General features: G+C 51.4%; 50 protein-coding genes and 1 tRNA gene (2 of these 51 running past the window's edge). 23 read left to right on the forward strand and 28 right to left on the reverse strand.

The features are described from left to right. The 6 genes from D4L85_RS31095 to D4L85_RS31120 form a co-directional block, all read right to left on the reverse strand. Positions 1 to 384 carry the 5' portion of a hypothetical protein gene (locus D4L85_RS31095; protein ID WP_228450686.1) on the reverse strand. It extends 75 nt beyond the left edge of the window, so only the first 384 of its 459 coding nucleotides appear in the window; it begins with the start codon at positions 382 to 384; its stop codon lies off the left edge, out of view. Positions 385 to 868: 484 nt separating this feature from the next. Next, positions 869 to 2,611 (reverse strand): RagB/SusD family nutrient uptake outer membrane protein, encoded by a 1,743-nt coding sequence (locus D4L85_RS31100; RefSeq protein WP_119758016.1) that lies wholly within the window; start codon positions 2,609 to 2,611, stop codon positions 869 to 871. Positions 2,612 to 2,657: 46 nt separating this feature from the next. Further along, entirely contained in the window at positions 2,658 to 5,729 is a 3,072-nt protein-coding gene (locus D4L85_RS31105) for a SusC/RagA family TonB-linked outer membrane protein (RefSeq protein ID WP_228450687.1), read from the reverse strand. A gap of 150 nt (positions 5,730 to 5,879) precedes the next feature. Continuing rightward, positions 5,880 to 6,065: a hypothetical protein gene (locus D4L85_RS31110; RefSeq protein WP_119758017.1), complete on the reverse strand. Its 186-nt coding sequence runs from the start codon at positions 6,063 to 6,065 to the stop codon at positions 5,880 to 5,882. 81 nt (positions 6,066 to 6,146) lie between these two features. Next, entirely contained in the window at positions 6,147 to 6,539 is a 393-nt protein-coding gene (locus D4L85_RS31115) for a response regulator (protein ID WP_119758018.1), read from the reverse strand. A gap of 98 nt (positions 6,540 to 6,637) precedes the next feature. After that, a complete protein-coding gene (locus D4L85_RS31120; protein WP_160144115.1) occupies positions 6,638 to 8,455 on the reverse strand; it encodes a YncE family protein in 1,818 nt (605 codons plus the stop codon). A 358-nt stretch (positions 8,456 to 8,813) separates the two neighbouring features. Between D4L85_RS31120 and D4L85_RS31125 the strand changes: the two genes are divergently transcribed. The 4 genes from D4L85_RS31125 to D4L85_RS31140 all read left to right on the forward strand — a co-directional run bounded on the left by D4L85_RS31125 (position 8,814) and on the right by D4L85_RS31140 (position 12,609). Continuing rightward, positions 8,814 to 9,284 (forward strand): hypothetical protein, encoded by a 471-nt coding sequence (locus D4L85_RS31125; RefSeq protein WP_119758020.1) that lies wholly within the window; start codon positions 8,814 to 8,816, stop codon positions 9,282 to 9,284. Between the two features lie 160 nt (positions 9,285 to 9,444). After that, positions 9,445 to 10,665, forward strand: a complete 1,221-nt coding sequence (locus tag D4L85_RS31130; RefSeq protein WP_160144116.1) for a hypothetical protein — start codon at positions 9,445 to 9,447, stop codon at positions 10,663 to 10,665. A gap of 96 nt (positions 10,666 to 10,761) precedes the next feature. Beyond that, the gene (locus tag D4L85_RS31135) at positions 10,762 to 11,664 is read left to right on the forward strand and encodes a helix-turn-helix domain-containing protein (RefSeq protein ID WP_119758022.1); all 903 of its coding nucleotides are present in this window, start codon (positions 10,762 to 10,764) and stop codon (positions 11,662 to 11,664) included. An 84-nt stretch (positions 11,665 to 11,748) separates the two neighbouring features. Continuing rightward, on the forward strand, positions 11,749 to 12,609 hold the full coding sequence (locus tag D4L85_RS31140; protein WP_119758023.1) for an NAD-dependent epimerase/dehydratase family protein: 861 nt from the start codon (positions 11,749 to 11,751) through the stop codon (positions 12,607 to 12,609). A 536-nt stretch (positions 12,610 to 13,145) separates the two neighbouring features. On the opposite strand, the gene D4L85_RS31145 is transcribed toward D4L85_RS31140, so the two are convergent. The 8 genes from D4L85_RS31145 to D4L85_RS31180 all read right to left on the reverse strand — a co-directional run bounded on the left by D4L85_RS31145 (position 13,146) and on the right by D4L85_RS31180 (position 19,951). Continuing rightward, a tRNA-Ser gene (locus D4L85_RS31145) sits at positions 13,146 to 13,232 on the reverse strand. Positions 13,233 to 13,304: 72 nt separating this feature from the next. Then, the gene (locus D4L85_RS31150) at positions 13,305 to 14,372 is read right to left on the reverse strand and encodes an asparaginase (RefSeq protein WP_119758024.1); all 1,068 of its coding nucleotides are present in this window, start codon (positions 14,370 to 14,372) and stop codon (positions 13,305 to 13,307) included. Continuing rightward, complete coding sequence (locus D4L85_RS31155; protein ID WP_119758025.1) at positions 14,369 to 15,145, reverse strand: TatD family hydrolase; 777 nt, start codon at positions 15,143 to 15,145, stop codon at positions 14,369 to 14,371. Before D4L85_RS31155 ends, D4L85_RS31150 begins: the two co-directional genes overlap by 4 nt. Before the next feature lie 192 nt (positions 15,146 to 15,337). Further along, entirely contained in the window at positions 15,338 to 15,685 is a 348-nt protein-coding gene (locus D4L85_RS31160; RefSeq protein ID WP_119759018.1) for a diacylglycerol kinase family protein, read from the reverse strand. Positions 15,686 to 15,739: 54 nt separating this feature from the next. Then, positions 15,740 to 16,852, reverse strand: coding sequence for a glycosyltransferase (locus D4L85_RS31165; protein WP_119758026.1), 1,113 nt, complete (start codon positions 16,850 to 16,852; stop codon positions 15,740 to 15,742). Continuing rightward, positions 16,849 to 17,469 (reverse strand): polysaccharide deacetylase family protein, encoded by a 621-nt coding sequence (locus D4L85_RS31170; RefSeq protein WP_119758027.1) that lies wholly within the window; start codon positions 17,467 to 17,469, stop codon positions 16,849 to 16,851. Before D4L85_RS31170 ends, D4L85_RS31165 begins: the two co-directional genes overlap by 4 nt. Positions 17,470 to 17,534: 65 nt before the next feature. Further along, positions 17,535 to 18,764, reverse strand: coding sequence for a GAF domain-containing SpoIIE family protein phosphatase (locus D4L85_RS31175; protein ID WP_119758028.1), 1,230 nt, complete (start codon positions 18,762 to 18,764; stop codon positions 17,535 to 17,537). A gap of 53 nt (positions 18,765 to 18,817) precedes the next feature. Further along, a complete protein-coding gene (locus D4L85_RS31180) occupies positions 18,818 to 19,951 on the reverse strand; it encodes a glycosyltransferase (protein ID WP_119758029.1) in 1,134 nt (377 codons plus the stop codon). Positions 19,952 to 20,003: 52 nt separating this feature from the next. Between D4L85_RS31180 and ruvC the strand changes: the two genes are divergently transcribed. Together ruvC and D4L85_RS31190 are read left to right on the forward strand one after the other, a co-directional pair. Further along, the gene (gene ruvC / locus D4L85_RS31185) at positions 20,004 to 20,549 is read left to right on the forward strand and encodes a crossover junction endodeoxyribonuclease RuvC (protein ID WP_119758030.1); all 546 of its coding nucleotides are present in this window, start codon (positions 20,004 to 20,006) and stop codon (positions 20,547 to 20,549) included. 66 nt (positions 20,550 to 20,615) lie between these two features. Further along, positions 20,616 to 21,764 (forward strand): glycosyltransferase family protein, encoded by a 1,149-nt coding sequence (locus tag D4L85_RS31190; RefSeq protein WP_119758031.1) that lies wholly within the window; start codon positions 20,616 to 20,618, stop codon positions 21,762 to 21,764. Positions 21,765 to 22,107: 343 nt separating this feature from the next. On the opposite strand, the gene D4L85_RS31195 is transcribed toward D4L85_RS31190, so the two are convergent. From D4L85_RS31195 to miaA, 7 genes are all read right to left on the reverse strand, one after another. After that, complete coding sequence (locus tag D4L85_RS31195) at positions 22,108 to 22,746, reverse strand: PIG-L deacetylase family protein (RefSeq protein WP_119758032.1); 639 nt, start codon at positions 22,744 to 22,746, stop codon at positions 22,108 to 22,110. A 113-nt stretch (positions 22,747 to 22,859) separates the two neighbouring features. Then, positions 22,860 to 23,948: a TDP-N-acetylfucosamine:lipid II N-acetylfucosaminyltransferase family protein gene (locus D4L85_RS31200; RefSeq protein WP_119758033.1), complete on the reverse strand. Its 1,089-nt coding sequence runs from the start codon at positions 23,946 to 23,948 to the stop codon at positions 22,860 to 22,862. Then, positions 23,945 to 24,610 (reverse strand): acetyltransferase, encoded by a 666-nt coding sequence (locus D4L85_RS31205; RefSeq protein WP_119758034.1) that lies wholly within the window; start codon positions 24,608 to 24,610, stop codon positions 23,945 to 23,947. The genes D4L85_RS31200 and D4L85_RS31205 overlap by 4 nt, the downstream gene beginning before the upstream one ends. Before the next feature lie 6 nt (positions 24,611 to 24,616). Next, positions 24,617 to 25,699, reverse strand: a complete 1,083-nt coding sequence (locus D4L85_RS31210; RefSeq protein WP_119758035.1) for a DegT/DnrJ/EryC1/StrS family aminotransferase — start codon at positions 25,697 to 25,699, stop codon at positions 24,617 to 24,619. A 49-nt stretch (positions 25,700 to 25,748) separates the two neighbouring features. Then, a complete protein-coding gene (locus D4L85_RS31215; protein ID WP_160144117.1) occupies positions 25,749 to 27,191 on the reverse strand; it encodes a lipopolysaccharide biosynthesis protein in 1,443 nt (480 codons plus the stop codon). Between the two features lie 64 nt (positions 27,192 to 27,255). Continuing rightward, positions 27,256 to 28,554, reverse strand: coding sequence for a glycosyltransferase (locus D4L85_RS31220; protein ID WP_119758037.1), 1,299 nt, complete (start codon positions 28,552 to 28,554; stop codon positions 27,256 to 27,258). Between the two features lie 30 nt (positions 28,555 to 28,584). Continuing rightward, complete coding sequence (gene miaA, locus D4L85_RS31225; protein ID WP_119758038.1) at positions 28,585 to 29,487, reverse strand: tRNA (adenosine(37)-N6)-dimethylallyltransferase MiaA; 903 nt, start codon at positions 29,485 to 29,487, stop codon at positions 28,585 to 28,587. A 104-nt stretch (positions 29,488 to 29,591) separates the two neighbouring features. On the opposite strand from miaA, the gene D4L85_RS31230 reads away from it, so the two are divergent. From D4L85_RS31230 to D4L85_RS31240, 3 genes are read left to right on the forward strand one after another with little or no spacing between them, the layout of a single operon-like run. Beyond that, complete coding sequence (locus D4L85_RS31230) at positions 29,592 to 29,861, forward strand: hypothetical protein (protein WP_119758039.1); 270 nt, start codon at positions 29,592 to 29,594, stop codon at positions 29,859 to 29,861. Beyond that, the gene (locus tag D4L85_RS31235) at positions 29,858 to 30,622 is read left to right on the forward strand and encodes an MBL fold metallo-hydrolase (RefSeq protein ID WP_119758040.1); all 765 of its coding nucleotides are present in this window, start codon (positions 29,858 to 29,860) and stop codon (positions 30,620 to 30,622) included. Before D4L85_RS31230 ends, D4L85_RS31235 begins: the two co-directional genes overlap by 4 nt. A gap of 41 nt (positions 30,623 to 30,663) precedes the next feature. Then, complete coding sequence (locus D4L85_RS31240) at positions 30,664 to 32,214, forward strand: NFACT RNA binding domain-containing protein (RefSeq protein ID WP_119758041.1); 1,551 nt, start codon at positions 30,664 to 30,666, stop codon at positions 32,212 to 32,214. Positions 32,215 to 32,220: 6 nt separating this feature from the next. Here the strand turns inward: D4L85_RS31240 and D4L85_RS31245 are convergent, their stop codons facing one another. From D4L85_RS31245 to D4L85_RS31255, 3 genes are all read right to left on the reverse strand, one after another. Then, entirely contained in the window at positions 32,221 to 32,607 is a 387-nt protein-coding gene (locus D4L85_RS31245; RefSeq protein WP_119758042.1) for a hypothetical protein, read from the reverse strand. Between the two features lie 196 nt (positions 32,608 to 32,803). Then, a complete protein-coding gene (gene pyk / locus D4L85_RS31250; RefSeq protein ID WP_119758043.1) occupies positions 32,804 to 34,234 on the reverse strand; it encodes a pyruvate kinase in 1,431 nt (476 codons plus the stop codon). A gap of 58 nt (positions 34,235 to 34,292) precedes the next feature. Then, the gene (locus D4L85_RS31255) at positions 34,293 to 34,715 is read right to left on the reverse strand and encodes an IPExxxVDY family protein (RefSeq protein WP_073132747.1); all 423 of its coding nucleotides are present in this window, start codon (positions 34,713 to 34,715) and stop codon (positions 34,293 to 34,295) included. Positions 34,716 to 34,830: 115 nt separating this feature from the next. Here D4L85_RS31255 and D4L85_RS31260 point away from each other — a divergent pair, with 115 nt between their 5' ends. The 10 genes from D4L85_RS31260 to D4L85_RS31305 all read left to right on the forward strand — a co-directional run bounded on the left by D4L85_RS31260 (position 34,831) and on the right by D4L85_RS31305 (position 47,854). Continuing rightward, positions 34,831 to 35,070, forward strand: coding sequence for an acyl carrier protein (locus D4L85_RS31260; protein WP_025537672.1), 240 nt, complete (start codon positions 34,831 to 34,833; stop codon positions 35,068 to 35,070). A gap of 37 nt (positions 35,071 to 35,107) precedes the next feature. Beyond that, a complete protein-coding gene (gene fabF / locus D4L85_RS31265) occupies positions 35,108 to 36,358 on the forward strand; it encodes a beta-ketoacyl-ACP synthase II (RefSeq protein WP_119758044.1) in 1,251 nt (416 codons plus the stop codon). An 831-nt stretch (positions 36,359 to 37,189) separates the two neighbouring features. Next, positions 37,190 to 37,924, forward strand: coding sequence for a ribonuclease III (gene rnc, locus D4L85_RS31270; protein ID WP_073132751.1), 735 nt, complete (start codon positions 37,190 to 37,192; stop codon positions 37,922 to 37,924). 50 nt (positions 37,925 to 37,974) lie between these two features. Next, on the forward strand, positions 37,975 to 39,804 hold the full coding sequence (locus D4L85_RS31275) for an NAD(+) synthase (protein ID WP_119758045.1): 1,830 nt from the start codon (positions 37,975 to 37,977) through the stop codon (positions 39,802 to 39,804). A gap of 102 nt (positions 39,805 to 39,906) precedes the next feature. Further along, entirely contained in the window at positions 39,907 to 41,061 is a 1,155-nt protein-coding gene (locus D4L85_RS31280; protein ID WP_119758046.1) for a prolipoprotein diacylglyceryl transferase, read from the forward strand. Between the two features lie 54 nt (positions 41,062 to 41,115). Next, a complete protein-coding gene (locus D4L85_RS31285; RefSeq protein WP_119758047.1) occupies positions 41,116 to 42,576 on the forward strand; it encodes a POTRA domain-containing protein in 1,461 nt (486 codons plus the stop codon). 240 nt (positions 42,577 to 42,816) lie between these two features. After that, a complete protein-coding gene (locus D4L85_RS31290; RefSeq protein ID WP_119758048.1) occupies positions 42,817 to 43,638 on the forward strand; it encodes a PorV/PorQ family protein in 822 nt (273 codons plus the stop codon). Then, positions 43,635 to 45,713, forward strand: coding sequence for a helix-hairpin-helix domain-containing protein (locus D4L85_RS31295; RefSeq protein ID WP_119758049.1), 2,079 nt, complete (start codon positions 43,635 to 43,637; stop codon positions 45,711 to 45,713). Before D4L85_RS31290 ends, D4L85_RS31295 begins: the two co-directional genes overlap by 4 nt. Before the next feature lie 531 nt (positions 45,714 to 46,244). Then, a complete protein-coding gene (locus tag D4L85_RS31300) occupies positions 46,245 to 46,973 on the forward strand; it encodes a head GIN domain-containing protein (RefSeq protein ID WP_119758050.1) in 729 nt (242 codons plus the stop codon). A gap of 53 nt (positions 46,974 to 47,026) precedes the next feature. Next, the gene (locus tag D4L85_RS31305; protein WP_119758051.1) at positions 47,027 to 47,854 is read left to right on the forward strand and encodes a maleylpyruvate isomerase N-terminal domain-containing protein; all 828 of its coding nucleotides are present in this window, start codon (positions 47,027 to 47,029) and stop codon (positions 47,852 to 47,854) included. Between the two features lie 6 nt (positions 47,855 to 47,860). On the opposite strand, the gene D4L85_RS31310 is transcribed toward D4L85_RS31305, so the two are convergent. Next, positions 47,861 to 49,045: a DUF5009 domain-containing protein gene (locus tag D4L85_RS31310; RefSeq protein ID WP_119758052.1), complete on the reverse strand. Its 1,185-nt coding sequence runs from the start codon at positions 49,043 to 49,045 to the stop codon at positions 47,861 to 47,863. Between the two features lie 154 nt (positions 49,046 to 49,199). On the opposite strand from D4L85_RS31310, the gene D4L85_RS31315 reads away from it, so the two are divergent. The 4 genes from D4L85_RS31315 (at position 49,200) to D4L85_RS31330 (ending at position 53,100) form a co-directional block, all read left to right on the forward strand. Then, complete coding sequence (locus tag D4L85_RS31315; protein WP_119758053.1) at positions 49,200 to 50,330, forward strand: glycoside hydrolase family 18 protein; 1,131 nt, start codon at positions 49,200 to 49,202, stop codon at positions 50,328 to 50,330. A 185-nt stretch (positions 50,331 to 50,515) separates the two neighbouring features. Further along, positions 50,516 to 50,839 carry an RNA recognition motif domain-containing protein gene (locus D4L85_RS31320; RefSeq protein WP_073132772.1) on the forward strand — a complete coding sequence of 108 codons (324 nt, stop codon included), beginning with the start codon at positions 50,516 to 50,518 and terminating at the stop codon, positions 50,837 to 50,839. Positions 50,840 to 51,058: 219 nt separating this feature from the next. Further along, on the forward strand, positions 51,059 to 51,514 hold the full coding sequence (locus D4L85_RS31325) for a DoxX family protein (protein WP_119758054.1): 456 nt from the start codon (positions 51,059 to 51,061) through the stop codon (positions 51,512 to 51,514). 89 nt (positions 51,515 to 51,603) lie between these two features. After that, positions 51,604 to 53,100: a gluconokinase gene (locus tag D4L85_RS31330; RefSeq protein ID WP_119758055.1), complete on the forward strand. Its 1,497-nt coding sequence runs from the start codon at positions 51,604 to 51,606 to the stop codon at positions 53,098 to 53,100. A 9-nt stretch (positions 53,101 to 53,109) separates the two neighbouring features. Here the strand turns inward: D4L85_RS31330 and D4L85_RS31335 are convergent, their stop codons facing one another. The 3 genes from D4L85_RS31335 to D4L85_RS31345 form a co-directional block, all read right to left on the reverse strand. Beyond that, positions 53,110 to 54,387, reverse strand: coding sequence for a metallophosphoesterase (locus tag D4L85_RS31335; protein WP_228450688.1), 1,278 nt, complete (start codon positions 54,385 to 54,387; stop codon positions 53,110 to 53,112). A gap of 128 nt (positions 54,388 to 54,515) precedes the next feature. Continuing rightward, positions 54,516 to 55,766, reverse strand: a complete 1,251-nt coding sequence (locus tag D4L85_RS31340) for a metallophosphoesterase (RefSeq protein ID WP_119758056.1) — start codon at positions 55,764 to 55,766, stop codon at positions 54,516 to 54,518. A 178-nt stretch (positions 55,767 to 55,944) separates the two neighbouring features. Beyond that, positions 55,945 to 57,671 carry the 3' portion of an efflux RND transporter permease subunit gene (locus D4L85_RS31345; RefSeq protein ID WP_119758057.1) on the reverse strand. Its footprint extends 1,702 nt past the window's final position, so 1,727 of the gene's 3,429 nt are visible here — the last part of the coding sequence; its start codon lies off the right edge, out of view — the gene reads right to left on this strand; the stop codon is at positions 55,945 to 55,947.

A 57,671-nucleotide genomic window follows, 5' to 3' on the forward strand; every position in this document is an offset into this window, starting at 1 on the left:
TAGCGCTACGAGTTTGCCTCCATACCGGGTGTAAAAAGACAACTTATTCAGGTCTTCCTTATTTAGCTTTTCTGCTGCTAAAATGGCATCCAGTTGGTCTTGGGGGATATCATAATACGTGTCTGATTGTGCATCATAGCCCACCAGTTTAGGTTCTTCGGTGACGTATAAGGGAAGAAAATAAGCAATGTTGAATTCCTTATGAAAGGTCGCCAGGTCCATAAAATTGCCATGTTCTACTTTAAATTCTTCGGTATCGGGCAAGTCATGCACTTTGTTCAATACTTCTCTTTCTCCAAAAGGAATTTTAAGTCTTGCAAAAACAGAAGTTGATGAAAGGGCAACTAGTAAAGCGACAAACAGGGGGCGGATCATGGCAATCATAGTGGTTTATAGGTTTAATTTAAAATCAATAGCTTAAGGGCATTTAGCCTAACCGTAATTTAGACAAAAACGAAAACGAGTCTAGCGTAGAATATCGACACCGTTGTAAACTCATCGCTAATTTTCATGCAACACTCCCGATATTCAGGGGGGTGTATGTTACGAGAGGAATGGGATAGCCGTATAAAGCCCTCCATTGTACTCAGGGATCGATTTAAAAATTGTTCTCTCGCAGCATTTTTTTGTGCTTCCGCTGCAATTGTGAAGTAAAGGTAGGGGACAGAATGAGGTCAAATGCAGGAGATTGATATCCGCGGGGGGTGGGTTGATATTCGCGTGGTGCGACGGGATATACGCTGGGGAAGGGAGTCATTGTCTCCTTGAAGCTTGCGCTCCTCTTATGCAGAACTAAAATAAAAAGGTCGAAAGCTGTTGTGTAGCTTTCGACCTTTAAATGACAGTTTATTCTTTTTAATCGGCTGTTCTAGTATCCAGGATTTTGTACTAAATATCCTGGTTGGCTAGAGGCACCGTCCATTGCTTTTTGAGGGATCGGGAACAATCTTTTGTGTGGATCGGCGTCGGTTTTGCCGGTCCAGGTTCCTTCGTATTGGCCGAACCGGATTTGATAGTTTCTTCTCAAACCTTCCCAGTACAGTTCAAATCCCGATTCGCGGAACAACGAGGGCAGATCAATAGAAGTCAAAGCCTGTGGTGTTTGGTCGGGGCGTGCGTTTCTGGAAGTTCTCAAGGTGTTGACATCGGCCAGTGCGCCGGTATTGTCGCCATTTCTCAACTTCGCTTCGGCTCTCATCAAATAGACCTCTCCCAACCGCAGCAAGACCAGATCAACGCTGCTGTAGGAACAGCAGTTGGTGGCGGTGTGGCTGAACTGATACTTTGAAAATCTATATCCGGTGTTGTGGAGACTACCCTGATCGGTAAAATCAACGTTGAGCGTGTGGTTGACATAGACCTTGTTTGCGTCGGCATCGTTTAGTTTGATCACGGGGTAGATCTTCACCGTTCCATCGGAGCAAGTCAATATGTTACCGCTCTTGTCTTTGCGGGGGCCCCAGATCACACCGCGAAGAAACCCTCTGTTGATTTCAAACTTTGTAGCCGTTACGCAATAGTAATGGTCCGCATCGTTCGTCGGGTCAACGCCGGTCAGATCTTTAAGGTTATCGGGTATGATCGTATTTTCCTGATAGAAGCGGGCATCTGCTTCGGCAGGATCCACGGGAGTATAGGCATCGACCCAAGTCTTAATAAATTCGGGGGTAGCTGCCGCTGCATCGGTTCCCCGGGTGTTCGGGAATTCGGGGCGTGGGATCAGGGCACCGGATATCGGCCAATAGGCCCATCTTTGCTGGTCGGTTTCGAGTACACCTCTTTGGTCGAGTGCGAAGATCAATTCCGTGTTGGTATGGTTATCGTCGTTGAACAGTGAGAAGTACTCGGGGGCCAATGTATGCGCCCCACCGATGATACTAGTTGTGTACTGTATAACTTTATCCATGTCCTCCTTCTTAAAGGCAGGCGTTCCGTAGGGATCGCGATAAACGGCAGCATTCAAATACAAACGTGCCAGCAATGCGCTCACGGCATCTTTCGTAAACCTTCCCGGGTTGTTGGAATTGCTCATCACATCCACTACCGACAAAAGATCACTTTCGATATAGTCGATTGCTTCTTGTCCCCTGAGAATTACGGATTGCTGATCGGCAGTCTCTTTTTTGAAAGCAACACCCCAGTTGTCGAGTGCCAACATGTTGAGGTATGCTTTCACGGCGATCATTTCGTTGAGCGCATCCTTAGCGGCTGTATTGCCTTTGTCAACTTCCGGCTTCAATCTGTCTAGCGCCACCACTGCCCTCTGCAGACATAATGTGATAGCGGTCCAGGAGTCTCCAACCAGGGCGTTGCTGGCGGTTGCCAGGTGTTGGTGAATGGCTATGTATTTGCCTCCGTCATACCAGTCTGTTCCGCCACGGTAAGGAAGGATGGCCTCGTCGGAGGCGATCTCCTGAAGACCAAAATTGACCGTGTGCATCCATACCTGACGCATCATACCATAAACCGGTGCGATCGAGCCGCTGACAACTTCTGCCTGGCCTGTTCCGGTGAGAGACTCATCCAGAATTTGTTCATCCAACGACGTGCAACCGAAGAATGCCAGTAAAATAATGATCGGTAGTGCTTTCTTATATCTTATATTTTTCATCTGATTTCTTTTTCGAAGTGATACTAAGCGAATTGTTGTTTTCCTTTTAGAATGTCACGTTAAGGCTGATCAAAAATGTTCTTGCTTTCGGATAGGTAAAATAGTCTATCCCGAAGGTTTGAACTTCGCTGATGGCCGATCCTGTGTTGATCTCAGGGTCAAATCCGGTATAATTGGTGATGACGAACAGGTTTTGACCGGTTAGCGACAAACGGGCGTTCCGGAATATGTTCGACAGTCCGACTTTATCGGATGTCAGGTTGTAGGAAAGCGTTGCATTGTTCAATCTCAGGAAAGAGCCACTTTCCAAATATCGCGTGGATACGGTATTGGCGTTGGTCGTCGATTCTTCAGGGTACTGAACAGCAAAATCCGTTGTGTTGTTGGACTTAGACAATTGCGCCTTGGTGAACAGGGTCATGGCGGTGTGGTTGTAGATCTTGTTTCCGGCCACGCCATTGAAGTTAATGCCCAGGTCGAAATTCTTGTATTTAAAGTTCAGGTGATAGGCATAGATGAACTTCGGAATAGCACTACCGACCACGGTGCGGTCGTTGTCGCCAATTGAACCATTGCCACTCACGTCTCTGAACTTGTTAAGACCGTCGGCGCCAATGCCATCAAATTGGAACATATAGAATGCGCCAATGGGCTGATTATTGATATAGCCGTTGATGGTGGCACCGGTTTGTCCGGAACCTTGGGCCGCTCCGGTAGTCAACACCGTATAGGGCGAGTCTGTAACCTTGTTTTTAATGTAGGTAACGTTACCACCGATGGTATACGAGAAGTTGCTGCCTGCATTACCATTGTAATCCAACCCGAGCTCGATGCCATTGTTATGGATCTTCATGTTTTTGGCGTTGGTCCAGGTGACGTCCGAATTCGAAACGGGATCTGGCGGAGTAACTTTCGCCAATATGTTAGAGGATTGCTTGTTGAAATAATCTACAGTACCACTCAGCCTATTGTTAAAGAACGCGAAATCAAGGCCTACATCGATTTGTTCAGATGCTTCCCATTGCAGGTCGGGGTTCGCCAAACGCGTATAAACAATGCCGTAAGGGTAACCTCCGATGGCCGTTGCGCTCGGATCCAAGGGATACGTGTTCAGACTTTGCGCACCGGTGATCAAGCGATCTTCCGAATAGCTGGCTTGACTGAGCTTGGCAGGAATCTCCTGGTTACCGGTTTTACCCCAGCTTGCACGAAGCTTCAGGTTGTCGATACCCGAGGTAGCCATAAAATCTTCTTTGGCGATGTTCCATCCCAGGGCAACGGAGGGGAAGGAGCCATATTTTTTGTTAGCCCCAAACTTGGAAGACCCATCGGCACGAAGGGTGGCCGTAAACAAATATTTCTCGTCGTAGGTGTAGTTCACTCTTCCGAAGAAGGATTGCAACTCGTTCTTCGTGGCATCGGCCGTTACCGTTGTCGGGTATACGGCTGAACTGGTTTGGTCCTGGTATTTCGGTTCGATGTTGTTGTTGGCGAAGCCGGAATAGGCAAACGTTCTATTTTCGATCAAAAAGCTTTGGTAGGAATGTCCCGCCAACACGTTGAGGCTGTGAACGCTCTTGTGCCAGTTATAGTTAAGCGTATTCTCTACGAGCTTGTTGGTGTTTGAGTTGATGGACGTGGACAATGTGCCCTGCGAAACGTTGTTCTCATTTACAACAGCCGGAAAGGGCTTGTACTGCTGGTCTCTGTTTGTAGAGGAGTAGTCAACACCCAGGTTCAGCTTATACACCAGGCCGTTAAATAATTCTATTGACGGTGCAATGCTCGCCAGAATGCGGTTGTTGAGGGCCTTGTCGCTGAAAAGATTATTCCTTTGCAGAGGATTCAGCGCATTCGTTGGCAATAGCGTCGGGCTGCCGTTGGTGTAGGCCGGAATGGTAGGATTCAAACTCAGCATGTCGCTGATGGTAGAATTGATGCTGGGGCGTAAGTTTTCGGTGTGAGACGCCGTCAGGTTATAGTCGATATTCAGTCTGCCGTTGATGGCCTTTTGATTCATGTTCAGCTTGCCTGAATATCGTTTCAGGTCGCTATTCTTTAATATCCCTTCCTGATCCTGGAGGCCTACAGACGCATAGTAGGAAAACTTCTCGCTGGTCGCTCCGCTCATATTAAAGTCGAACTTCTTGGACAGGCCGGTTTGCGTTAATTCTTTTTGCCAGTCGGTATTTCCGCCACCGTCGTACAACGTTCCACCCTCGGCCGGAACTTGCATGCGAAACTCGTCGGCGCTGAACACCTTTATCTTATTGGATAGGGAGGACCAGCCTGTCGACACGGAAGCATTCATTTCCGTTTTTCCGGATTTTCCTCTCTTCGTCGTAATTACCACCACGCCGTTTGCCGCTCTGGCACCGTATATGGCCGCAGCGCTGGCATCCTTCAGCACGTCCATGCTTTCAATATCGGAAGGGTTAAGAAAGTTTAGCGGGTTGGTGTCGAGGCCTTGTGTGGAATTGTCGAGCAAAAAGCCATCGATCACGTAGAGGGGCTGCGTTCCGGAACGGAAGCTTCCCATACCACGGATAATGACATTTTGAGCAGCACCGGGCTCACCGCTCGTCGTGGTGACGTTTACGCCCGAAACTTTTCCTTGTAAAAGCTGCCCCGGATTGGTGACAACCCCCTGGTTAAAGTTCTCGCTCTTTAAAGAAGAGACTGCACCCGTGACGTCAGATTTTTTCTGCGTACCGTAACCCACCACCACAAGCTCCGCTAAAGTCGACAAGCTTGAGGTCAATGACACGGAAATTTGCGTCTGTTCTCCCACGGCAACTTCCTTTGTTTCCGCCCCAACAAAGCTAAACACCAGGATAGCATTGGGCGACAACACATTGAGCCTGTAGTCACCATTCGCGTCGCTCACGGTTCCGTTAGTGGTTCCTTTTTCCAGGATGTTTACTCCCGGCATCGCCGCGCCCTCTTCATCTTTTACATTTCCAGACACTACGGTTCCTTGCTGATACATGTAACCTTTCGCCCATACGTCTTGCGACTGTAGGGTGACAAAGGACAATACCCCCACTGCCAAAAAGGACTTTAAGCCCAATGCCGGCAGTTGGCGCCCCACACGGAGCATTTGATACAGATTTTTCATAGAAAAGTTTTAGAAATTATGGATGGTTGAATGAGTTTTCCATTGTAAGCCGTCTCCAGGCCAAATGAAATTCAAAGTAAAAGAGAAATAGAAAGGGGAAAGAAAACTCTCCGTTAAGCTTAGGTTAGTGATCCACTAAGCTTTGAGAGATTAATTAATGAAGATTTCACGCAGGGCGCGGGTTTCATTTGAAAAAACAGTTACACCTTCGTTGAGATCTCCATTCAAATAACCTGCATGCGTTCGCAGAATTATTTTCGTTGCCGTTTCAGGAACGGGGGTTTGTTCCCGGATGACTTCCAAGCCAATCTTGGGCTTGCCCTGTGCCTGCAACATGACGATAGGTATGAAGTATGCGGAAGTGGCGGGATCGATCCCGCAATACGATACACACTTTCCAGGCGTGCTCCTTCACCACTAAAGGATTGATCTCACGCGGCCTTTCAAAACCTCGTGGATGTTCCGTTCAAAGTCTCGAAATGTCACTGCTTTTGGAAAGGCGTAGTTAGCGCCGTTGGAAACAAGCCTGCTCATGGTGCTGTCATCCATGGAGGTGGAGAGGATGGCAACGATCGATTCATTATAGCTAACTCTCCTTCGGATCTCCTTCAATACTTCCTCCCCGTTCATCTTGGGCATATTGTAATCCACAAAAATAAAATCTACGGGTTCGCTTCGCGTCGAGAGGAAGTGGAGCGCATCTGACGGATATGAAAAATTGAAACAAGCAGCGTCTATAAATGACTCGATAACGTCCTGTAGTATGTCCAAGTCGTCTTTATCGTCATCGATCAGTACGGCCGTTTTCATAACGAAAATTAATAAGCAGAATAATTTTTGTAAAGCGGGAAAGCGCAATTTTTTTAGCGGGTAACTTGTTATCGCGCCGTTAACCCCTCAACCCTTGATCAATAGTCCGACTTCACCAACTTCCCTTCCGGGCTCACGGTACCAGTCCAGGGAAGGCTTGTACCATTGGGCGTCGGATAGATCTCGCCGTAGATTTTCACCGGGCCGCCTTGCATCAGTTCCATGCCTTTGGTCATGTAGGTGGCATTCGGATTGGGCAGATAATTGAACTGCGTATCGTAGATCACCTTTCCGTTCCCGTTGACCAGGGCCAGCCTGCCGATGCCGTATGACTTGGGGTGATGGTAGTACATGAAATAGACCACACAACCACCGTCTGGTGTAAGGATGTGCATGCCCGATGAACTGATGGCTTGTTTAACGGTGGGGAGCTTTACTTCCCAGATCTTCTCACCGCTGCGCGTCAATTTTGTGATCACTTCCTCCGAGGTTTCGTCATCAAGCCAGCGGCTGCCGGTGACGATCACGTTTTTGTCGGACGTGATGGTTACGGAAGTAGCATTGCCCATGTCGTATTGCGGCGGATTGAGTTCGATGCCGTTTTTGCCGGCGTACAGTTTACCATTCGCAATGGTTTCGGCCCGTTCAAGCCGCTTGGCCACGGAGCTTCCGGGTTCATTGGGCTTGATGTTTTCCGGCAGGCGGTGAATGAGCACGGCCGTGGCGTGGTTCAGCGTATCTTTTGGATCGGTTGTCCGCGAGATCAGCAGGCGGCCGTCCATGATGGCTTTCAGTCCGCGCGACATTTCCGGCTTGCTGTACAGATCGTCCAACATGACGGACGTGATCAGTTTCAGGTCGGTGGCACTGCGCACATCATACACCTTTCTTGGACATTTCTCTTCATCATAATCCACCAGGAAGTAGTTACCCGATGGGGCCAGGAAGAAATTGAAGATGGTGGTGGTTGATTTGATTTGCGCCACAGGTTTGCCCGTTTCCAGTTCGATCTTCACCACTTCCCCGGTTTCGTAGCTCCCCAGGATCATGTACTTCGAGTCAGGTGTGATCACGTGGCCGTAGGGTACATCCGGGATCCGGCAGGTCTTGTATTTCTTTTTCTGCGTATCAATGATGTATGCCACCGGCTGGGCATCCTTAGCGTCTTTAGGATATGATCTCCTCCAGGCCTTGTCGCCGTATTCACTGAGCACGAGCCAGCGTCCGTCCGGACTGATCATGGTGTGATCGAGGTGGAGGTAATGCTCCCGTTTTGGCATGTCCAGGGTGAACAGCGTATCCACTTTCCGCGTCTTCAGGTCGAACCTGGCCAGGTCATAGCGCGTTGGCTCGCCCGTTCGTGAAGCGTAATCCACCCGGTGTGTGATGGCGTAGTAGTAGTAATTTTCTTCCCGGTCAGCGCCCATCGGATAGAAAAAGTGGAGATCGTCCACCTTCCCCAGCGACACCAACTCAGACCACTGTCCTTTTTCGTGATCATACTGACAAGCAAACTCGCCCGTATTCTTGTAGTTCACCCGCCGGTCAAACTTCACGGTTGAAACTTTCCCGTTGTAATGGAGCACGTCACCGTTAAAGACCGTTTTCATGGCCAGCACTTCCCTGTGGCTCGCCGGGAACTTGTCCATCGGCACGACCAGGTTCGTCACCTTCATCGTTTTGTAATCCAGCATTTTCAGCAAGCTGGCCCGCGTGCCATCCGCTTGTTCCACCGTTACCCGTCCCAGTTGAAAGTAATTCGGACTGTTGATGGGCGAAAAGCTGGACGAGAAACCGGGCTCCCTTCCGATCACTTCGGGCTTAATGATCTCGATGTTCCAGGGGATCTGGGCGTTGGTGGGCGATGCCAGCGATAGCATTAAGAGTGCAGTGGATGTGGCCTTCAGAAGATTCATGCTCAGGTAATTTCGGTATTTTAGACAGGGTTAGAGCAAGGGTTTTGCCAAAAGTTGGGTGCTTCTTCAGGCGTGCCGCAACCCCTCGGACCCTTCTCCATTTTCGTGTTTTCCTCGTTTTTCCTTTGACGTACCCGCCCGAAAGACAATATAAGATTTGACGATTTTGGCGGCTAATTTTAAAATTATTTCAATAAATAGGGCAAACGGCCAGAGATTCTCGGCATCGTTTGCGGCCTCCATGAATTATTTGTAACTAGGCTATGCAAGAAACCCTAAACCTCTGAAAAAGGCATTTGCCATATTCTTCCTGTCGATCTTCCTGTTCAACATAGGAGGATACTACCTGGTCTATTGGGTGGCCAAATCCCGGGCGCAGAAAGATCTTCTCGTTCGCCTGGATGCAGACAATTATTCATCAAACGACCTCGTGGTCTTCTCCGTCCCTACCATTTCGCTTCCTTACACCTTACAACAACAGGGCTACGAAAGGGTGAATGGCGAATTTGAATACCAGGGCGAGTACTATAGCCTCGTGAAGCAACGCCTTGAAAATGACACGCTGTTTATGGTGTGTATCAAGGATCATCATCAGAAGAAACTGGTCAAGGTACTGAACGAGTATACCAACCTGGCCAATAACTTACCCGCAAGCGCACACCATACCCTGGATTCCTTCGGAAAACTATTTAAGGACTACACGTCTGCAGAATCAGCGGCTATATCCGCCGGTGCAGGTTGGTGTATCCTACTTTCCTCCTTTGTTGAAAAAGACTATTCGCTGCTCCAGCGCAATGAGCCTGTGCTCTCCCCTCCTCCCCGAGGCTAGCCATCTCCCTCACCTTTTCACTGCGAAAAGGTCTATTCTCTTTATATGACAGTAAATTTCAATTGGTCTGATCCAAGGGTTTGATCCGCTTGGTACGATTGCAATTTGTTGTCGTCTTTACTAATCAAAATCTTATTCCATTTGCCAAAATTTTACTCCAATGAAAAAATATATACAAATTTCAATGCTCTTGTTTTTCATCTGCACCGGCGCTGGCGTTTTTGCCCAGGGTTGTGTGGCTGTTCGCGCGATGGGCGGCATTAACCCCTTGTCCGCTACGGGTTATACCCTTCCTAAAGGTCATTTTCAGATCGGAACAAACTATCGCTATTTCCATTCCTTCAGACATTATGTAGGCACAGAAGAACAAACGCAACGCCAACATACCGGCGGTGGCTTCGACGCAAACGGAAATGAAAAAGGAAACGCTGTCAATATCTATTCACACGCGATCGACCTCAGCATTTCCTATGGTATCAGCGACCGTTTCCAGGTGAACCTGGTGATCCCTTATGTTCACAATGAACGTTCGCAGGTATTGGCCACCAAAAAAGATCCCGCAACCGGTCAGACCTTAGAAGGAACCCGCTACAGTGTGTATGCTCAAGGACTCGCCGACATCCGGATGAGTGCAAACTACTGGGTATTTGATCCTGCCACACATCAAAACGGAAATTTGATGGTTGGCCTTGGTGTGAAGCTGAACACGGGAAGTCATTCCAAAACCGATGATGCCATTGCATTGGATCCTACGACGAAGCAGGTGATCACACAAAATCAAACGATGGACCAGGCCATTCAGCCCGGCGATGGTGGCATTGGCATTTCCGTTGAAATGCAAGGATTCAAACAAATCTACAAACGCATCTACGCTTTCGGTACCGGCTATTACTTGTTCAACCCCAGAGAATCCAATGGCACTTTCAAGTCAGCGCCCACCGTCGTAAAGGATGCAAATGGAAATGTCCTTGGAACGCTGACGGGCTACAATGTTTATGCTTCACCGGATCAGTACTTTGTACGCGCAGGCTTCATGACGGCTGTTGGAAAGAACAGAAACGTGACATTGTCTGCTGCCGGAAGATTTGAAGGCATCCCCGCCTATGATGCCTTTGGTGGACAGGTTGCCTATCGCAGACCCGGCTATGTTGTCGCCGTCGAGCCTGGCGTTTCCTATCGCAACGGAAAGCATAGCGTAAGTTTGTTCGTGCCCTTCAACCTGGTGAGAAACCGCATTCAAAGTGCCGCCGACAAAGCCAATCAAAACCTGCAAAACTCTGTGATCACGGATGAATCACAAAAGGTTCATGTGCAAGGTGATGCTGCCTTCGCTGATTATTCCATCAACGTGTCGTACTACTACCGGATCGGTAAGTCGTAGTAGTTACCCCAAATGCAAGACCCTGTCACGCTGTGCGAGAAATCGCACAGCGTTTTTTTTGCGTTGATAATAGATTGATTTTCATAATTTTGCCACATGGCAACACGAAGCGTATCCAACGTTCCAGAATCCATTACAAAGGATCTGAAGCTGAAAGGTTTTAAGATACACGCATTACCGGAAACTGCAGATCTATCCGCTGCGAATGGCCGGCACGCGGTCGTTCAGGGAAGGCGCGATTTTTATAAAATGGGTTTGGTAACCGGTGACATGACTCTTTATTATGGTGATAGGTTGTTAGAAATAAAGGATACCGTTCTGTTTTTTGTCAATCCCAATATACCTCATTCTGTTGTGCGTCATTCCAAAAAAAGAAAAGGCTATGCCTGTCTTTTTACCGAAGCATTTATTGCCAGCAGGGAGCGAACCGAGATCTTGCAAAATTCCCCGTTATTCAGGTCTGATGGAACACCCGTCATTCAGCTGGACAAAGACCAGGCTGCCTTCATGACCGGACTTTTTCAAAAAATGCTCTCCGTATACAGCAGCAATTATCGTCATAAGGACGAATTGCTCAAGAACTGTTTAGCCCTCATCATTCACGAAGCCTTAAGAATTCAGCCGCCACAAAACGGACGGCAACACAAGAACGCGGCCACCAGAATTGCCTGGTTGTTTATGGAATTACTAGAAAGGCAATTCCCCATCGATAACACAGAACAGCCGCTCAGGCTCAGGACGGCACAGGACTTTGCCGGGAGCCTTTCGGTCCATCCAAACTACCTTAACCGCTCCGTAAAGGATGTTACCGGCAAACCCACCTCTGTACATATAGCAGAACGTATCACCGCAGAAGCGAAAGCCCTTTTACTCTATACAGATTGGAGTGTGGCCGACATTGCCCATGGCCTGGGGTTTGAATATCCAACCTATTTCAACAACTACTTTAAACGGGTAACCGGTGTTACTCCCCAATCGCTCCGGAAACGAAAAGTTTGAAAATCATACTTTATGGTTTGATTCTCGTTAGCGTGGAACTCCGCCCTATGTGGAACTTTGCCTCATAAATTTTAAATAAAAAGTATGAGAGTTTTAGTAACAGGCGCCACCGGAAAAGTAGGCAGCAGATTTGTTTCACGCATTTTAGCGAAAGGCCATGACGTTCGCATCTTAGTGCGCGATGCTGTAAAAGCATCGGCATTGGTTGAACTCGGCGCCAAGGTTGTTATCGGGGATTTAAATAGCCCGGATACTTTACCTCCCGCTGTAAAAGATATTGACGCGGTGATCCATATCGCTGCATTCTTCCGAAGCTTTACCGACAACGAAGGGATTATAAAGACAAATCACGCAGGCACCGTAGCGCTTGCCCAGGCATCCATTGCTGCAGGCGTCAAAAGATTTATTTTCACGAGTACCGGCAATGTCTATCGCCCGGACAACCAACGGCCTTCAAAGGAAGACGATTCGCTTGACATGAATGACCCCAGGGCATACTCGTCCAGCAAAATTGCAGCAGAGAATGAACTCCTGGCGCTTCATAAAAGAACAGGCCTTGACGTACGGGTACTGCGTCTAGGTTTTGTTTATGGTGATAGAGATCCTCACATCGAAGAGATCATACCTGTATTGAAAAAATGGAAACGTCACTCCGGGTATAGAATGCACATGGTACATCATTTAGATGTTGCCCAGGCGTTGACGATACTGCTTCATACCGACGGGCTAAATGGTGAAATATTTAATGTGGCAGATGATGCACCGATTAGCTTATATGAACTTGTTGATTCTTTTGGGCTAGCCGGTGATACTTTCGATCCTACAGAAGGGCCATTGGCTAAGCCTTTTGAAGGGATCATGGACATTTCAAAACTTAGAAGCATGACCAATTTCAGACCACTGGTGCCGAGTTACTATGTAGCACGTGATCTGGATATTTTGTAGCGTCGAGTGAGGCGCTTGGCGAAATCCTTTCGATGATCCCGGTAAAGGGTGGGCTTCAATGCCTCCGTTCGCTACATTCGCTACGCTCACTTCATTTGTTTAAAAGGATTGGCCGGGTGAGGCACGAAAGGAACCGACTAGCTTGAAGTCGGTTACTCTAAAGCTGCGGGAAACCGGCGGACTTGTCCGTCGTAAAGGTCGCCAGAAATAGAACGCAGGCACGAAGAGAAATTGGAAAGGTCGCCTTCGCTAAAGCTACGGCGACCGAAGGCGGGATTACCTGCGGTGATCCCGGTATGGGGTGGGCTTCAATCCCATAAATGCCCCGTTTGCTGCGCTCACGCTATTTTTGTTTAAAAGAAATTTTGCTCGAGTGAGCACGAAAGGAACCGACTAGCCTAAAGTCGCCTACGCTAAACCCGCGGGGACTGGCGGACTTGTCCGCCGTAGGTCGCCAGAAATAAAGCTCACACACGAAAAGACAGGTAAGTTAAAATGAAAAAGGTCGCCTTCGCTAAAGCTACGGCGACCGAAGGCGGAGAGGGCGGGATTCGAACCCGCGATACCCTTTCGAGTATACACACTTTCCAGGCGTGCTCCTTCAACCACTCGGACACCTCTCCATTTTGGTGTTTTCGATGTTTTTCCTGGAAACGGGACGCAAAGAAATCAATAAAAATCGCAGTTTCCAAACCTCACGAGGTCAATTCTCCGGCCAGGGAGAGACCAATCAGCTCGCGGGTGCGTTCGGGGCCGTATTGGCCTATTAAAAGCATCAATTTGGAGACGGCGGCCTCGGTGGTCATGTCGGCGCCGCTGATGACTCCAATTTGTTGGAGGCGTTTGCTGGTTTCGTAGCGGCCCTGGAGCACGCGACCGCCCGGGCATTGGGAAATGTTGAGGAGAATGATGCCTTGTTCGATGGCAACCTGCAGCTCTTCGATGAGCCACGAGAGCGTGGGGGCGTTGCCCGAGCCATAGGTTTCCACCACGACGGCTTTCAGGCCTGGGATGGTCAGTATAGCGTTGACCACCTGGCGGTTGATGCCGGGGAAGAGTTTGAGGATGGCTACGTTGGTTTCGAAAGTGTCGCGCAATTCGAGGCTGGTGGACCGGGGGGTGGAGCGGATCACGGAAAAGTTATAGTCGATCTTCACGCCGGCTTTGGCCAGGGGTGGATAGTTGCCGGAGTCGAAGGCGTCGAATTGCATGCTCTCCACTTTCTTGGAGCGGTTGCCGCGCAGCAGTGCATAGTCGAAGTAGATGCACACTTCGGGCACGAGGGGAATGCCTTCCTGGCGGGCCGAAGCAATGTCGAGGGCGGTGATGAGATTTTCGCGGGCGTCCGAGCGGGGTTCGCTGATAGGGAGTTGGGCGCCCGTGAAGACCACAGGCTTGCTCAATCCTTCCAGCATGAAGCTGAGGGCCGACGCCGTGTAGGCCATGGTGTCGGTGCCGTGCAGGACCACGAAGCCGTCGTGGTTCGCGTATTGGTCGCGGATGATGTTACCGATGAGACGCCAGTGCTCGATGTCGACATTTGACGAATCGATGGGGTGTTCGAACGAAACCGCCGTGATCTCGAGGGCGAGGTTTTTCAGCGTCGGCAATTGTTCGAGGATGTAGGGGAAGTTGAAGGGCACGAGCACGCCTTCGCGGTCGTAGGTCATGCCGAAGGTTCCGCCGGTATAAATGATCAGGATGCGGGCGCGCGACTTGCCCGGCAGCGCGGTATTGATGCTGACGGTGTTGAGGTTCATCATACGGAAAGGTTGAACAGGGCGAGGGCGTTACGGGTGGTCATGGATCGAACGTCTTCCAAGGGACATTTTTTTACGGTGGCAATCTTGTCCGCCACCAAGGGTATATACGACGGCTCGTTGCGTTTGCCCCGGTGCGGCACGGGGGCAAGATAAGGACTATCCGTTTCCAAAACCATATGATCGAGGCTCACGGCTTCCAGCACGGGCTCGAGTCCTCCATTTTTAAAAGTAGCCACGCCACCGATGCCCAGGTAGAATCCCAGTTTGATGATGCGCTCGGCCTGCTCCACGGTGCCGCCGTAGCAATGAAAGATCCCCGAGAGGCGTCCATCCTGAACCTTCTCCACCAGGTCGATGGTCTTGTCCAAGCTTTCGCGGCAGTGGATCACGATGGGGAGGGAATATCGCTTTGCCCATTCGATCTGCACGTTGAAAGCCTCGACTTGCTGGTCCCAAAAGGTCTTGTCCCAATACAAATCGGTGCCGATCTCCCCTACTGCGGCAAATTTTCGTTTTGAAAGCCAGTTTTCCACGAGGTAGAGCTCGCGTTCGAAATCCTTCTTCACCGAACAGGGGTGCAGGCCCATCATCGCGATGCAGGTTTGGGGTGAGCGGCTTTCGAGTTCCATCATGCGGTCGATGGACGTGTGGTCCACGTTGGGCATGAAGATCTTGCCGATCTGCTGCTCCTCGCACCGGTGCAGCATGTCGGCGTAGTCTTTTATAAAATCCTCGTGATAGATATGGGCGTGCGTGTCGACATAAAAATTCATGCCGCAAAAGTACAAGTTCTCCGGGAGGATGCGCGCTTTGGGGTGGTAAGAAAATTGACGGATCTCCGGTTAGGTATTGTCTATGCACATATTGCGCATTATACATAGTCTTGTGTATGATCAGGGCTAAAGCCCGGGTGGGAATTACGTTAACCCAGACCTAAGGCCCGGGTTATTCGGTAGACAAATAGGTTATAACAAATACTTCCGGAAGATGATGATGCCGATCACCACGGCCATACACGACACCACCAGCACGGCGCCGGCGGCGATGTCTTTGATCTTGCCCGCCAGCGGCTTTCGTTCCAGGGTGACCAGGTCCACCAGCGACTCGATGGCCGAGTTCATCAATTCCAACCCGATGACCACCCCAATGCAGAGGATCACGATGCACCATTCCTCGGGTGTGATGCTGACATAAAACCCGGCACCAATCACCAACAACGCCACGGCGATCTGAGCCTTGAGGTTGCGCTCGCCGGAAATGGCCGACGATATCCCTTGAAAGGCATAGACGAAACTTCTTAAAAGGCTTTTCATATTTTTTTTGACAATGATGTAATCGAACAAGCAAACGCAACGAACGACATCAAATTACTTCCCATCAACAAGTTCTTTTTGCCTTTGAGGTTTACCCAACGATTCAAATACGCTATCCAACGTGCCGGCTAACAACGCAGGGTCTGCGGGAGACTGTGTGAAGCCCTTATACTTTTTAGATTCCTCCAACGCGACGGCGAGGTTGAACCGGTGTTGTTCCTGCATGAAGGCCACGCCTTGTTTCATGAGTCGGGCCGCCAGGTATTCCTGTTCCGTCTGGCCTGGGGTGGGAACAAAGATCGCCCGCTTCTGCAAGGCACTCAAATCCATCACCGTACTGAACCCGCTCCGCGCAATGACGCACGATGCCTGTTCCAACACGGTTTGTAGCGCCGCCCCGGAAAGGAAGTTAACACAATTATCATTGGATTGCTCCTCCGCGGCAGCAGGAAGTCCCCGCACCACAAAATATCTCAGACCCGACGCCTTCACCTGCGGCACCACGATGTTCTCGAACACAGTGCGTTGCGGCTCGGGTCCGGAGAAGACACAGACCATGTCGTACATGGTCTTTGCCGTATGCGTTGGGATGAATCTTGATTGCGGGCCGATGTAGCGGACTGCATAGTTCGCCTGGTGTCTCCCAAAGGTGATCAAGTCTCCGGCCAGGGCATGATCGCCGGGAAAGTCGGGGATCCAGCATTCGGTGAACTTCCGGATGAAAGAATGGTTGATCCGGCGGATCCACGGGGCCATCCAACCAAAGCGTTTTGGCATGAGGATGTTGCTTTGATGCGTAATGAATATGCTGGGCGCCGACGCGGTCCAGCAGCCATAACGGTTGTCGGAAATGACGAGATCGAGGGCGTGCTCCTTGACATAGCGCTCCACGCAGGCATGCTCTTCACGGATGGCGCGTCTGAACTTTGAAAGTTGCCGGGCCATGCTCCAGGCCATGCTCCGCGTTGCAGGGTATGACGGTTGATAGCCGGGTAATTCCAGGAAGGTGAGTTGTGGAAACTCTCTCTCCAGGAGTAAGCGGGAATCGCCGCTGCCGGCAATAAACACTTCGCAGCCTCTTCGCTGCAACTCACGGATCAGCGGGATGCAACGGGTGGCATGCCCGAGGCCCCAGTCCAGCGGCGCTATCAGTACGCGTTTGGTCACGAAAGTGTTTTGAATTGAAAACCTTGTTGCGTAAAATGATCGAGCACGCGCGGCAACGCATAGGTCATGTTCCGTTCGGCTTTGAGGCTGTCGTGGAAAACGATGATGGAGCCGGGGCGTATGGCGTTGATGGTGTTCTTCAGACAACGCTCGGCGCTCAGGTGCCGGTCGTAGTCCACGGAAAGCACGTCCCACATGATGATCCGGAAATCGGCAAGTGCTTTTATTTGGCTTCGGGTGATCCGTCCATAGGGAGGACGAAAGAGCGCCGGCACTTTGGTGTACCGGGCCATTTCTTCCTGGCACTGTTTTATGTTTTGCACATAGTCGCCACGATTTGTTCTCCAGCCATTCATATGATTGAAGGTATGATTGGCCACCGCATGTTCCTTGGCAACCACGTGTTTGAAAATGTCGGGGTGCTTCCGGACGTTATCACCAATACAAAAAAAAGTAGCCTTGGCGTTGTGCCCCGCGAGCGTGTCCAGTACAAATTCTGTAGGGCCGGGAACGGGTCCGTCATCAAAGGTCAGGTACAATTCCCGCGATGCGTTTTCTATTCTCCAGGTGAGCGAAGGATACAGGAAGGGAAGCAGCGAAGGTGTCCGGTGAAGCATAGATCAAATCCCGATATAAAATGACCGACCATGACCGGTAGTATGCCTACCGTGCAACAAAAAAACTATCCTCCTACCCGGCACGAAAGGATGGTGATGTCGTCGTTGTATCCGTTCTTGCCTTTGAAGTTGTCGAGGGCGACGATGATGTCCTGGTGGATGGTCTTTAACTCTTTGGTGTAGGTCAGGTCCTGTTTGAAATAATCCAGCAACGCGTCCACGCCGAATTCAACACCTTGTTCGCTTCGCGTTTCGGTGAGGCCGTCGGTGTAGCAGAACAGGAGGAAGTCGTCGAGGTCGGTCACGAAGCCTTCGTTGAGGAACGGCAGGGGGTGCATGGCGCCGAGCACGGTCGAGCCGTCTTCCAGCAAGCGCAAGCCATTCTTTTTGTCGATCAGGATCGGCGGATTGTGACCGGCATTCACATAGACCATCGTCTTCAACCGGATGTCGTAGATAGCCGCGAAGAAGGTGATGAACTTCTCCCCCTTTGTATTTTCCAACACCTGGAAGTTCAACGCTTCGATGATATCGGTCAGGTTGGGTGTCTGTCGTAACAGCGTGCGCAACGACGCCTGAAAGTTCGACATCATCAACGCGGCGGGTATGCCTTTGCCGCTGACGTCGGCCACGCAGATGAGGAATTGATTTTTGTTGATGGGAATATAATCGTAGTAGTCACCGCCCACCATGTCGTGGGGAAGGTAGCTGGCTTCCACTTTCAGCCGGTCGGTGTTGGGCAATTTGTCGGGAAAGAGAAACTGCTGCACGTCGCTGGCGATCTCGAGCTCCTTGCGGAACGATTCCTGTTCCAGTTGCTTGCGCACCAGCTTTTTGTTTTCGATCGCAACGATGATGATGTTGCTGAGCGCCTGGATGAACTTGATGCCGTCTTCGTTCTCATAGCTCTGATCGTCCATCTCCAGGCCGCCGACAAACACCAAGGCGAGCGTGGTGCTCTTGTGGGTGACGGGGATGATGATGTCGAACACGGTGAAGTCGCACTGCTCGAATTCGCGCAGATGCGTAATGTCTTGTATGGTCTTGAAGGCCGGCAACAGGTTGGCCTTGTGAAAATGTTTCTTGGTGCCGAAGCTTACTTTGCAGCTCCATTCATCGTCCAACACAAAGAGGGCGAGCTTCTGGATGTTGAGATTCGAGCGGAGCGTGAAATTATAGATCTTGTAGAGGGATTCTTCCGATAGATTACTGTTAATAGCCTGCGTGATCTCGAGCAGCGCATTGAGCTCGAGTTCTTTGATTTCAAATTTAGCTTTGAGGGTTTGTTCTGTCATGTTACGGTAAAGTTAATCTGAAAAGCGAATTGAACACAACGTTTTTGCCGCTCCTAAAAATGTTTTACATCGTTATGACTGATCGTGAGCGACTTTAGTTTTCTCCCCTTCCACTCAAACGTATGAAAGTTCGAAAAGACACCGATTGACAAAATATAAAGTGGATACAAGACTTGTAACGAAAGAAAAGCGGGCCAATTCCAGGATAGCCGGAGAATATCGGATATGCTTCTCAAAAAAAAGTATTCCAACACGGCCTTGCCCACCCACAACCCCAGGGCGACACCCGCATCGATACGCTGCATGACTACTATCAGCGGCAACAAAAAGACCAACGCCTGGAAGGCCGCAATAAAAAGTGCCAATGCCTTGCTAACAAACGATTGGTGATGCCGCCACTTTCCTGCCCAGCGAATCCGTTGGTGGATGAATGCGCGCAGGGTTGGGCTGGACGCTGTGGTTACCAGCGTACGTTCGTCGCCGGAAAAAGCAACTCCTCCGGGAAAATGTTGGGCTATCTTTCGCAGCAGGAATTCATCGTCGCCCGAGGGGATGTGCAAATTGCCTTCATAGCCGCCCACCGCCTCAAAGGCATCTTTCCGGAACGCCAGGTTGGCCCCGTTGCACATGGTGGGAACACCCAACGCCATCGTGCCCGCGCCCGAGCCGATGAGGCTGGCAAACTCCAGGGATTGGAGCGCGGAAAAATAATCCTTGCCCGGTATCGCCACCCCTCCAAAAACCATTTGCACCCCCTCCTTCTCAAAGCAGGACAACAGCGTCGCGATCCACTCCGCCGGCACGCGACAGTCGGCATCCGTGGTGATGATCACCGCTCCCTGCGCCAACTGAACACCCCGTGTTAAGGCTGCCTTTTTACCGGTGCCTGCGTTACTGATCAGGCGTATGTTTGGATGCTCCTGGAGATGACGCCGGACGATGTCGGCCGTGTCATCCTCGGAATGATCGTCGACCACGATGACTTCATACAGCGGGTGGGTCTGCTGCTTCAAATCGTCCAGCAACCGGGCGATGTTCTGTGCTTCATTGCGTGCCGGCACCACCACGGTCGCCCGCAACCCTGACGGGACGCCCGGCTTTTGTGCCACGGCTTTCTTCCACCCGACGAACAACACGATCACCAGGATGAAATAAAGCGCAAAAAAAAGAATGGTGACGGTGGTCATGCGTGCAATTTCAGAAATTTACAAACGCTCCCTATCTTGGGCCGTGGTAAATATGGCAAAAGAAAAGATCATCCTCGGTCTCGATCCGGGCACAAACGTGATGGGCTACGGGCTCATCCTGGTGCGCAAGCCCAAAGTAGACCTGCTCCAGTTTGGGGTGATCCACCTCAGCAAATATGCCGGCCACGAGCTGCGGCTCAAGAAGATCTTCGAGCGCGTCATCAGCCTCATCGACGAGTTTAGTCCCGACGAGGTGGCGCTGGAAGCTCCTTTCTTTGGCAAGAACGTGCAGTCCATGCTCAAGCTTGGTCGCGCGCAAGGGGTGGCCATCGCTGCTTCCCTGTCGCGCGAGATCCCCATCGTGGAGTATGCCCCCAAGAAGGTCAAGCAGTCCGTGACCGGCAATGGCAACGCCTCGAAAGAGCAAGTGGCGCGGATGCTCATGGCCCAGTTTGCCATCAAGGAGCTCCCTAAACTCTTGGACGCCACCGACGCGCTGGCGGTGGCCTTGTGTCATCATTTTCAAAAAGGAGAAACCAAAGCAAAAGCCAAAACCTGGGAAGCGTTTGTCAAGGAAAATCCGGGCCGGGCAAAATAAAATTAATACACCGCCGCGGGCCGTTGCCAAACTCCCCGGCATTCTATCTTTACGAAATTTCTCTCCATGAAGTCCCTTTTGGTTCTTTGTTTCAACGATCTGAAGAACGACGCCCGCGTCACCCGGCAGATCAATTTTCTGAAAGACAACTATCGTGTCACTGCCGCCTGTTTCGATGCCTATCCCGACCCGGCACGCGAGCTCTATATCCTCAAAAAAACCAACCTCACTTTTTTCCGGAAAGCGATCACCTCCATCTTCCTCCTCCTGGGCATCAACCGCATTGCATACGCGCTGCTGCACGACTACAAAACCTACGTCGCCCCACTCCGCGAACGCAAATTCGACATCATCATCGCCAACGACATCGAAGCCCTCCCCATGGCATTCGACATCGCAGGAAACCATAGCAAAGTCTTTTTTGACGCGCACGAATATGCTCCCCGTCATTTTGAGGACCGCCTGTATTGGCGAATTTTCTTTCAGCGTTTCAACACCGCGCTTTGCCGGAAATACATTCCGTTGACGGCGGGCATGTCCACCGTCGGTGTGGGATTGGCCACCGAGTATGAAAAGCATTTCGGCGTAAAGCCCCTCATCATCACCAACGCCTCACCGTATGTGCAGCATACGCCAAAGCCCGTCGACCACTATCCCATCAAGCTCGTCCACCACGGCATCTTCAACATCTCGCGCCGTCCCGACCTCATGCTGGACATGATGGAAGGGCTGGGCGATCGCTTCACACTCGATCTCATCTACTTGCTGCCCGGCCACGCCTCACCCCAAACCCAAGAATACTTCGAAACCTTCAAAGCCCGCGCCGCCGCCATGGGCAACGTCAAGGTGCTCCCCGCACTGAAGGGCAGCGAGATCGTGCCGACGCTGCATGCGAACTATGACATGGGCGTGATCCTTATTCCCCCCGTAAATTTTAATTATGAGAACGGGTTGCCAAACAAGCTTTTCGATGGCATCCAGGCGCGCCTGGGCATCATAGGAGGTCCGTTAAGAGAGATCGCCCAGATTGTGAAGCGTTATGATATTGGGGTGGTTTCGGAGGATTTTACTGCGGAGGGTATGACGAAGGCGTTGAAGGCTTTGACGAAGGAGGATGTTACACGTTTTAAGATGAACACGCAGAAAGCTGCGGAGGAGTTGAGTGCGGAACATAATCAGGTTGTGTTGCTGGAGGCTTTGAAGAAGTTGGGTTAGTTGCAATGCCTGCCATTGTTGTGGTTGTGTCATTTGATTGTGTGGTGGTGGATGCTGAATCGAAGTTGTTGGCGGGACGCCAACAACTGGGTAATTGCGACGTGGGTTGGGAGTGGTATCATTGAATTGTTCCCCTCGGTGTGCTCCCCTCTAGTATCGGCTGGTTGGTCCCTCGCCGATCCTTATCGGTCAGTTGCTATTTTTATAGTCAGTCCCATAATCATACAAAGCCGCATACCAATATATCCACCACCGTTGTTGGTGTCCCACCAACAACTCTACTCGGTGTGTGATCCGCATGAATAAGGCACCACCCCCATCACCGCTCCTTCCCAACTGCGGGTTAAAATATCAGCCGTATCACCTCAAACGCCTCCGCATATTCGCTGCCAATCTGCACGCCACGGGCTTTGGCTAAGGAAAAAACAAATTGTTCCGAGATGTAATCACGGTGTTGTTGTGACTCGTAGGCTTTCAGTGCGTCGCACTTACGGCGGATGTGTTCTTCTTTCAATTGCACGAAGCAACTGGTGCTGAAGGTGAGATTGTTCCAGATCAGTTCGTAGCCTAGGATGGTGCGTTGTTTGAAGGCGCGCAGACCTTCTTGTGCTACCGTGCTATGGTCTTGATGGATGTCGTTTAACGACGGCAGCAAGACGAGGTCGGGGTTGATGCGTTTCCGGAGTTGGATCAGGCCTTCGAGGATTTCCTGGCGCACGTAGTTGAGCTTGCGCACCTCGTAGTTGTAGATGATGAGGTTTTCGGGTTTGATGCCCAGGCGGAACGTGGCGTTCTTTACTTCGGTTTTCAGGATGTCTTTGGGGAATCCTTCGGGTACGGATTGTTCGGCGGTGGAGAAGGCAGCGTAGTAGACGTCGGCTCCGGCTTCGATCAGTTTGGCGATGGTGCCGCCGGCTCCCAGTTCGCCGTCGTCGGTGTGAGGTGCCAGGACGAGTACGGTCCTGAATTTGGTGATGTCCATGCGGATAGTTTGAGGGGGAAATTTAAGGATTAAAAATCAGGGGACCTTGTCTTTGGCTATATTCAATTTGTGATCAACCACTAACCGATCCACTCTGGGATATGGCTTTCGCCTTATTCACCAAATAACTCCTTATAAAGGACCAGAATCCGCTCATGGGCAAAGACGCTCGCAATACGCGACTTGTTCGAACCGCTATCCCGTATCACCTTTCCGGACGACACCTCAGTCAAAGCATGCCACTGAATATTTAACCGGGTCAGATCGGGAAGCGAAATGTTTTTATCATTGAAGAACACAGGCTTGTTCATATACATCATCATCAAAATGTTTCCATACCCCTGGGGGCGAATGGTGTTCATGATGAGTCCATCGGTTTTGGAAAGCAGCAACAGGTATTCCTCGAACTTCATATAACGGTCAACAAATTCCAGGGTGCCGTGACGATAGTGGAGATTCTTTCTTAGAAATTTTATGTAGCGCGCGTCGCCATAGGAAACGGGGATCAGCAGGTGTGCCTTCACTTCTTTTTCATCGAGATAATTTACAACCTCCAGGTGATTGTTGGCCGGTGAGCCGGAATTGCCAAGGATGTACACCGGCGTTTCATGATCTTCATTTTTGCCGGTGACCAGTTCATCGATTTTATGATAGGCCTGGTTGTTCTCATAAAAGAAGAAACGGAAATCTGCCGAGAGCGGTAGATGGTCCTTTGCAAAACGATACTCTTCTTCCATCCAGGTGAGCACGTTCTTTATTTTCGAGAGGGCCTGACGGCGATAGGGCGTTTGGGTTAGCCGGACCTTTAGTTCGTAAAGAAATTTTGTTAACGACCAGTCTGGGTTGACATAGCGTTTCAGCGTCTCGGGTCCATAACAAAGTTTTTCCAGTTCTCTCAGGTTATACAGATCGCCTCCCCACACCATCCAATGCAAGGATTTGAATTTGTTTTTGGCTACCCAGCGATACAGGAGCGGTGTAAAGTAATGGATGAATACCTGGTCGTACTGGGAAGTATCGCCGACGATTTCCGCAAAGGAAGCAGAGTTCAGTTTGGCGAAGGGCAACTCATAACGGATCACCTGGAGGCGTTTTGCATTGGTGCGCACCACAATGCGGTTATTTTCCAGCGCGCCGATCTCCCTGAGGTTATCGTAGAAAGCATTTATAAAACTGCTGTCGGGAACGATGTGAAGATTCATGCGAAGAGGTTTGCCAGGTCGAGTGGTGACAGGGTTCTCCGGATCACTCCGGGAACGCCGGCGATCACGCAATTGTCGGGCACGTCTTTCGTGATCACCGCGCCGGCACCAACCACCACATTCTGGCCGACGCGAACCTTAGGCAGGATCACGGCATTCGTTCCCAACACCGAGTAGCTGCCAATCATGCAACCACCCGTTATCCGAACGCCCGGCGACAATTCGACAAAATCACCCACCACACTGTCGTGCGACAGAGTGCAACCCGGATTGATCAAACACCCGGCGCCAATGGTGACATGACTGGTGATGACCGTTCCCGAAAGAATGTTGCATCCATCACCCATCCTATTTTCAAAGCGCCCGATGTCGGTGTTGGGGCTCACGGTGGAGGTTAGCTTCCCTCCTGCGTCCAGAAATTTTTGACACAACCGGTAACGAAACACGGGATTGCCTAATCCCAGAGTGAATCGCAGATCGCCGGTTTGTTGAAAGACTTTTTTTACTTCATCCATCGTGCGCAACACGGGGAAGCGGTTCACTAATTTTTCAGGAACATGGCTCGACAGGTCATCGAAAAAGTAGAGGTTCTCCAGGTCGTTGCATTGGGCCAGGATCTCCAGCACTTCCTTTGCAAAACCTTTGGCACCGGCAACGACCATGCTATATCAATTGTTTTGAACCCGTAAAATGATCCTGAAAATCATATCGATCTCTTCCGGCGACAGCGTGTCGTACAACGGCAGACAGAGCACGCGTTTTGCCACCGAATGCGTTACTTCACAAGGCGCCTTTTTCTCCACGTAAGGAAGATCTTCCAGCGACGGGAAAAAATAGCGGCGTGGCGTTACCCAGTTTTGCTGAAGCGTGTCCACGACGCGCAACAAGAGTTCTTCCGTGTTGAAGATCACCGGGTAATACGCATAGTTATACGTGACGTGGTCGGGCACCACCGGGCGTGTACCCTGGAAGGTTCCCAAAAATTTATTGTAGTGCTCCGAAAGCTTGCGACGTGTTTCGATGATCTGGTCTACATACTTCAGATTGACCAATCCCATGGCAGCATGGAACTCTGAATTTTTTCCATTGATGCCAAGGTCGGCAAAACGTTCGGGGCCATCATGACCGAAGTTGCGCAAGTAGGCCATCCGTTTCAAAAGCTCGGGGTCACGCGTCACCACAGCACCACCTTCGATGGTGTGATAGAGTTTGGTGGCATGAAAACTGCAAGTACTGACGTCGCCGTATTCAAACACGGATCGTCCTTTGTATTTCACACCAAAGGCATGTGCGCCATCGTAGATCACTTTGAGGTTTCTTCTTTTGGCGATCTCGTCGATCACTTCTACTTCACAAGGATTTCCGTATACGTGCGTCGCGAGGATGGCGGATGTGCGCGGCGTGATGGCGGCTTCGATCTTCGCCGGGTCGATGTTGCAGGTCGCCGGGTCGATGTCGACAAACACCGGGGTGCAGCCTTCCCAAACGATGCTGCTGGTGGTCGCCACATACGAAAAAGGTGTAGTGATGATCTCCCCTTTCAGGTTCAGCGCTTTGATGGCGAGCTGAATGGCAATGGTGCCGTTGGTGACAAACAGCAGGTGCTTGAGCCCCAGGAAATCTTTCAGCCGGAGTTCCAGCTCGTTGACAAGCGGTCCGTTGTTGGTAAGCCAGTTGCGTTTCCAGATATCTTGCAGATACTGCTCGTATTCTTGGATCGGTGGCAAAAAGGGTTTCGTGACGGGGATCATTTACGTTTGAAAATAGGCTATTCCCAGGCAATGTTACAAATTTCTGTCCTTATCGCTTTGCCTGGAGGGGATTTATGAGCTTTAATTCTTTCCGGTAAGCCCACCAGAGCAGTCCCCCACAACTCAACACATAAAGCACGTGCATGCCCGTGGGATAGAATTTTGCCACGGTCGGCTCCAGCAAAACGATCGTCACAAACATGATCAGGGGCGCCATCACGATCTTAAAGAAATTGAACCGAAAGACAAACCGTTTCATATTCATCCGCAACAGGATCACCTCCACCATCACGCTGAGCAACGAGGCCACAATGACACCATAGACCTGGAGGTAGCGGATCAAGACGATCATGCCGAGGATCTTCACGGAAGAGATGATGAAATAGATCACCGGCAAAGGCTTCGAATATTTCAAGATACCATAGGGCACAGAAAAGAAGAGCCGCATCGTCCTGAACAGGTAAATGAGGGCCAGGTAAGGTATGTAGTCGATGGCTTGCTGATACGACGGTTTGCGCACGAATAGCTCGATGCCCCAGGGAAGTGCCAGGATGCTTCCGCACACCATCAGCATGACCACCGCCGTGAGGCCGTGATAGTAGCGGTTCACTTCCGGCACCGACCCTTTCTCCTCCTGGGCGATGAGCGTGCTCACCACCTTCGGATAAAAAGAGTTGTGCAGGCTGTTCATCAAAAGCTCGATGGGGATCAGGCATTTTATGGCAAAATCATAAACACCCACATCGCCCAGGAGCAAAAAGAAAAGCATGAGGATGCGATCGAACTGGTTGATGACCCACTGCTGAAGCTGATACAGGAAGGTATAGGCATTAAAACTGAACGAAGACCGCAGCCAGGCAAAGTCATAGTGAAATCCAAATTCCCTGAAGATCCTGAAAAGCGCCCACAGGCCTGGGATGAGCGACGCTATAAACCGGCCGGTAACGGGTCCGATAAGTGTGCCCGGATAAAGTATCAATCCCACAATGGTAAGCGATGCGATCAGCGAAAATGAAAACACATTCGACCAGAAAAAAAGCTCCGGCTTCTCGCGGCTTTGCAACAAACTGCTGTGCACCTTGAAGATCGCCTGAAAGATGCCCGCCCCAACCGAAACCAACCCAAAGGGATAGAAGGAAACATTTTTATTAGACAACACCATCCGGAAAACGAAATCACCCGAAACCGTCAAGATCAATCCCACCCCCAGGCCTGCCAACAACATAAAAACAAAAGCCGAGCTGATAAACCGCGACAACTTTTCCGGGTCGCCCTTCAGTTCATGGAAATGGATGTAGACGGAGGTATCAAAGCTGAACGTAACCAGGATCTGCACCAGCAATGAAAACACCAGGTACACCGACAAGGCTCCGTACAAGTCGGTCGACAGGTGGAGAATATAAAAAGGCAACAAAATAAATCCACTCGCCAACGGCAGTGTGCCGGCCAGCGTGTAGATAAGGGAGCTCTTGATGAAACCTTTGCTGATCAATTTTTCTATACTTCAGGATGACAAGAAAGCGATTTACAGAATTTCATAAAATGTATAGCCAGCCTCATAGCAATTCCGTCAGTTTCTTTGTGATCTCGCGACGGGAGTAGTCCGTGCCGGAATGTTTCTTGAGGGACGCCGTGGCATCTTTCCATTGCGCATAGTGAAAGGCAACGCTCGCCTGAATGACGTCACCTTTCTCGCCGTCGATCATGTCGCCGGCGCCGGTCGCGTTGAGCAGGTGCGCGGCGTCACCGTCTTCGGGGCCCGTGGCAATGATCGGAAGACCGGTGGCCAGGTATTCAAACAGCTTGCCGGGCATGTAGCCTTCTGCGTCTTTGTAGCCGGTGAGCACGAGCAGCAACAAGGCCGCGTCGCCATACTTGCCGATCAACACTTTGTGGGGAACACTCGGTGTGAACAGGGTGATGGAGGAAAGTATTTCAGAGGCCATCACAAAGGCCCTGAACTGAGGATGTACCTCGCCCACAAAATCAACTACCACTTGCGCGCGAAATTGCGGGTCCTTCTTCGCCATCGCCTCCACCGCCCGCATGAACGGCCGCGGGTCGCATTTTTCGTTGACGATACCCGCGTGGCGGATCACAAATTTATCCGGCCGGCGGATCGTCAGCGATGCAAAGTCGTCTTGGTCATAGCCGTTGGTCAGTAATTTCACCGGGCGCCCAGAGAGCGCTTCGAATCTTCGTACATAAAACGGCGTGATGGTCGTCACGATGTCGGCGAGCTTCAACACGCGCGCCTCCCATTTCCGGTGTTGGTTTAGGGCGCGCGGGCCCACCTTCAAACTTTCCAGCAAACCCCATTCGCTCCACGGATCGCGAAAGTCGACGATCCACCGCAGTGCAGGATTTTTTTTCTTCAGGCGATAGCCGATGAGGTGCATGCTGTGTGGCGGTCCCGTGGTGACGATGGTGGTGATTTGTTTTTCGCGAAGAAAACCGTCCAGGAACTTGACCGACGGCCTCACCCAAAACACGCGCGGGTCTGGGATAAGCAGGTTGCCGCGGATCCAGGTGCTCACTTTCTGAAAGGTAGACATCTTCTTGCCCGACACGAGGTCCGTTGGCTTTGCCGATTTCTTTTTTCCCAGCAACGACGAAAGCTTGAAGAAAGCATCGTAGGGTTCCCAAATGGGAAACCGGATGACCTCGGCTTGCTTTGGAATATTTACGGCCAGCGATTCGTCGCGGATGTCGAACGAAGGATTTTCGGGTGTGAACACGTAGGGCGTCCATCCTAAACCAGGAAGGTACTTGACGAACTTCAGCCACCGCTGCACGCCGCTTCCACCGCTGGGCGGCCAGTAATACGTGATGATCAATACTTTCTTTTCGCTCATGCGGTTGGCGACGGGGTTCGGGTATACGATTTACGCATTCTTGACGACTTCTATTATTTTTTCAACCTCGGCCGGGCCAAACCATTGCACCTGCGGGTCGCGCGTGAACCAGGTGAGCTGCCGTTTGGCATAGCGCCGCGAGTTTCGTTTCAACAAGCGAACGGCCTCCTCGCGATCGTACTGGCCTTCCATAAAATCGAAGATCTCCTGGTAGCCCACCGTTTGCAAGGCATTGATCGCCCGCAGCGGATACAAGGCTTCCGCTTCCGCGAACAATCCCGCCTCGATCATGAGGTCCATGCGCCGGTCGATGCGCTCGTACAATATTTCCCGGGGCAAGGTCAGGCCTATTTTCACGATGGTGAACGGATGCTGTAACGTATTTTTTTTCCGGAACGATGCAATGGACAGGCCCGTACCCAATTTTACCTCCAGCGCACGCATGAGGCGGTGGGGATTTTTTTGGTCGATAGTAGCATAGAGTTGTGGGTCGTGTTCCATCATCAGTGCCTGGAGGGCTTCAATGCCGCCACGTTCATAGGTTGCCGAAAGTTCTTCCCGGATTTGTGCGGGCACCTCCGGGATATCGTCAAATCCTTCGCATACGGCTTTCACATACAGCCCCGACCCACCGCAGAGGATGACTTCGTTATTCCGTTTAAATAACCGGTGGATCACCTCCAGCGCATCGTGTCCGTATTGCGCGGCATCGTAGGCTTCCTGGATGGAATGGGTGTTGATGAAATGATGGGGCACCTGCGCCAACTCTGCCCCTGAGGGTTTGGCCGTGCCGATGTTTAACTCCCTGAAGATCTGGCGCGAATCGGCCGAAACGATCTCGGTCCGAAAATGTTTGGCGAGGTCGATGGCCACGGCCGTTTTGCCTACGGCGGTAGGGCCCACAACCACGATCAGTTTCTTAACGTGCTCCAAGCCTGCAAGGTACGGTGGAACCGTGCATCCAAAGAAATCCGGGGGCCTAAAACGTTCGGACTTTCCCCCGTTTCTTCCTATCTTTCCGCCAGAAATAGCACAGCATGATCAAGTACACCAACCAATTTTTACTCAAATTCGAGGACATGATCGCAGAATCGGACTATACCCTGCGGTACGAAAAGGGTACGTTCAAGTCGGGTTACTGCGTATTGAAGGAGCAGAAGATCATCATCATCAATAAGTTCTACACCACGGAAGGCAAGATCAACGCCCTCCTCGAAATCATGAAACACGTGACTCTGGACGGCACGCGTTTCACCGAAAAAAGCCAGAAGCTTTACGAAGAACTGAATCACACTGAAGCCGCTTGAAAATAACGTTCCTCGGCACCGGTACATCGCAGGGAGTGCCCGTCATTGGCTGCCGCTGCGAAGTATGCCAGTCGCTGGATTTCAGGAACAAACGCCTCCGCACCTCCATTCACGTTGAGATCTCCGGCCAAAGCTTTGTCGTAGACACCGGCCCCGATTTCCGTCAACAAATGCTCCGCGAAAACGTCGCGCGTCTCGACGCCGTACTTTTCACCCACGCCCACCGCGATCACACTGCCGGGCTGGACGACGTGCGGGCCTACAACTTCATGCAAAACAGCGACATGCCGGTGTATGGCCGGCAGGAAGTGTTGGACCAGCTAAAAATGGAGTTCGCCTACGCCTTTGCGAAAGACGCCTATCCCGGCCTCCCGCGCATAACACTCAACCAAATCGATGAGAAGCCGTTCGCACTGAACGGTGTTCCCGTAACACCCCTCCCCGTGCTTCACTTGCGTCTGCCCGTGCTCGGCTTCCGCTTTGGGAACTTCAGCTACATCACCGACGCCAATATTATTCCGGAGGAAACGTTGGACCGCCTGAAGGGCACCGAAGTATTGGTGCTGAATGCGCTCCAGATCGAATCGCACATCTCCCATTTCAACCTGAGCGAAGCGCTGGCCATGATCGACCGCATCAAACCGGCCAAAGCCTATCTCACCCACATCAGCCACAAGCTTGGCCTCCATGGCGCGGTGGAAAAGAAATTACCGGAGAATGTTTGGTTGGCCTATGACGGGTTGCAGGTCGAATTGCGATAGACCGGATGCAAAAGCGCGAAAACTAAACACTACCTTTCGGGGTGCATAACAATCATTTTTTTCTCCGGCAACTCATTGTTCCCCTGCAAAAGACGCTGACGGGGACGGTCGTTTCGGAGTGTTACAGTCAGAATAAAGACGAACTCATCATCCGGTTCGAAACAAAAGGCGATCCCTACTTTGTTAAAGCCAGCCTGTTGTCGTCCTTTTCTTGTCTTTCCTTTCCGGAGACCTTCCACCGCGCGCGGAAGAACAGCGCCGATCTGTTTGGCAACCTCATCGGTCAGCGCGTGGCACGCATTTTTGTTTTTGAAAATGAACGGAGCTTTGCCATAGCGTTTGGCAACAACATTACCTTGTTGTTCAAACTGCATGGCAACCGGTCGAACATCATCTTGTTTAAAGACGATACCATCGACGAGCTTTTTAAGAATAACATCCTGGAAGATGAAACGCTGAAACTTGAGCAGCTTCATCGTTCGATCGATTGGTCGTACGAGAACTTCGCCCAACATCAGCACGATCTGCCCACGGTCTATTTTACTTTCGGGAAATGGGTATGGCGCTACCTGAACGAACAGGGATTTAACGCGAAGACGCTTGACGAAAGATGGACCGCCATCCAAAACCTGTTGCAGGACTTGAACGATCCTTCTTACTACGTCACCGAAGCCGACGGAAAGATCGTGTTCTCCCTCCTGGCCACCGGAAAGATCACCAAGACCTTTGGCGACCCCATTGCCGCCATCAACGACTTCTTCCTCACCTACTCACAGCAAGACACCCTCGGACGCGAAAAATCATCCCTGCTTTCTACGTTGAAAGCAAAATTGCAGGCCACCGAAAACTACTACGCCAAGACACGCGAGAAACTCGAAGAGCTGCAAGGCGACAATAATTATAAAACCTGGGCCGACCTCATCATGGCCCACCTTCACGCCATCAAACCCGGCACGGAGCGTGTCACGCTTCCCAACTTTTACCAGGAGAATCATCCTACAGAGATCAAGTTAAAGAAAGACCTCTCGCCTCAAAAAAACGCCGAGGTATTTTACAAGAAGTCGAAAAAGCAACAGTTGGAAATGCAACGGCTGCATGAGATCCTCGAACAAAAACGACAAGAACGTGAAGGCCTGAAGCAGCAACTGCTCGAAGCCGAAGCGCTCACTACCATAAAAAGCCTGCGCCCCTTTGCCGAGGGTTTAGGATGGAGCAAGGAAAAAGAAAAACAACCGAAACCCCTGCCCTATCACGAAACCGAATATCACGGCTATCGCATCTGGGTGGGGCGCAATGCCCAAGCCAACGATGAGCTCACGCTGAAATATGGCTACAAAGAAGATCTCTGGCTTCATGCCAAAGATGTGGCCGGCTCGCATGTGCTCATCAAACATCAAGCGGGGAAAAATTTCCCAAAAGATGTCATTGAGCGCGCGGCGCAGTTAGCGGCGTATCACTCCAAGAGAAAGACCGATACGTTGTGTCCCGTGGTGGTGGTGCCCCGGAAATTTGTAAGAAAGAGAAAAGGCGATCCCGCGGGGGCTGTGGTCGTGGATCGAGAGGAAGTGATCATGGTGGAGCCCAGGAAGTAACCAAGCTCAATCAAGAAATAGCGTCTTGTCCTTCAGACGCGTAACAATAAAAAATACAAACGTAAACCAATAAAAATAAACCGGCGCCTTCGTTACCAACACTGGCAAATCTACCCAATGAAATAAAGTCATGGGCGCCAGTATAAAGGGGAACAAGATCATGCACCATTTCAGTATATCTAATATTGCTTTGTTGCGTTTGGAAAAAAAGTGAGCGGAATAGATCGCCGGGATGAGGGGCAGCGAGACGAATAACATTTCATCGGCGCCTTGCCAATGCATTATCTTCATAAACACGCCAACCATGAGCAATACGCCGGCAGCAAGGGCCAGTTTGTGATATTTCCAATAAATGAACGTACCGTTGCTCCCTAACATCAAGCCTGCCAACATCCCTGCAAATTCATCGCTTGACGCAATAAAGGCATTATTAAATACCAGCAACTATCGGCCAACGTCAGCAATAAGAGGACACAGATAACAATCAACAAGAATTTATTCATATCGATGAATCCGTTATAGGATCAAAAAAAGAATGCCGTAGTGCGTTCACATTACGGCATTCTAGGTAGATTCTATGTACGATTTGTTACTTCACGGTATTGATCTTCAACGTATTCGTCCGTGCCTTCTCCTGGATCGGCATGCTGGCCAGCACGATAAAGATATCGCCCGACTTCACATGACCCGCTGCCTTGAGGGTAGCCTCCACGTCGGCGATGGTCTCGTCGGTAGAGTTGGTCTTGTCATAGTAGTAGGCTTGCGCACCCCACACCAGGTTGATCTTGTTCAACAACGCCTTGTTGGGCGTGAACACAAAGATGTTGGCATTGGGGCGATAGGCCGACGACTGATACGCGGTATACCCCGATTGCGTCATGCCCACGATGGCCTTGGCGCCCACGTCCTTTGCCAGCTTACAGGCCGCCAGCACAAAGTTGTCGTGGATATAGTTGGGTGACTTCTTGTCTACTTCGCGGAAGCGGTAGTAGATCGCTGCATTCTTTTCTACGGAGGCAATGGTGCGCACCATGCTGCGGATCACTTCCAGGGGATATTTTCCCGAGGCGGTTTCGGCCGAAAGCATCAGGGCGTCTGCGCCATCCATGACGGCGTTGGCCACGTCGTTGGTTTCTGCGCGGGTGGGGCGAGGGTTTTCGATCATGCTTTCCATCATCTGGGTGGCTACGATCACGGGTTTGCCGGCTTTGTTACATTTCTCCACCAGCATCTTTTGTACCATCGGCACCTCTTCCATCCAGATCTCTACGCCGAGGTCACCGCGGGCAACCATCACACCATCAGTGGCTTCGATGATCTCATCGATGTTGCTGAGGGCTTCGGGCTTTTCGATCTTGGCCACGATACGGGCTTCGGATCCATGCTTCTTCATGATTTCCCGCATGGAATGAATATCCTCAGCCTTCCGCACAAACGAAAGGGCGATCCAGTCCACATCGTTGGTCAGGCCAAACATGAGGTCTTTCAGGTCTTTTTCGGTCAGCGACGGGGCCGACACCTTAGTAAAGGGGAGGTTGATCCCCTTGCGGGATTTGAGCGGGCCGCCGTACACCACTTCCGTGACTACGTCTTCGCCGCGGACTTCCTTTACTTTCAATTCGATCTTGCCGTCGTCGATGAGGATCATATCGCCGATCTTCACGTCTTTGTTGAGGGTCTTATAAGAGGTGCTGACGATCTCCCGGTTGCCCAGCAGCTCGCGCGTGGTGATGATCAGGGTTTGGCCGCCTTCGATGACGATGCCAGGTTCCATTTCGTTGACGCGGATCTTAGGGCCCTGGAGGTCCTGGAGCAGACTGATCTGTGTGCCCAGCTCGGCATTGAGCTCGCGCACGTTTTTGATGACTTTGAGGTGGTCTTCGTGAGTTCCGTGGGAGAAGTTCAGACGAAAAACGTCCACGCCTTCTTTGATCAGTGCACGGAGCATTTCCTTGGAGTTAGAGGCAGGGCCGACAGTGGCAACAATTTTCGTTTTGTTGAACGATTCTTTTTCTAGCATAAGGTTTAAAGGTATTTCATAGGTGAATGGTGTCGATAGGAAGCAGCGCGCATGACGATCAGAAGATGAAATTCGATTTGGATTTGAGACCTTCTAATGGGATGGAGGCAACTAACTGGATGGACGCGATCGGTTTGATCAATTGAATCAAGTGCTGATGAGCGTACTGTTCTTCCATGGCAGCCAAAATTATAAAATCGTAATGAGGAAATTCAGGGATTAGGAAATACTTTCCGGGATCGCCCTCCGAAGGCCGGTTTTTGAACATTTTCAATCGATTGAGCTGGGTTTCGTAGGCATAGTAAGAAAAGCTCTTTTCCTCGTTATTTTTGAATCCAACCACTAAATCGGGCTGTTTCACCAGTTGAATGCCAAGCACTTGATTCAACTCCCAGGCCAGCTTATACCCCTTGGCCGAAGCACTCAGTCCGAGCAGTTCGAAGTCAAATTCATAGTCGATCAGTAATTTGCTTTTCTTCATTTCCAGGGCCAGGAAGTGGGTTTTGACACCAAAGAGGCAAGATCAAAAAAGTTTGACAATATTGCCGCAAATCTCTTTATTTGCACAGATTTTTAAATCACTAAACCGTAAAAACATGTCTGAAATTGCACAAAAAGTAAAACAGATCATCATCGAGAAACTTGGTGTTGAAGAATCTGAAGTTACTCCCGAAGCGAGCTTTACCAACGATCTTGGCGCAGACTCTCTTGACACCGTAGAACTTATCATGGAGTTCGAAAAGGAATTTAATATCTCTATTCCAGACGATCAGGCTGAAAATATTTCAACGGTTGGCCAGGCGATTTCTTACCTGGAGCAAAACGTGAAGAAATAATTGGTAACTGCCTCTGTACAAACACACCCCGCTAAACATGACATTGAAACGAGTAGTCGTTACAGGACTAGGTGCACTCACTCCCATCGGAAATACCTTACAAGAATACTGGGAAGGACTAAAAGCCGGTAAGAGTGGATGCGCTCCTATTACACGTTTCGATGCCACACACTTCAAAACCAAGTTCGCCTGCGAAATAAAGAACTTCGATATCGGCAACTTCATGGATCGAAAAGAGGCCCGCAAAATGGACCCCTTCTCGCAATATGCCATGGTGGCGGTGGATGAGGCCATAAAGGATTCCAACCTCCCGATAGCCGGTATAGACCTCGACCGCGTAGGCGTCATTTGGGGCTCGGGTATCGGGGGGTTATTAACCTTTCAGGAAGAAATGAAGACCTACGCCAAAGGCGACGGTACACCTCGTTTCAACCCCTTCTTTATTCCCAAAATGATTCCCGACCTCAGTGCAGGTCACATTTCCATTAAATACGGCTTCCGCGGCCCCAACTTCGTCACTGTCTCGGCTTGTGCCTCCTCTACCAATGCGATCTACGATGCCTTTACCTACCTGCGTTTGGGCAAAGCTGATATTATTGTCTCGGGTGGCTCAGAAGCAGCCGTGTGCGAGGCGGGCGTAGGCGGTTTCAACGCCATGCGCGCCCTTTCGGAACGCAACGACTCTCCCCAAACGGCCTCCCGTCCTTATGATAAGGAACGCGACGGCTTCGTGCTGGGCGAAGGCGCCGGTGCCCTCATCCTGGAAGAATACGAACACGCTAAGCGCCGTGGCGCCAAGATCTATGGCGAAATCCTCGGCGGCGGCATGTCGGCCGATGCCTATCACATCACCGCGCCCCATCCCGAAGGCGCCGGCATCACCAAAGTGATGCAATATGCCATGGAAGACTCCGGCATAACACCCGACCAGATCGATTACGTGAACACCCACGGTACGTCCACACCCCTGGGCGACATTGGCGAAATCCGCGCCATCCAGAAAGTATTCGGCGATCATGCCTACAAAATGAACATCAGCTCCACCAAGTCCATGACCGGACACTTGTTGGGTGCAGCCGGTGCCATCGAAAGCATCGCCTGTCTGCTGGCCATCAACCAATCCGTGATCCCCCCTACCATCAACCACTTCACCGACGACGATGATCTGGACAGCAAGCTGAACCTCACCTTCAACAAGGCACAAAAACGCGAGGTGAAGATAGCGCTTAGCAACACGTTCGGATTTGGCGGACACAATTTTTCGGTAATTCTTAAAAAGGTAGACTAGAGACTCTTCAGGAGCCAGAATCCAGGAGCCAGAATCTTGCTCTCGGTATTCAGTAGCCAGTAGCCAGTCTTATTCTCGGACTTCAGTAGCCAGAGTCTTTTATTTCTCGGACTTCAGTAACCAGGTCTTTATTCTCGGACTTCCAGTAGCCACAGTCTTTATTCTCGGACTTCCAGTAGCCACAGTCTTTATTCTCGGACTTCAGGAGTCAGAATCCTTTATTCCAGGATTGGAGAGAGATGTTTTGGAATTCAAGAGCCAGAGTCTTTGCACTCGGACTTCAGGGTCAGAATTTCTTGTCAAACTTCGATCCGAATCCAGGAACCAGAAAGTATCAAGTAAGCTGTGGAAGCGTCTTTGTTTGTTCGTTTGTTCAGGAAATATTTTATTACTGTGATGTCAACGACTGAATTGCCTCGTACGCCTTTATCCATACTTCTCAAGTCATGTTTTTCACACTGACACTTAATTCACCAATTCACTCCCTATTTTCAAATGCTGAACCAAGTCGCACACCCGAATTTTGATTTCGGAATTCTAAACTCCCACACAACCCAGTCCTGCCGACTAAATATTAGCTACTAGCTCCTTGCTGACTACTGAATGCCGAGAATAAGCATACTGGTCACTGAAGTCCGAGAATAAAGACTGGCTACTGACTACTGGCTACTGAATGCCGAGAAAAAGATCCTGGCTCCTGGATTCTGGCTCCTGAATTCCCCCTCACTCCATCCCAAACCAACCGTCAGTCCCCAACCTCCAAAAAAAGACTCCCCACCAAACGCCGATATTTGCTAAATTAGCAGCCTGTAAATCAATTGATAGAAACGCTTGGTTTGGAAAATCCTTAAAATTCCGAAAGGAAAATCAACAACTGACAAAAAGCTGGTGGCGGCTATTGAGAACATAGCCGGGTTCACACCATCCAATCTTGAGCTATACCGCCTGGCCACGGTGCACAGTTCCATCGCGAAAGAGAACGGCACGGGCTATAAGGAGTCAAACGAACGCCTGGAATACCTGGGGGATGCCATTCTGGGTGCCGCGGTCGCCGATTTCCTCTTCAAGAAATTTCCCTTCAAACCGGAAGGGTTTCTTACGGAAATACGCTCGCGCATTGTCAACCGCGAGGCCCTCAACCTGCTGGCCCGGAAGATCGGCGTAGCCAACATCGTGCAGTATGATCAAAAGAACGCTCACCTGCAGCAAGTCATCCTGGGCAATACCCTCGAGGCGATCGTGGGCGCCATCTACCTGGATAAGGGCTACTTGCGCACGAAGAAATTTGTCATCGACAAGCTCATCAATCCCAACTATAACGTAGACGACCTGGTCAATTCCGATTCCAATTTCAAGAGCAAGATCATCGAGTGGGCACAGCGTGAGGGTAAGGATGTGCGTTTCGAGATTTTGAACGTGAAAAAAGGACGCAATCATAAAGAATTCACGGCCCAGGTGCTGGTCAACAGCGAAGCCAAAGGCACCGGCTATGGCAACAGCAAGAAAAAAGCAGAACAAGATGCGGCCTTCAAAACCTGTGAAATGCTGAATTTATTGAATAGCTGAGGCGTTATCTGCGCATATCCTGTATTGTTTTTCACTGAAATCGTAAGCGCTTGAAAATAGGAGGAGCTACCGTCAACCAGGTCCCATTCGACTGGGACCACAATTCTGCAAACATCATCGACGCCATCCACGAAGGCATCCGCCAACAGGTGAAGATCCTTTGCCTGCCCGAGTTGTGCATCACGGGCTATGGGTGCGAAGACCTGTTCCTGAGCGACTGGCTATCGGAAAGAGCGTGGCAGGAGTTGCTGCGGATCCGCGAACATTGCGACAACATTACCGTGAGCGTTGGATTGCCTGTCCGCCTGGGTGGCATCACCTACAATGGCGCCTGTGTCATCAGCAATAAGACCATCAAAGGCATCACCCTCAAGCAAAACCTGGCCCGCGACGGCGTGCATTACGAACCCCGGTGGTTTAACAACTGGCCCAAGAACGAGACCCGCGATGTGGATTATCATGGCGAGAAGATCACCGTGGGCGACCTCATGTATACTATCGACGGCATCCGTCTCGGCTTCGAGATCTGCGAAGATGCGTGGCGAAAACACAACCGCCCGGGCTACCGGCTCTACGACCGGGGCGTCGACCTCATCTTCAACCCCAGCGCCAGTCACTATGCCATGGGCAAAAGCCTGCTGCGCGAAGGTGAAGTGGTCACCGAAGGTTCATCCAAGTTCCATTGTGTTTATGTGTTCGCCAACCTGCTGGGCAACGAAGCCGGCCGCATGATCTACGATGGCGACATCATCATCGGCCAACACGGCAAGCTGGTGGGCGTGAACAAACGGCTTTCTTTCAAACCCTATAACCTGATGGCTACTGAAATCAATTTCAGCGAGCCCGAAAAAACGGAGATCCTCATCTCCTCCGACATCAAAGACAAAAACGAGGAACTTGCCCAAGCGCTCTCCCTGGCCCTGTTCGACTATCTGCGCAAGAGCAAAGCCAACGGCTATGTGCTCTCGCTGAGCGGTGGCGCCGACTCCAGCATTTGCGCCGTGATGGTAGCCGAAATGGTGAAGCGGGCCGTGGCCGAGTTGGGATGGGAAAAGACACGCGAAGCCTTACGGCTCAAGCCCCAGACAGACCAATGGCAAGCCGCCGTAGGACAACTCCTCACGTGCGCCTACCAGGGAACCCGGAACTCCTCCACCGAAACCTACGTGGCCGCCGAACAATTGGCACGCTCCGTAGGAGCAGCCTTTCACCGGTGGGACATCGACGACGAAGTAAATTCCTATACCAAAAAAATAACCCATGCCATCGGCCGCGAGCTGAAGTGGGAAACCGACGACATCACCTTGCAAAACATCCAGGCCCGCACGCGGTCGCCCATCATCTGGATGCTGGCCAACGTGAAGCGTGCCGTGTTGCTCACCACCAGCAACCGCAGCGAAGGCGACGTGGGCTATGCCACCATGGACGGCGACACCAGCGGAAGCCTCGCTCCCATTGCCGGTCTCAGCAAAGTATTCATCCTCCAATGGCTGCGCTGGGCCGAACAAGCCCTGCATCACGATGGCCTCAACGCCGTGAACAACCTCCAACCCACGGCCGAGCTGCGCCCGCTCGAACGCCAGCAAACCGACGAATCGGATTTGATGCCCTACCCCGTGCTGGCCGAGATCGAGCGGCACGCCATCCAGGATCGCAAGTCACCCTTGCAAGTATTCGAAGCCATGAAAACCACCCACGAGGCCGAGGTTTTGAAACGCCATATCCGGAAGTTCTTCACGCTCTGGTCGGCCAACCAATGGAAACGGGAGCGCCTGGCCCCCTCCTTCCACCTGGACGACATCAATGTGGACCCCCGGTCATGGTGCCGTTTCCCCATTCTTTCATCGGGTTTTGCGGCCGAATTAGCCCTGTTGCCATAGGCTAAACCGTCAAAAACGGCTTTTTTTAAGCGATTATTTTTTTTCCGTGAACCCTTCCGGCAGACGCCGAGTCTTTCAATTAACGGACTATATTTGCCGGCTATGGCTATATTGAGTTACATCATTTGGAATGGCAGCCCGGAGATTTTCACGATCGGCCGCTTTCCCCTGCGCTGGTACGGTCTCCTGTTTGCACTGGCGTTTCTGATCACGCAACAGATCCTTTACTACATCTATAAAAAAGAAGGCAAGCCCGAACGCGATGTGGACACGCTCACCATCTATATGGTGATTGCCACCATCATCGGCGCCCGCATGGGCCACGTGCTGTTCTACCAGCCCGAGCTGATCTGGGAAAATCCCCTGAGCATATTTCTGCCCTTCACCCTGCATCCTTTTGAGTTCACAGGCCTCCAGGGACTGGCCAGCCACGGCGCGGCCATCGGGATCCTGTTTGCCTTGTGGTTGTACTCCCGCAAAAAGAAGCCGGGACAAGCCTATTTCCAGGTCGTTGACCGCATTGTGATCCTCGTGGCCTTGGCCGGGGCACTGATCCGGTTGGGAAATTACTTCAACTCAGAGATCATCGGATTGCCCACCGAAAAGGCGTGGGGTGTTGTGTTTGTGAACCGCTTCACGGATGCCATCACCAGCCCGCGCTATGATCCCAACGGCGTGATCGAATCGGTCGCATACCATCGCAACGATTCGCTGCCCAAGGGCCAGAATGGCCGGGTGCCGATGAACATCTACATCTTCTTCAAGAAAGGCACGTCGCCCACGCAGGCCGACGACTTTAGCGACCGCACGGCCCGCCACATTCTGGCCAACACCCTCTACGAATATTTCGACGCCACCGGAACCAATACCGTCACCAACACCGTATCTCTTCCCGACGGCACGCTGGCGACGCGCATTGTCACCTTTGGGATCGTGCGGCACCCTGCACAATTGTATGAGTCCTTCGCGTGTGTGATCCTCTTTTTACTCCTGTTGTGGATCTGGTCGCGCTACAAAGAAAATTTGCCGCAGGGCAGATTGCTGGGCATCTTCCTCATTTGGTGTTTCGGACTGCGCTTTTTGTTCGAATACCTGAAAGAACCACAAGAGGCGTTCGAAAACGACATGTTCCTCAACATGGGCCAGGTGCTGAGCATCCCCCTGGTGGTGGCAGGCATCGGCATACTTTGGTGGTCCTTCCGGAAAAAGGAAGCAGCGCCGTCATCGGCCCGAAAAAACGAAATGCAAAATTCCTGAATTTAGGAAAAGTAGCGTTAAACTTGTTTACACTAGAGTGGGTCTTAGCGTTACATGATGCGGGCAGTTTTCCTTTTTTTTGCATGCTTATTTTTCGCTTCGTCGGTTTGGGGCGCTCCGGATTCCGGGGTGGTTGCCGATTCGCTGAAGCGTGCGGCTAAACGCAAGCCTGCGCCGGCCGACACCACCGGTCATATCCTGCATGTGAACCGCATTTTTATTGTCGGCAACCGCATCACCCGCGACCGCATTGTGTTGCGCGAACTTTCCCTCAAACCCGGCGACACCATTTCCAGCACCCAACTGGCCGCCGTCCTGGAACGCGACCGCCGCAAGCTCATCAACACCCGCCTTTTCAACACCGTAGAGCTCAAGCCCCTTGAATTCGAGGCCGACCACATCGACCTGCTCATCGACGTCAACGAACGATGGTACACTTTCCCGTCACCCATCTTCGAACTGTCGGACCGCAACTTCAACGAATGGTGGCAAAACTATAACCACGACTTCGACCGCGTGAACTATGGCCTGCGGCTCTATCAGTATAACATGCGCGGACGCAACGAAACTCTGCGGCTCACCGCCCAGTTCGGCTTCCAGCGAAGGTTCGAGATCATGTATCGTATTCCCTACATCGACCGGCGGCAAAAACAAGGGCTCATCATCAGTGCCGACTTCACGGAAGCCAAAAACCTGGCCTACAAAACGCTGGACCACAAACTGGTGTACGCGCAGGCAGACCACGTCCTGAAGATCACCCGTGGGGCCAGCATCGCCTATACCTACCGCGGCTCCTTCTATGACACACACGTCCTGAAAGCAGAATACCGCAGCACCTCCATCGCCGACACGGTAACCCTTCTCAATGCCGAGTACATGGGCAAGGACCAAACCGAGCAACAGTTTGGGGTGCTCTCATACCAATTCACATCCGATCACCGCGATTACGTAGGTTATCCGTTGCGGGGTCATCATTTCACCGGAGGATTGGTAAAGGTCGGATTAAGCAAGAGCGACAATTTGCGTAAGTTCGAAATGAACGCCTCCTACTCCCGTTATATCGAACTGAAGAACAACTTCTTCCTCTCCAACAACACGGTGGCCTACTGGAGCACACCCAACACGCTCCCCTATTCGAACTACAGTGCGTTGGGCTACGGACGACAGTTTGTGCGGGGCTACGAGGTGTATGTGATCGAGGGACCGTGGTACGCGCTGAACAAGACCACGTTCAAGAAGCGGATATTTTCACACATCTACAATTGGAATGCCATGCCCATCCGGCAATTCCGGTACATCCCGCTTTCGATTTATCTGAAATCCTATGCCGACCTGGGCTATGTGAGGAACTACCCCAACTACACGAACAGTTACCGGTTAGCAGACAAGGTTATTTCGGGGGTTGGTCTGGGGATCGATGTGGTGGCCTCGTATGATGCGGTGCTGCGGTTTGAGTATAGTTTCAACGCGGAAGGGGGGCATGGGTTCTTCTTTAATTTGAAGCGGGAGTTTTAGGAATCAGGAGCCAGAATCCAGGAGCCAGGAGCCAGTAGCTTGTTCTCGGTATTCCAGTAGCCAGTAGTCAGTAGCCAGTGTCTTTATTCTCGGACCTCAGGAGCAGGGGCAAGTTGTCAGTGATCAGTCTTTCCTTACGTTTAATAAATCGTTTGATCTTTTTTATCCGGATATAGCCGTTTACATTCTTTTATTTAGCCTATCCCGGGCGTTACTTCATGGCGGAACCTATCCGCTGTAATGAAAACGCTGTTGTTAGCCATAACTTTTTTCTTGCGGAGCGTATTGCTCGCTGCGCAGAGCTCACCCGTACTCATGGGTGCGCCAGCTGCAGGGTGCGCCTATGCCTCCAGTTGTACGCGGGATGAATGGGCGCTCTTCAACAATGGCGCCGGGCTGGCGGATGTGAAGAATACAACGGTTGCGTTTACTTATAATGCCGTTCCATCATTCAAGTTGTTCAATCGCATGGCGGCGGCCGTGACGCTGCCGGTTCGTTTTGGAGTGGCGGGGGTCGGGGTTTATCGTTTGGGGAATAATCTGTATAACGAACAACTGCTGACGGCGGGATTCAGCAACACGCTGGGATTGGCTTCGTTGGGATTGCGGATCAATTACGTGCAATACAACGCGGCGGGTTTTGGAACAAAGGGGGCCTTTAGTTTAAGCTTCGGAGGCATCGCCACCCTGACACCCGCTTTGTCCCTGGGTGCGCACATCATGAACGTGAATCAGCCCGTGCTCTCCAAAACAGACCAGGAGCGATTGCCGACGATCGTTTGCGCGGGTATTTGTATAAAGGCTTCTACACAAACCCGCATCACCACGGAAGTGGAGAAGGACCTGGACTATCCTTTATTATGGAAGACCGGACTGGAGTATCAGTTTCAAAAAAAGGTATTCTTTCGCACCGGTTTTGCGCTTCATCCTAACGCCGGATTTTTCGGTTTAGGATTCAGACCCAAAACGCTTTCCATCGACTATGCTTTTCAGTACACCGGGAGTCGTGGTGCACATCACGAAGCAACGGTCAGCTACGCATTTAACAAAAAGCAAAAATGAAACGGCTCCTCGCAGCGGTGCTTGTGGCCTGGTCGACGAATGGCTTTGCCCAGGAATATCCCCGCGAGGAAATTGATGTGAACCAACTTATCGACGAGTGGTATGGCATCCAGGAGTTGGATCTGAACTACAGCGATCTCTACGAAAACCTGGTGCAACTCCTCGCCCGCCCGCTCAACCTGAACACCGCCACCGGGGAGCAACTGCGCTTTATCAAAATACTTTCTCCGGAGCAAATCAAGAACCTGCTGACCTATCGCGCAGAGAACAAAGACTTTGTCTCCGTCTACGAGCTTCAATCCGTCCCCTTATTCGATATAGAGACCCTTCACAGACTGGCGCCGTTTGTCTACGTTCCCGATCCGGCCACGATGCTCGACGCCAGCTTCCTGGCACGCATAAAAAACCAAAGCGACAGCTATCTTCTGTTGCGCTATGGCCGCAGTTTACAAAATGCGCGGGAGTACAATACGCAAACCGATTCCAGTGCGCGGTTCAAAGGTTCGCCGGAAAATGTGTACATGCGCTTTCGGTGCACGGTGCCGGGCGAGTTCAGCGTTGGCTTCACCGCCGAGAAAGATGCCGGCGAAGCGCTGCGTTGGGACCCTGCGGCACGGTACTATGGTTTTGATTATTTCTCATTCCATGCGCATCTCCAAAACAAGGGCCGGATAAAAAACCTGGTGGTGGGCGACTATCAAAGTCAGTTTGGACAGGGCCTCATGCTCGGTGGTATTTTTGGAATGGGCAAGGGCGGCGAAACGATCACCACCGTGCGAAGGACAAACATCGGACTGCTACCTTACACTTCCGTGTACGAAGCTGGATTTATGCGTGGCGCAGCAACCACCGTTGCATTGACGGGTGTGCTTTCGGTCACCGGGTTTTACTCCACCACCAAACGCGACGCCGCTGTGTCGTCCCGCGATACAACGTCTGCATCCGCAGAAGATGCCGAAACCATTTTCATTTCGTCTTTCCAAACCACGGGCCTGCATCGCACAGAGAAAGAGTTGGCCGCCCGCCACCAGGTGAGCGACAAAAGTTGGGGCGGGGTGCTTCAGTACAAGGCCGGCGCGGTAGATGCCGGGCTCATGTTTAACCGTGTGGACTTTGGTGCCAGCGTAATGCCCAAGGTCACGCCCTACAATCCCTTTGCGTTCACGGGGTCACGAAACCAAAATGTAGGTGGCTATCTCAACTACAGTTTTCAAAACATGACGTTCTTTAGCGAATACGCACGCTCCATTAACGGCGGCGCGGCGTATGCCGTAGGGACGTTATGGAGTCTTTCGGGCAAGCTCGACCTTTCGTTGCTGTACCGAACGTTCGCGCCTGATTTCTATGCATTCTATTCAAACGCTTTCGCGGAAGGCAGTACCACGCAAAACGAAGCGGGCCTGTATTGGGGTTGGAAATATAAAGTGAACCGGCGCTGGACCTTTGCCGGCTATATGGACCTCTTTCGCTTCCCGTGGCCGCGATTCAGAGCCTATGCCCCCACCGAAGGGCATGAGGGCTTGCTGCGGATCGTTTACCAACCTTCCCGCACGGTCATGATCTTTGCGGAAGCCCGCGAGGAAGTGAAGTCGCGAAACGAAACGTCGGCCAGCAGCAACCTCTATCATATTCTGGAAGGCACGAAACATCTCTACCGGGTCAACCTGGAGTATGGCATAAATCAAACACTCCACCTGAAAACAAGAGCCCAACTCAGCACGCTTGATTTCCGCGGCAAGCAAACCCAAGGCTTTGTTCTCCTGCAAGACGTCACCGTCAAAACCGGCCCCTTGGAATGGACCGGTCGCTATGCCCTGTTCGACACCGATGATTATGACAACCGCCAATACACTTACGAAAAGGACGTGTGGCTGGCCTGTTCCATGCCGGCCTACTATGGACGAGGGGTGAGACAAGTACTGCTGCTCGAATACAAAATGAGCAAGGCTATCAGCTTTTGGTTGCGCTATGGCCAAACGCGCTACGTCGGCCGCGAGGAAATACAATCTTCCGGGGGAACCATTGCCGGCAGCATACAAAACGATATGAAAGTGCAAATGCGGATCTCTTTTTAAAAAATCTGCGACGCCTATGGCCATGGTTATTTCATGGTCAACGCCGAAAGATCGCTCAAACAAAGAGTTCAAAAAAAAAACAAACCCTCACCCGACACGGACAAGCCGGCCGGGGCTGTTTTGGAGGGACATCTAAAGTAACGTGGAGATCGAACTGAAATCCCCAAGACGGCCCGAAGAAATTTGAAGTACCTCCGATAAACTCAAAACAATAACCGGATATCTCCAAAACATAGTAAATTTCAGACATGGATCACCCCCTTTTTCCCGGGCAGGTCCTCCACAGAAACGCGATACGCTATGCATGCCACGAAGCTGATTACCCCGGAAGTGTTGCTGGTCATGTGCATTGGGGGCATAGCCTTTATCCTGATCATGAAAGCCATCTTCCGTAAACCGAAGTAAGGTTTGTCCCGGATTGTGTAGAGATTTGGGGGTTACGGGCGACCAACTCCGTTTTTAATCGTCGGGAGGGTTTTCGAATCCGAACATGGTGCCGTTATTTGGAACACTAATTTTTAATACATCTATATGAAAATCAGGCCTATTATCGCCCTCGCCCTGCTGTTTATTGCTCACCTGTCGCTCGCCCAGACCACCAAGAAGGTGCTGGAGCTTCCTGAATTCAAAGGCATTTATGTAAACTCCAACTATACGGTTTACCTGAAGCAAACCAACAAACAGGAAGTGACCGTGGAAGCCCTCACGGAAATTTTTAGCGTCAGCGACATCAAAGTGGAAAATGGAATTCTCATGATCAACGTAGACCGCAAACCCGATACCTCCAACAAAAGCCTTTGGGCCAAGATCGACGACATCAAGTTGAACCCCACCATGAAGCTCTATGTGAGCGTGAAGAACATCAACGACCTCCAGGTGAATGGCGGTGGCAAGATCATCTCCGATAACTCCATTGCATCCGACTACATGGCCCTGGGCGTATCGGGCAGCGGCTCGATCGACGTCGACTTAAAAGGGAATACGGTGAAAGCCGAAGTGAGCGGCAGCGGATTGCTCAACCTCCGCGGCTATGCCACTTCCATCGATGCGGTCGTGAGCGGCTCGGGTGGTATCACCGGCTACAACTGTCCTTTGGAAACAGCAAAAGTAAAAGTGAGCGGCACGGGCTATTGCAACCTGAACGTCACCGGCAATATCGACGCCCTCGTATTGGGCAGCGGCACCGTGAAACACAAAGGCAACACGAAGACCGCCCAGAAAAAGATCTACGGCAGCGGCACCGTTGACCGCGCCTACTAAAACCCATCGGCTTTCATAGACGTATATTTGCGCACGATGCCTTATATACGTCTATGACCATAGCCATTCCCACCCTTCACCTTTTCGCTCCCCTCGACGAAAAGCTCATCGCCCTGCTGCGCTCCCTCTCTCCCGACGATTGGCACAAGCCCACGCGTGCCAAACAATGGACCGTAAAAGACATCGCCACCCATTTGCTCGATGGCAACCTCCGCACGTTGTCGATGTTGCGCGACCAGTATTTCGGGCAGCCCGGCCCGACGGATACTACCTATAAAGGCATGGTGCGGTATCTGAATGACCTCAATGCCTCGTGGATAAACGGTGTCCGCCGCCTCAGCCCTGCGGTGTTGGTGGAGCTGCTCGAGCATTCCGGCCGCGAATACACCGCTTACCTGCACACGCTGGACCCGTTTGGGCCCGCCGTATTTTCAGTGGATTGGGCCGGCACCTACCCCACGCCAAACTGGTTTCACATCGCCCGCGACTACACCGAGAAATGGCATCATCAACAACAGATCCGTGAAGCCGTAAACCGCTATGGCATCGCGTCGCGTGAGCTGTACTATCCTGTGCTGGATACTTTCCTGCAAGCCCTTCCCCATCACTACCGCGGCGTCACGGCCTCGCCTGGAAGCACCGTGAAGCTCCACATCACCGGTTTGGCCGGAGGTGAGTGGTACCTGGTCCGTAAAGAAAATGGATGGCAGTTGACAAAAGAAAAGATGACACCCCATACCGAGATCACACTGGACGATGACGCCGCATGGAAGCTTTTTACAAAGGGATTAGCGCTCGAGGAAGCCCGTCGTCTCGTTTCCGTTACCGGCGACAGGGCACTGGGCGAGCCCATCTACTCCATGGTCGCCGTGATGGCCTGAGCCCGGTTACAGCTGCAACCGGATCTTCATCCGGTTTAGCACCGGCACCAACGACATCACCGCTACGGCAAAGACCAGCGACCAGAGGATGCCTACAAATCCTTCGCGCAAAAACGACGGCCAGTGCAGGTGAAAGATCTCCATCAGGGCATAAACAACAAAGGGGATGATGTAGGTAAGCAAGGGATTAGAGGCGGCCGGCTTGATAAAATTCGTCCACCCGCCGATCTTCTTCAGATCGATAAGCCAATACAAAAATGAGAAAATCACCACACAGGCCGCTGCGCTGAACAAGCACCAGCTGGGCGTGGCGTGGATCTTGGAGATCTGAAAATACGGACGCAGGACAACACCGCCGATGATCAAGGCCACGGCATATACCGCGGCGGCATTGAACCGCTGCGCATTGGTCATGCTCTTTCCATGGAAAAATATCAAGGAGAGGATGATCCCCATCAGCACCAGCGAAGTGTGCGAGGCATGCCCGCCCTGGCTAAACAAAACGTGCCACGCCGAGCTGTGATCTATTGTTTTGCCCAGCGCATAATACGCGATACAGAACACGACCATCGCCGACAAGGCAATGAGGTTGCCTCTGAAAAGTTGGTAACAGATGCAACCCAACAAATAGGCCCATCCGATCAGCCCCAATATGCCCCACCAATGAGGCTTCATATATTCCGTGCCGTTCTCGCCTCCGCGATAGAGGAACGCGAGCGCGATCAGGATGATGACACCGGTTGCCCGCAAGCGATATTTCAATGCCTTGTTCTCTGCGTTATAAACATTCCAGATCAGGATCACCGCCACATAGAACAACAACGACCACACACCGATGGGAATGGCCATCGCCGCTTCGTGGTAGTCGCCTTCGGCATTCACCATAAACACACCCAGGACCAGCAGTCCCAACGTGCGGAACAGGATGTGTCCCTGCAATTGTGCCGTTGTGTCGCCTTTGGCGATCCGGTTGGCGATGGCGAAGGGAATGGACATGCCCACGATAAACAGGAAAGCGGGAAACACGGCATCCACAAACGTCATGGCGTCGGCATCGGCGGGCATGTGTTTCATCCAGGCGGGAATGCCCTGCACACCGGCCAGCTCGTTCACAAAGATCATGGTAAGGATGGTGATGCCTCGGAGCGCGTCGATGGAGAGGATGCGTTGGGTGGTAAGTCCGTTGTTCATTGTAAAAATTTATAAGCACCGAAATTAAATTAAATTGAAATCCTGACGAGATTTAGCGTCAAATAATTTTATGTAACAAAACATTACACAACACACATTTAACACACGCACACACTTATCATTTCATTCAACCCTTCATCCCTTTTTGCAACCTATGAAACATCGTATCCTCAGTGTCCTTATGCTTGTGGTCGTGGCCTGCAGCATAACGGCCTTCGTCAACACACCGCCTAAAACCAAGAAAGTGGTCATCGCCTATGTGGGCGGCTTTCGCGGACTGGTCAATGCCGACTCCATCGACGTGCGTAAACTGACGCACATCAACTATGCTTTCGTCAACGTGAAAGACAATGCCGCATGGTTAGAGAACGAAGCCACCGACACCGTGAACTTCCGGAAGCTCAATTTGCTAAAGCGCATCAATCCCGATCTGAAGATCCTCATCTCCATTGGCGGTTGGGCGTGGAGCGACAAGTTTTCGGACGCGGTGCTCACGGAAGCTTCGCGAAAAAAATTCGCGCAGACTTCGGTGGCCATCATCAAAAAATATAAGCTCGATGGTGTCGACATCGATTGGGAGTATCCGGCCATGCCCGGCGAAGAAGACAACGTGTATCGTCCGGAAGACAAACAAAACTACACGCTCATGTTCAAAGCGATCCGCGAAGAACTGAACGCGCTTGAAAAGCAAACGAAGAAAAAATATTTGCTCACCACGGCCGTTGGCGGATACCATGAATACATTGAACACACCGAGATGGACAAAGCGCAGGTGTATCTCGACTATGTGAACATCATGAGCTACGATTTCAAAACGGGTGCCGACAGCATCACAGGTCATCACACCAATCTGTTTGCCTCTAACGACTACGCTACCGAACGCTCAACGGACCGCGCCATCACAGAATTCATTGCCGCCGGTGTGCCCGCTTCGAAGATTGTTATGGGCGTAGCATTCTATGCCCGGTCATGGACAACAAATACCCCCGACAACAGGGGTATGAATCAGTTGGCCGTGCAAGCACAGTGGGGTGGTGGCTACTCCAAACTGAAAGAAACAACGATCGACAAAAATGGTTTTAAGCGTTATTGGGATGAGCGGGCCAAAGCGCCCTACCTGTTCAACGAAGAGAAAAGGATCTTCATTTCCTATGACGATGAGATGTCGATCACGGAGAAGTGTCACTATGTTACGGCACACAAACTCGGTGGGGTGATGTTTTGGGAGTACTCGGAAGATCCAAAAGGGTATCTTTTAGGCACGATAAGCCGGGAACTGAAGTAATCGGGGGTCGACAGGGCGTAAAAGAGGTTAAAGTGCCTGATTTATATCTTTTTCTTTTTAATAAAAATTCTTATTACTTTTAAATGTTTATTGTCAATCTTTTCTGAGGCCCTCTCCCCTTTGAGCAGTAGTTCCAGAAGACTGTCAGTTTACATTAACTAATTTCTCATTTATTCTTTTTAACAATGAACATTTACGTTGCCAACATCCCTTTTAAGGCATCCGAACAGGAATTGAAGGGATTATTCGAAGAGTATGGCGAAGTTTCTTCAGCCAAGATTGTCATGGACAAAGTAACTCAGCGTAGTCGTGGTTTCGGTTTTATCGAAATGTCAGACGAAGCTGCTGCCCGTCAGGCTATCACTAGCTTAAACGGTTTCAACTTCCTGGGAAAAACCCTGGTGGTGAACGAAGCAAGACCCCGGACTGATGCACCCCGCAGTGGTGGTGGTGGATACAGAAGCGGTGGTGGCGGTGGTTTTAACCGCAGAAGCAATAACGAGTATTAAGACAACCGATATTGTATCAGAAAAAGCCTTGCATGACGCAGGGCTTTTTTTGTGCCCGATTTTCTTGGCGTATACCCATTCCGTTGAATCTCCAGCTTGTAACGCAAAACGGAGCGCAAAGTTCAGCGCTCTGTCAGCGAAAATTTAAACCTGAAAAACCACTTGTTTTTAGTCGAACAATTTCGTAAACTTTGTATCTCACCAAAAACGGAAATAGCTATGAATGTGATCACCAATGTGGAGCGGTGGGGTAATAGTCATCGCCCCGGATTTTTGGATGCGTTTCGGGTATTGTTAGGTGCTTTCATTACCTACAAGGGGCTGTACTTCATCATGCATATGCATGACCTTGAAATGACAACGTCCGGTATCAATGTTTACTTCGCCGGTATGACACTTGCACACTATGTTGTGTTCGCGCATATTTTAGGCGGTCCGCTGATTGTCGTGGGTCTTTACACGCGCATTGTGTGCCTGATCCAATTGCCTATACTGATCGGAGCCGTCTTTATGGTAAACTATCCAGCAGGATTTCTTTCCATAGGACATCATATGGAGCTTTGGGCATCAATCGTTGTCTTGGTTGGCTTGGTCATCTTCATGGTGTTTGGTGCGGGAAAATATTCCATCGACGCCAAGCGCAGAAGAGAGATGGAGGCAGCTCATCTAACATAACCTCTATCTAACCTAAACCGAAGGGCATCTGCACGGCAGGTGCCCTTTTTGTTTTAATTCTCTATCTTCATGCCCCTAGAAAAAGACGCATGAAATATACCATCGGTATTGACATCGGCACCGGCAGCACCAAAGCGGTGGCCGTAGACGTTGCAGGCAAAGTGCTGGCCACCGCCCAGCAGGCCTACCCCATCCTCACACCCCAACCTAACCTGAGCGAACAACAGCCGCAACTCATCCGGCAGGCGTTCGTGCAGTGCATTCTCCGCGTACTCCAGGAGGTAAAGGAAACGCCGGCTGGCATCGTCATCAGCAGCGCCATGCACAGCTTGATCCTGGTCGACGCCCACGGCGAGCCGCTCATGAACATGATCACCTGGGCCGATAATCGGGCCGCCGCCACTGCCCGCCAGATCCAGCAGTCGGCCTCCGGCGAAAAGATCTACCGCCAATCCGGAACGCCCGTGCATGCCATGACCCCGCTCAGCAAGATCGTCTGGCTCAAAGACCATCAACCCGACTTGTTTAAAGCGGTCCATAAATTCATTTCCATAAAAGAATATATCTGGTATAGCCTTTTCGGCGCATTTGAGGTGGACTACTCCATTGCCTCTGCCACGGGGCTGTTCAACATTGAGGAACTAAGTTGGAACACCGATTCACTGACCTTGTGCGCCATCACGTCCGACCAACTGAGCAAGCCCGTACCCACGCACCATACGCGCACAGGGCTCGCTCCTGCCCTTTCCGCCGAGCTGGCACCGGTAGCTACCGTGCCGTTCTTTATCGGCTCCAGCGACGGTTGTATGGCCAACCTGGGCAGCTTTGCTGTAACGCCCGGCATCGCCGCCCTCACCATCGGCACCAGCGGGGCCATACGGGTGGCCAGCACGCGCCCGACCTACAACTTCAAGGCTATGACGTTCAACTACCGGCTGGATGAGCAGATGTTCATCTCGGGCGGGCCCATCAACAACGGGGGCTATGTCTTGAAATGGTATGCCGAGGTGTTCCTTCAACGGACCCTGGCCAGTGGCAAAGACTACGATGCCCTGCTCGACGGCCTGGACGATGTGAAGGCCGGCGCCAACGGTCTGATCTTCCTGCCCTACATCCTGGGCGAACGCGCGCCCATCTGGGACAGCGACGCCAGCGGTGCTTTCTTCGGGATCCGGAATTTTCATACGCAGGCCCATTTCACCCGCGCCGTCATCGAAGGCATCTCCATGGCGCTCTACAGCATTGCCGTGGCGATGGAGAAATCGGGGTTGAACATCGAGCGGGTGCATGTGAGCGGGGGCTTTGTGCATTCGCAGGCCTGGCTGCAAATACTGGCCGACGTTTTCAACAAAGAGATCTGCCTCATCAATCCCGAGGACGCCTCGGCGTTGGGCGCCGCCTACCTGGGCTTAAAGTCGCTTGGACTTATTCCTGATTATGAGGTCTTGAGGTCATCGGAGCGGGTTTCCTATCGCCCGATAAAAGAGAATCACGAGCGCTACATAAAATCTTTCCGGATGTATGAACGCCTGTATGAAAACCTGAAAGACGAGATGGAGGATATTCAGCAGCTGAGAAGCTTGTAAAGTCCCGGCTTAGCTGCGCTTCAGTTGGATGAGGGTGAGCTCGGGGGGCATGCCAATACGCCCGGGATACCCTACGCAGCCAAAGCCCCGGTTCACATAAAGATATTGATTGCCCTCCTGGTAAAGTCCCGCCCACTGTTTGAAGCGGTATTGCGCCGGACTCCAGGTGTAGCTGCCCAGGTTTACGCCGAGTTGGTAGCCATGCGTGTGCCCCGATAGCGTGAGATCGATATTGCCATATTCCGGTCTGATCTGGGCATCCCAATGCGTGGGGTCATGTGAGAGGAGTATTTTCACGGGAGCTTCTTCGGTTCCCGGATAAGCCAGGTCAAGCTTGCCATACTTTGGGAAGCGATGGGCCGGACCTACGCCCCAGTTCTCCACCCCCAGGATGGCCAGTTTGTCGCCGCCCGTTTCCAGGAAGCGGTGTTCGTTCATCAACAGATCATAGCCCAACTGTTTGTGGGCCGCCAGCATGTCTTCAAAATTTTTGCGCTTAGCCTCCGGGGTGGACCACTCCCGGTAATTGCCATAGTCGTGGTTGCCCGTGACGGAAAACACACCCAGGGGAGCTTTGAGCTTTTCGAAGATGGGAACATAGTCTTTGGCTTCGCGGGTTTCGATGGTCACCAGGTCGCCGGTGAAAAAGATCACATCCGGTTTTTCCTGCATTAACAAGTCAACCCCACCCCGGATCGCGGTTTTGTTGAACAGCGATCCGGTGTGGATGTCGGAGATCTGCCCCAGCAGGATGCCGTCGAAAGCTTTGGGAAGATGGGGTAAGCGAATGACCTGTTTGCGCACCCTGTAGTCGTGCGCACCAGTGAGTATGCCAAACGAAAGTCCCGTCAGCGGAACACTGCCGGCGACGATGGCCGTGCGCGAAAGAAATTCCGAGCGTGAGATGAAGGGTTCCTCCTCGACGACTTCGGCTTCTCTTTGCCACCGCTTCTTCATGAACCGATTGGCCAGCAGTATCCCGCGGCGAATGTCGTCGATGATCACGAAGACGAGCAATAGTATCTTAGAGAAATAAAGAATGGCCAACACAATGACCAGCCACTGCCGAAGCTTTTCATTGGAGATGTCGATGAGCACCACCCAGATCAACGAGAAAACAGAAAGGATGGACGTGAGCCAGAAAATGCCACGCGTACTGTTCTTCACCAGCCGGTGCGATGCGTGACTGGCTGTGCGTATAGCCTGGTAGGTATAGAGATCCACCAGCAGCATCAGCAAGATGCCACCGGCCGTCATCAATATTCTATACCCGATTCCTTCGCTCATTTACCCCGAAAAGGTTAAAGGGTCAAAGGTAACGAGAAATCAAAAACTTTGATCTGCAAATCCTCCGAGCTAACGGTTAAGCCTTTGACCGGCTTACTTCCCCGCTATAGCCGGGAAAAAATTGCCCGTTACGCCCGCTTCAACTCGATCAGGGTGATCTCTGGTGGCATCCCAATCCTGCCCGGATATCCCAGGTAGCCAAACCCGCGGTTCACATACAAGTATTGCGAACCTTCCTGGTAAAGTCCCGCCCATTGCTTGTAGGCATACTGCGAAGGGCTCCACTTAAAGCCGCCGATCTCCACGCCAAACTGGAAGCCATGCGTATGGCCGGCAAACATCAGATCGATATCCGGGTACGATTCGCGTACCTGTACATCCCAATGGCTGGGATCATGTGAGAGCAACAGCTTCACCGGTGCCTCGTCTGTTCCCGCGTACGCCTGATCCAGCCGGCCATATTTTGCAAACCGTTTTCCGCCGTAGTTCTCGTTTCCCAAAATAGCGATCTTCTCGCCATTCAACTCCAGGAAGCGGTGCTCGTTCATCAACAGATCGAAGCCCAGCAGCCGGTGTGCTTCCATGAGGTCTTTAAAATTGTTTTGCTTGGCTTGCATCGATGGCCAGGCGTGATAGTCGCCATAGTCGTGGTTGCCGGTCACGGAGTAAACACCGAGGGGTGCTTTCAATTTATTGAAGATGTCGATGTAGTCCTTCACTTCACGGGCTTCGTTGTTCACCAGGTCGCCGGTGAAAAAGATCACATCGGGTTTTTCATCGAGCGCCATTTGCACGCCGCCTTTCACAGCCACTTTGTTGAAGAAGCTGCCCGAGTGGATGTCGGAGAGGTGAGCGATCTTCAGGCCGTCGAAAGCTTTCGGGAGGTTTGGCAATTTCACTACCTGCCTTTTTATTCTATAGTCGTGCGCACCGGAAATGATGCCATAGGCCATGGCGCCCAGAGGAACACTCGCCGCGACGAGCGCTGTTTTGGCAAGGAATTCAGAGCGGGGGATCGCCGTGCCGGTCGTGTCGCCGGAAGCGCCCTTGTTAAAGAATTGCACGATCCAGCGAACACCGCGCTGGAGGTCATCGACAAACAAAACGATAACACCGAAAAATTTGGAAAGGTACATAACCGATAAAGCGACCCTCACCCAATTTCTCACATCGGGATGATACTTGTAGGGATCGCCGAAACTGTACCATAAAAGTGCCAGTACGCTCAACGTGGTCAGCGCCCAAAATCCATAGCGAAATATAGCTCGCCACGGCGCACCCCAGTTTTGCGAAACGACGGACACGCCTTGGTAGACATAATAATCAATCAATAAAAAGAAGAGCGCGAAGATGGCAACGGTCATAATCCTGGGTTTCATATATAAGTTATTTTATGCGCGTTTCAGAGGGAGAGGTTCTTTCCCCGGAAAGCGGTTTGATAGCAATTATTTGAACGGTAAGCCTCTTTTCCTGTCGCATGCGTTTTTCAATACGATACAAAAAGAAAAAGTCGTCCTACTTTCGTAAGACGACTTTCATAAGATTTTATTCTATTTTTTAATTCAAGGCTACCGGCGCATCGGGAAGAGGTTCGTCTTCTTCCCCGTGACGGTGTGCCGCGGCTGCTTCAGGTTTTATTTTGAAGACACGTGCCTTGAGGCGGGCTACCAGCAGGTACATTACCGGCACCATGAACAAGGTCAGGAACGTACCGAAGATCAAACCGAAGATCATCGTCCACGAAAGGGGTCCCCAGAAGGCTACGTTGTCGCCTCCGAAGAAGATGTGCGGCTTGAACTCGGTGAACAATGTCACAAAGTCGATGTTGAAACCGACCGCCAGCGGGATAAGACCCAGGGTTGCGGCCATCGCGGTCAACAACACGGGTGTCATACGGGTCTTGGCGGCTTCAACAATCGCCTCTTTCAACTCCATGCCTTGCGAGATGAGCAGGTCGGTAAATTCCACGAGCAAGATACCGTTGCGCACAACGATACCTGCCAGGGCCATAATACCTACGCCCGACATGACGATGGATATTTCCATTTTGAAGAACGAGAATCCGAGCAATACGCCGATGACACTGAATATGATCTCGGAGAGGATGATCAGCGGTTTGCTGGTGGAGTTGAACTGGATCACCAGGATCATGAAAATAAGTCCCAATGCCACCATCCCGGCCACGCCAAGGAACGCCGAGGTTTCTGCCTGATTCTCTTGCTCTCCCGTCATCTTGATGGTTACACCATCGGGTTTGGGGAAATCTTTCAAGCTGTTCTGAATCGCACCCACAACTTCGTTCGGGTTGAAGTCTGACAGCACGTTCGACGCCAGGGTGATCACACGTTTCTGATCGATCCGCTTGATGCCGGCAAAGCTGTTGCCGTAGTCAATGGTGGCAAAGGCGGAAAGCGGCACCTGTCTCACCACACCTCCCTGACTCATGTCGCGATACGTCACCGGTAGATTCATCAGCGTGTTAATGTCATTGCGTTGGGATTCTTTGATACGCAGTTCAATGGGGTAATCGTCATTCACATCGCGGAAACGCGATACTTCCAGACCATAGACGGCCGTGTACAGCACATTACCAATCTTGGCCGTGGAGATGCCCTCACGGTTGGCTTTTTCGCGATCGATCTTGATGACGATCTCAGGCTTGTCGCTCTGGAAGTCAGACGCGAGATCTTCAACACCCGGTATCTGCAAGGAGTCGAGGTAGCGTTTGGCACGGTCGGCGGTTTTTACAAGAATGTCGAAATCTTCCGCGGCGATCTCAATGTTGATCGCCTTACCGGCAGGAGGCCCACCTTGTTCCTGGTCCACCGAAATTTCCGCGCCAGGGATACCTTTAACAGCATTCCGTATCTTATCAAGGAAGTCACGCGAAGAACGGCCATTGCGCTTGGCGAAGCTCACAAAGGCCACGGTCACTTTGCCCAGGTGCGGTTGTGCCTGGTTACCGGCAAACTGGTCTTCAGCCGCGCCAACCGAGATGTTTGAGATTACTGACTCAACGATCGCGGTGTCCGTACCAATGGTCTTGATCACACGGTCCTCCACGATGTTGGTAATGGAATCGGTCACATTTTGGTGCGTACCAATCGGCAAACGCACATAAGCATAAATAAAGTTAGGATCGCCTTTCGGAAAAAATACCACGGGCGGCTTGCGGATGGCCGTGAACACGATGGAGAAGAAGAACAGGCCGATCACCGCGGCGATCACCCCGTACGGTCTCCATCCTGCCAGACACCAGGAGATGGCATTTGAATATCCCTTTT

The organism is Chryseolinea soli (assembly GCF_003589925.1).
In the GTDB taxonomy this organism is placed as follows: Bacteria; Bacteroidota; Bacteroidia; order Cytophagales; family Cyclobacteriaceae; genus Chryseolinea; species Chryseolinea soli.

Excerpts from the sequence above, each read along its gene's own strand:
- D4L85_RS31320 (WP_073132772.1), top strand. The coding sequence starts at position 50,516 with ATGAACATTTACGTTGCCAACATCCCTTTTAAGGCATCCGAACAGGAA.
- D4L85_RS31155 (WP_119758025.1), bottom strand. The coding sequence starts at position 15,145 with ATGAATTTTTATGTCGACACGCACGCCCATATCTATCACGAGGATTTT.
- D4L85_RS31205 (WP_119758034.1), bottom strand. The coding sequence starts at position 24,610 with ATGGTCGTTGCCGGTGCCAAAGGTTTTGCAAAGGAAGTGCTGGAGATC.
- D4L85_RS31180 (WP_119758029.1), bottom strand. The coding sequence starts at position 19,951 with ATGACCACCGTCACCATTCTTTTTTTTGCGCTTTATTTCATCCTGGTG.
- D4L85_RS31120 (WP_160144115.1), bottom strand. The coding sequence starts at position 8,455 with ATGAATCTTCTGAAGGCCACATCCACTGCACTCTTAATGCTATCGCTG.
- D4L85_RS31260 (WP_025537672.1), top strand. The coding sequence starts at position 34,831 with ATGTCTGAAATTGCACAAAAAGTAAAACAGATCATCATCGAGAAACTT.
- D4L85_RS31130 (WP_160144116.1), top strand. The coding sequence starts at position 9,445 with ATGAAAAAATATATACAAATTTCAATGCTCTTGTTTTTCATCTGCACC.
- D4L85_RS31140 (WP_119758023.1), top strand. The coding sequence starts at position 11,749 with ATGAGAGTTTTAGTAACAGGCGCCACCGGAAAAGTAGGCAGCAGATTT.
- D4L85_RS31175 (WP_119758028.1), bottom strand. The coding sequence starts at position 18,764 with ATGACAGAACAAACCCTCAAAGCTAAATTTGAAATCAAAGAACTCGAG.
- D4L85_RS31325 (WP_119758054.1), top strand. The coding sequence starts at position 51,059 with ATGAATGTGATCACCAATGTGGAGCGGTGGGGTAATAGTCATCGCCCC.
- D4L85_RS31310 (WP_119758052.1), bottom strand. The coding sequence starts at position 49,045 with ATGAACAACGGACTTACCACCCAACGCATCCTCTCCATCGACGCGCTC.
- D4L85_RS31100 (WP_119758016.1), bottom strand. The coding sequence starts at position 2,611 with ATGAAAAATATAAGATATAAGAAAGCACTACCGATCATTATTTTACTG.
- D4L85_RS31330 (WP_119758055.1), top strand. The coding sequence starts at position 51,604 with ATGAAATATACCATCGGTATTGACATCGGCACCGGCAGCACCAAAGCG.
- D4L85_RS31105 (WP_228450687.1), bottom strand. The coding sequence starts at position 5,729 with ATGAAAAATCTGTATCAAATGCTCCGTGTGGGGCGCCAACTGCCGGCA.
- D4L85_RS31285 (WP_119758047.1), top strand. The coding sequence starts at position 41,116 with ATGATGCGGGCAGTTTTCCTTTTTTTTGCATGCTTATTTTTCGCTTCG.
- D4L85_RS31170 (WP_119758027.1), bottom strand. The coding sequence starts at position 17,469 with ATGCTTCACCGGACACCTTCGCTGCTTCCCTTCCTGTATCCTTCGCTC.
- D4L85_RS31115 (WP_119758018.1), bottom strand. The coding sequence starts at position 6,539 with ATGAAAACGGCCGTACTGATCGATGACGATAAAGACGACTTGGACATA.
- D4L85_RS31290 (WP_119758048.1), top strand. The coding sequence starts at position 42,817 with ATGAAAACGCTGTTGTTAGCCATAACTTTTTTCTTGCGGAGCGTATTG.
- D4L85_RS31335 (WP_228450688.1), bottom strand. The coding sequence starts at position 54,387 with ATGAGCGAAGGAATCGGGTATAGAATATTGATGACGGCCGGTGGCATC.
- fabF (WP_119758044.1), top strand. The coding sequence starts at position 35,108 with ATGACATTGAAACGAGTAGTCGTTACAGGACTAGGTGCACTCACTCCC.
- D4L85_RS31200 (WP_119758033.1), bottom strand. The coding sequence starts at position 23,948 with ATGAATCTTCACATCGTTCCCGACAGCAGTTTTATAAATGCTTTCTAC.
- D4L85_RS31255 (WP_073132747.1), bottom strand. The coding sequence starts at position 34,715 with ATGAAGAAAAGCAAATTACTGATCGACTATGAATTTGACTTCGAACTG.
- D4L85_RS31110 (WP_119758017.1), bottom strand. The coding sequence starts at position 6,065 with ATGTTGCAGGCACAGGGCAAGCCCAAGATTGGCTTGGAAGTCATCCGG.
- D4L85_RS31295 (WP_119758049.1), top strand. The coding sequence starts at position 43,635 with ATGAAACGGCTCCTCGCAGCGGTGCTTGTGGCCTGGTCGACGAATGGC.
- ruvC (WP_119758030.1), top strand. The coding sequence starts at position 20,004 with ATGGCAAAAGAAAAGATCATCCTCGGTCTCGATCCGGGCACAAACGTG.
- D4L85_RS31280 (WP_119758046.1), top strand. The coding sequence starts at position 39,907 with ATGGCTATATTGAGTTACATCATTTGGAATGGCAGCCCGGAGATTTTC.
- D4L85_RS31160 (WP_119759018.1), bottom strand. The coding sequence starts at position 15,685 with ATGAAAAGCCTTTTAAGAAGTTTCGTCTATGCCTTTCAAGGGATATCG.
- D4L85_RS31315 (WP_119758053.1), top strand. The coding sequence starts at position 49,200 with ATGAAACATCGTATCCTCAGTGTCCTTATGCTTGTGGTCGTGGCCTGC.
- D4L85_RS31230 (WP_119758039.1), top strand. The coding sequence starts at position 29,592 with ATGATCAAGTACACCAACCAATTTTTACTCAAATTCGAGGACATGATC.
- D4L85_RS31195 (WP_119758032.1), bottom strand. The coding sequence starts at position 22,746 with ATGGACATCACCAAATTCAGGACCGTACTCGTCCTGGCACCTCACACC.
- pyk (WP_119758043.1), bottom strand. The coding sequence starts at position 34,234 with ATGCTAGAAAAAGAATCGTTCAACAAAACGAAAATTGTTGCCACTGTC.
- D4L85_RS31135 (WP_119758022.1), top strand. The coding sequence starts at position 10,762 with ATGGCAACACGAAGCGTATCCAACGTTCCAGAATCCATTACAAAGGAT.
- D4L85_RS31300 (WP_119758050.1), top strand. The coding sequence starts at position 46,245 with ATGAAAATCAGGCCTATTATCGCCCTCGCCCTGCTGTTTATTGCTCAC.
- D4L85_RS31340 (WP_119758056.1), bottom strand. The coding sequence starts at position 55,766 with ATGAAACCCAGGATTATGACCGTTGCCATCTTCGCGCTCTTCTTTTTA.
- D4L85_RS31150 (WP_119758024.1), bottom strand. The coding sequence starts at position 14,372 with ATGATGAACCTCAACACCGTCAGCATCAATACCGCGCTGCCGGGCAAG.
- D4L85_RS31190 (WP_119758031.1), top strand. The coding sequence starts at position 20,616 with ATGAAGTCCCTTTTGGTTCTTTGTTTCAACGATCTGAAGAACGACGCC.
- D4L85_RS31220 (WP_119758037.1), bottom strand. The coding sequence starts at position 28,554 with ATGAGCGAAAAGAAAGTATTGATCATCACGTATTACTGGCCGCCCAGC.
- D4L85_RS31245 (WP_119758042.1), bottom strand. The coding sequence starts at position 32,607 with ATGTTGGCAGGCTTGATGTTAGGGAGCAACGGTACGTTCATTTATTGG.
- D4L85_RS31305 (WP_119758051.1), top strand. The coding sequence starts at position 47,027 with ATGACCATAGCCATTCCCACCCTTCACCTTTTCGCTCCCCTCGACGAA.
- D4L85_RS31210 (WP_119758035.1), bottom strand. The coding sequence starts at position 25,699 with ATGATCCCCGTCACGAAACCCTTTTTGCCACCGATCCAAGAATACGAG.